Source organism: Paenibacillus sp. AGC31, assembly GCF_057334655.1.
In genome coordinates, this window is record NZ_JBHFJH010000030.1 from 1 (window position 1) to 57,671 (window position 57,671).

General features: G+C 44.7%; 46 protein-coding genes and 2 pseudogenes. 36 read left to right on the plus strand and 12 right to left on the minus strand.

The window, feature by feature from the left end; translation table 11 throughout:
* On the plus strand, window positions 1–319 hold a 319-nt coding region (locus ACE04G_RS17255; protein WP_486094560.1), incomplete at its 5' end, for a transposase.
* 109 nt (window positions 320–428) lie between these two features.
* On the opposite strand, the gene ACE04G_RS17260 is transcribed toward ACE04G_RS17255, so the two are convergent.
* The 3 genes from ACE04G_RS17260 to ACE04G_RS17270 form a co-directional block, all read right to left on the minus strand.
* On the minus strand, window positions 429–899 hold the full coding sequence (locus tag ACE04G_RS17260; protein WP_221821271.1) for a ferritin family protein: 471 nt from the start codon (window positions 897–899) through the stop codon (window positions 429–431).
* A gap of 106 nt (window positions 900–1,005) precedes the next feature.
* Window positions 1,006–1,446: a hypothetical protein gene (locus tag ACE04G_RS17265; RefSeq protein ID WP_221821272.1), complete on the minus strand. Its 441-nt coding sequence runs from the start codon at window positions 1,444–1,446 to the stop codon at window positions 1,006–1,008.
* Between the two features lie 428 nt (window positions 1,447–1,874).
* Complete coding sequence (locus tag ACE04G_RS17270) at window positions 1,875–3,236, minus strand: alkaline phosphatase (protein ID WP_221821748.1); 1,362 nt, start codon at window positions 3,234–3,236, stop codon at window positions 1,875–1,877.
* 349 nt (window positions 3,237–3,585) lie between these two features.
* Here ACE04G_RS17270 and ACE04G_RS17275 point away from each other — a divergent pair, with 349 nt between their 5' ends.
* The 9 genes from ACE04G_RS17275 (at window position 3,586) to ACE04G_RS17315 (ending at window position 13,640) form a co-directional block, all read left to right on the plus strand.
* Window positions 3,586–5,400 carry a glycoside hydrolase family 43 protein gene (locus ACE04G_RS17275; RefSeq protein WP_221821274.1) on the plus strand — a complete coding sequence of 605 codons (1,815 nt, stop codon included), beginning with the start codon at window positions 3,586–3,588 and terminating at the stop codon, window positions 5,398–5,400.
* Between the two features lie 232 nt (window positions 5,401–5,632).
* The gene (locus ACE04G_RS17280; RefSeq protein WP_036615511.1) at window positions 5,633–5,947 is read left to right on the plus strand and encodes an ArsR/SmtB family transcription factor; all 315 of its coding nucleotides are present in this window, start codon (window positions 5,633–5,635) and stop codon (window positions 5,945–5,947) included.
* Window positions 5,944–8,412: an FAD-dependent oxidoreductase gene (locus ACE04G_RS17285; protein WP_339303903.1), complete on the plus strand. Its 2,469-nt coding sequence runs from the start codon at window positions 5,944–5,946 to the stop codon at window positions 8,410–8,412. Before ACE04G_RS17280 ends, ACE04G_RS17285 begins: the two co-directional genes overlap by 4 nt.
* Window positions 8,413–8,554: 142 nt before the next feature.
* Window positions 8,555–8,881, plus strand: coding sequence for an ArsR/SmtB family transcription factor (locus ACE04G_RS17290; RefSeq protein ID WP_221821278.1), 327 nt, complete (start codon window positions 8,555–8,557; stop codon window positions 8,879–8,881).
* Window positions 8,882–8,948: 67 nt separating this feature from the next.
* A complete protein-coding gene (locus tag ACE04G_RS17295; protein WP_445252473.1) occupies window positions 8,949–10,250 on the plus strand; it encodes an arsenic transporter in 1,302 nt (433 codons plus the stop codon).
* Window positions 10,251–10,301: 51 nt separating this feature from the next.
* Complete coding sequence (gene arsC, locus ACE04G_RS17300; RefSeq protein WP_339303907.1) at window positions 10,302–10,721, plus strand: arsenate reductase (thioredoxin); 420 nt, start codon at window positions 10,302–10,304, stop codon at window positions 10,719–10,721.
* 249 nt (window positions 10,722–10,970) lie between these two features.
* Complete coding sequence (locus ACE04G_RS17305) at window positions 10,971–11,789, plus strand: MerR family transcriptional regulator (protein ID WP_339308705.1); 819 nt, start codon at window positions 10,971–10,973, stop codon at window positions 11,787–11,789.
* Window positions 11,790–11,813: 24 nt separating this feature from the next.
* The gene (locus ACE04G_RS17310) at window positions 11,814–12,992 is read left to right on the plus strand and encodes an MFS transporter (RefSeq protein WP_339303909.1); all 1,179 of its coding nucleotides are present in this window, start codon (window positions 11,814–11,816) and stop codon (window positions 12,990–12,992) included.
* A 333-nt stretch (window positions 12,993–13,325) separates the two neighbouring features.
* On the plus strand, window positions 13,326–13,640 hold the full coding sequence (locus ACE04G_RS17315; RefSeq protein ID WP_339303911.1) for an aldo/keto reductase: 315 nt from the start codon (window positions 13,326–13,328) through the stop codon (window positions 13,638–13,640).
* 30 nt (window positions 13,641–13,670) lie between these two features.
* Here ACE04G_RS17315 and ACE04G_RS17320 read toward each other — a convergent pair whose 3' ends face one another.
* A complete protein-coding gene (locus ACE04G_RS17320; protein WP_339303913.1) occupies window positions 13,671–14,147 on the minus strand; it encodes a hypothetical protein in 477 nt (158 codons plus the stop codon).
* Between the two features lie 163 nt (window positions 14,148–14,310).
* On the opposite strand from ACE04G_RS17320, the gene ACE04G_RS17325 reads away from it, so the two are divergent.
* Together ACE04G_RS17325 and ACE04G_RS17330 are read left to right on the plus strand one after the other, a co-directional pair.
* Entirely contained in the window at window positions 14,311–15,405 is a 1,095-nt protein-coding gene (locus tag ACE04G_RS17325) for a stalk domain-containing protein (protein ID WP_339303915.1), read from the plus strand.
* Between the two features lie 86 nt (window positions 15,406–15,491).
* Complete coding sequence (locus tag ACE04G_RS17330) at window positions 15,492–15,947, plus strand: DinB family protein (protein WP_339303917.1); 456 nt, start codon at window positions 15,492–15,494, stop codon at window positions 15,945–15,947.
* 195 nt (window positions 15,948–16,142) lie between these two features.
* On the opposite strand, the gene ACE04G_RS17335 is transcribed toward ACE04G_RS17330, so the two are convergent.
* A complete protein-coding gene (locus ACE04G_RS17335; protein WP_339303919.1) occupies window positions 16,143–17,066 on the minus strand; it encodes an AraC family transcriptional regulator in 924 nt (307 codons plus the stop codon).
* A 217-nt stretch (window positions 17,067–17,283) separates the two neighbouring features.
* On the opposite strand from ACE04G_RS17335, the gene ACE04G_RS17340 reads away from it, so the two are divergent.
* From ACE04G_RS17340 to ACE04G_RS17355, 4 genes are all read left to right on the plus strand, one after another.
* Window positions 17,284–18,159: a fumarylacetoacetate hydrolase family protein gene (locus tag ACE04G_RS17340; RefSeq protein ID WP_339303921.1), complete on the plus strand. Its 876-nt coding sequence runs from the start codon at window positions 17,284–17,286 to the stop codon at window positions 18,157–18,159.
* Between the two features lie 21 nt (window positions 18,160–18,180).
* The gene (gene gucD, locus ACE04G_RS17345) at window positions 18,181–19,647 is read left to right on the plus strand and encodes an alpha-ketoglutaric semialdehyde dehydrogenase GucD (protein WP_339303923.1); all 1,467 of its coding nucleotides are present in this window, start codon (window positions 18,181–18,183) and stop codon (window positions 19,645–19,647) included.
* Window positions 19,648–19,663: 16 nt separating this feature from the next.
* Window positions 19,664–21,640: a YjhG/YagF family D-xylonate dehydratase gene (locus ACE04G_RS17350; protein ID WP_339303925.1), complete on the plus strand. Its 1,977-nt coding sequence runs from the start codon at window positions 19,664–19,666 to the stop codon at window positions 21,638–21,640.
* Between the two features lie 62 nt (window positions 21,641–21,702).
* Window positions 21,703–23,319, plus strand: coding sequence for a glycoside hydrolase family 43 protein (locus ACE04G_RS17355; RefSeq protein WP_449004734.1), 1,617 nt, complete (start codon window positions 21,703–21,705; stop codon window positions 23,317–23,319).
* A 270-nt stretch (window positions 23,320–23,589) separates the two neighbouring features.
* Here ACE04G_RS17355 and ACE04G_RS17360 read toward each other — a convergent pair whose 3' ends face one another.
* Window positions 23,590–23,946, minus strand: coding sequence for a DUF3221 domain-containing protein (locus ACE04G_RS17360; protein ID WP_221821303.1), 357 nt, complete (start codon window positions 23,944–23,946; stop codon window positions 23,590–23,592).
* Between the two features lie 176 nt (window positions 23,947–24,122).
* Between ACE04G_RS17360 and ACE04G_RS17365 the strand changes: the two genes are divergently transcribed.
* Both ACE04G_RS17365 and ACE04G_RS17370 read left to right on the plus strand, forming a co-directional pair.
* Window positions 24,123–24,422, plus strand: a complete 300-nt coding sequence (locus tag ACE04G_RS17365) for an immunity 53 family protein (RefSeq protein WP_221821304.1) — start codon at window positions 24,123–24,125, stop codon at window positions 24,420–24,422.
* A gap of 80 nt (window positions 24,423–24,502) precedes the next feature.
* Window positions 24,503–25,237, plus strand: coding sequence for a hypothetical protein (locus ACE04G_RS17370; protein ID WP_221821305.1), 735 nt, complete (start codon window positions 24,503–24,505; stop codon window positions 25,235–25,237).
* Window positions 25,238–25,347: 110 nt separating this feature from the next.
* Here ACE04G_RS17370 and ACE04G_RS17375 read toward each other — a convergent pair.
* Window positions 25,348–25,491 (minus strand): annotated as a pseudogene (locus ACE04G_RS17375) (L-serine ammonia-lyase, iron-sulfur-dependent, subunit alpha); the annotation flags it as partial.
* A gap of 35 nt (window positions 25,492–25,526) precedes the next feature.
* Here ACE04G_RS17375 and ACE04G_RS17380 point away from each other — a divergent pair.
* Both ACE04G_RS17380 and ACE04G_RS17385 read left to right on the plus strand, forming a co-directional pair.
* Window positions 25,527–25,967: a hypothetical protein gene (locus ACE04G_RS17380; protein WP_405132493.1), complete on the plus strand. Its 441-nt coding sequence runs from the start codon at window positions 25,527–25,529 to the stop codon at window positions 25,965–25,967.
* The gene (locus tag ACE04G_RS17385; protein WP_405132438.1) at window positions 25,888–26,142 is read left to right on the plus strand and encodes a helix-turn-helix domain-containing protein; all 255 of its coding nucleotides are present in this window, start codon (window positions 25,888–25,890) and stop codon (window positions 26,140–26,142) included. The genes ACE04G_RS17380 and ACE04G_RS17385 overlap by 80 nt, the downstream gene beginning before the upstream one ends.
* On the opposite strand, the gene ACE04G_RS17390 is transcribed toward ACE04G_RS17385, so the two are convergent.
* Entirely contained in the window at window positions 26,087–26,701 is a 615-nt protein-coding gene (locus ACE04G_RS17390) for a TetR/AcrR family transcriptional regulator (protein WP_449004733.1), read from the minus strand. The two genes, ACE04G_RS17385 and ACE04G_RS17390, sit on opposite strands and share 56 nt — an antisense overlap.
* A gap of 176 nt (window positions 26,702–26,877) precedes the next feature.
* Between ACE04G_RS17390 and ACE04G_RS17395 the strand changes: the two genes are divergently transcribed.
* On the plus strand, window positions 26,878–27,615 hold the full coding sequence (locus ACE04G_RS17395) for an SDR family NAD(P)-dependent oxidoreductase (RefSeq protein ID WP_074095227.1): 738 nt from the start codon (window positions 26,878–26,880) through the stop codon (window positions 27,613–27,615).
* A gap of 128 nt (window positions 27,616–27,743) precedes the next feature.
* Here the strand turns inward: ACE04G_RS17395 and ACE04G_RS17400 are convergent, their stop codons facing one another.
* Window positions 27,744–28,616, minus strand: a complete 873-nt coding sequence (locus tag ACE04G_RS17400; RefSeq protein ID WP_449004732.1) for an AraC family transcriptional regulator — start codon at window positions 28,614–28,616, stop codon at window positions 27,744–27,746.
* Window positions 28,617–28,824: 208 nt separating this feature from the next.
* On the opposite strand from ACE04G_RS17400, the gene ACE04G_RS17405 reads away from it, so the two are divergent.
* From ACE04G_RS17405 to ACE04G_RS17445, 9 genes and pseudogenes are all read left to right on the plus strand, one after another.
* Window positions 28,825–35,208 (plus strand): rhamnogalacturonan lyase family protein, encoded by a 6,384-nt coding sequence (locus ACE04G_RS17405; RefSeq protein WP_449004731.1) that lies wholly within the window; start codon window positions 28,825–28,827, stop codon window positions 35,206–35,208.
* A gap of 276 nt (window positions 35,209–35,484) precedes the next feature.
* A complete protein-coding gene (locus ACE04G_RS17410) occupies window positions 35,485–37,200 on the plus strand; it encodes a sensor histidine kinase (RefSeq protein ID WP_449004730.1) in 1,716 nt (571 codons plus the stop codon).
* Entirely contained in the window at window positions 37,193–38,599 is a 1,407-nt protein-coding gene (locus tag ACE04G_RS17415) for a response regulator transcription factor (protein WP_449004729.1), read from the plus strand. Before ACE04G_RS17410 ends, ACE04G_RS17415 begins: the two co-directional genes overlap by 8 nt.
* A gap of 252 nt (window positions 38,600–38,851) precedes the next feature.
* On the plus strand, window positions 38,852–40,588 hold the full coding sequence (locus tag ACE04G_RS17420; RefSeq protein WP_449004728.1) for a type 2 periplasmic-binding domain-containing protein: 1,737 nt from the start codon (window positions 38,852–38,854) through the stop codon (window positions 40,586–40,588).
* Window positions 40,589–40,649: 61 nt separating this feature from the next.
* Window positions 40,650–41,564, plus strand: coding sequence for an ABC transporter permease (locus ACE04G_RS17425; RefSeq protein ID WP_076253174.1), 915 nt, complete (start codon window positions 40,650–40,652; stop codon window positions 41,562–41,564).
* A gap of 13 nt (window positions 41,565–41,577) precedes the next feature.
* Window positions 41,578–42,471: a carbohydrate ABC transporter permease gene (locus tag ACE04G_RS17430; protein WP_339176742.1), complete on the plus strand. Its 894-nt coding sequence runs from the start codon at window positions 41,578–41,580 to the stop codon at window positions 42,469–42,471.
* A 22-nt stretch (window positions 42,472–42,493) separates the two neighbouring features.
* Window positions 42,494–44,123: pseudogene (locus ACE04G_RS17435) on the plus strand (glycoside hydrolase family 13 protein).
* Window positions 44,124–44,175: 52 nt separating this feature from the next.
* Window positions 44,176–45,843, plus strand: a complete 1,668-nt coding sequence (locus ACE04G_RS17440; RefSeq protein WP_221821323.1) for a glycoside hydrolase family 13 protein — start codon at window positions 44,176–44,178, stop codon at window positions 45,841–45,843.
* 375 nt (window positions 45,844–46,218) lie between these two features.
* On the plus strand, window positions 46,219–47,106 hold the full coding sequence (locus ACE04G_RS17445; protein ID WP_336758054.1) for an aldo/keto reductase: 888 nt from the start codon (window positions 46,219–46,221) through the stop codon (window positions 47,104–47,106).
* Window positions 47,107–47,306: 200 nt separating this feature from the next.
* Here ACE04G_RS17445 and ACE04G_RS17450 read toward each other — a convergent pair whose 3' ends face one another.
* Window positions 47,307–48,911 carry a methyl-accepting chemotaxis protein gene (locus ACE04G_RS17450; RefSeq protein WP_486094561.1) on the minus strand — a complete coding sequence of 535 codons (1,605 nt, stop codon included), beginning with the start codon at window positions 48,909–48,911 and terminating at the stop codon, window positions 47,307–47,309.
* Window positions 48,912–49,330: 419 nt separating this feature from the next.
* Between ACE04G_RS17450 and ACE04G_RS17455 the strand changes: the two genes are divergently transcribed.
* The 3 genes from ACE04G_RS17455 (at window position 49,331) to ACE04G_RS17465 (ending at window position 51,177) form a co-directional block, all read left to right on the plus strand.
* The gene (locus tag ACE04G_RS17455) at window positions 49,331–49,732 is read left to right on the plus strand and encodes a hypothetical protein (RefSeq protein ID WP_449004725.1); all 402 of its coding nucleotides are present in this window, start codon (window positions 49,331–49,333) and stop codon (window positions 49,730–49,732) included.
* A 175-nt stretch (window positions 49,733–49,907) separates the two neighbouring features.
* The gene (locus tag ACE04G_RS17460) at window positions 49,908–50,456 is read left to right on the plus strand and encodes a PadR family transcriptional regulator (RefSeq protein ID WP_221821331.1); all 549 of its coding nucleotides are present in this window, start codon (window positions 49,908–49,910) and stop codon (window positions 50,454–50,456) included.
* Window position 50,457: 1 nt separating this feature from the next.
* Window positions 50,458–51,177 carry a CPBP family intramembrane glutamic endopeptidase gene (locus ACE04G_RS17465; RefSeq protein ID WP_449004724.1) on the plus strand — a complete coding sequence of 240 codons (720 nt, stop codon included), beginning with the start codon at window positions 50,458–50,460 and terminating at the stop codon, window positions 51,175–51,177.
* 143 nt (window positions 51,178–51,320) lie between these two features.
* Here the strand turns inward: ACE04G_RS17465 and ACE04G_RS17470 are convergent, their stop codons facing one another.
* Entirely contained in the window at window positions 51,321–53,084 is a 1,764-nt protein-coding gene (locus tag ACE04G_RS17470; protein ID WP_221821335.1) for a methyl-accepting chemotaxis protein, read from the minus strand.
* 348 nt (window positions 53,085–53,432) lie between these two features.
* The gene (locus tag ACE04G_RS17475) at window positions 53,433–53,843 is read right to left on the minus strand and encodes a VOC family protein (RefSeq protein ID WP_449004723.1); all 411 of its coding nucleotides are present in this window, start codon (window positions 53,841–53,843) and stop codon (window positions 53,433–53,435) included.
* Between the two features lie 702 nt (window positions 53,844–54,545).
* Between ACE04G_RS17475 and ACE04G_RS17480 the strand changes: the two genes are divergently transcribed.
* From ACE04G_RS17480 to ACE04G_RS17490, 3 genes are all read left to right on the plus strand, one after another.
* Window positions 54,546–55,718, plus strand: coding sequence for a sensor histidine kinase (locus ACE04G_RS17480; protein WP_449004722.1), 1,173 nt, complete (start codon window positions 54,546–54,548; stop codon window positions 55,716–55,718).
* Window positions 55,705–56,349 (plus strand): response regulator transcription factor, encoded by a 645-nt coding sequence (locus tag ACE04G_RS17485; RefSeq protein WP_237175222.1) that lies wholly within the window; start codon window positions 55,705–55,707, stop codon window positions 56,347–56,349. The genes ACE04G_RS17480 and ACE04G_RS17485 overlap by 14 nt, the downstream gene beginning before the upstream one ends.
* 180 nt (window positions 56,350–56,529) lie before the next feature.
* Window positions 56,530–57,561, plus strand: a complete 1,032-nt coding sequence (locus ACE04G_RS17490) for an alpha/beta fold hydrolase (protein ID WP_449004721.1) — start codon at window positions 56,530–56,532, stop codon at window positions 57,559–57,561.
* Window positions 57,562–57,671: the final 110 nt, after the last annotated feature.

Here is a 57,671-nt window from a genome sequence, read left to right on the forward strand (position 1 = left end):
ACAAAAAAGAGACGTTTCGGAAGCCGTGCTCCATTCGGATCAAGGCTTCCAATACACGTCTCAGGCGTACAACACACGATTAGAAGCATTCGGCGTGAAGGGCAGCCACTCTCGCAAAGCAACCTGCCTGGATAACGCATGCATCGAATCCTTCTTTTCGCATCTCAAGACAGAGAAGCTGTACCTTAACCAGTGTAATTCAGAAGCAGAGATTCGACAAGCCGTGGAAGATTATATGTACCATTACAACTACCGACGTTTTCAAGCCAAACTCAAACAGCGCGCACCGATTGAATATCGATGCGCACTGGCAGCATAGCTTTTTTCCATCTGTCTACTTGACAGGGGTAAGACCAATTCACTGGTTTTTTACTGCTTTCAATTGTTCATTTTTAAAAGAATACGCGCGTTATTCATCCCATACATGACTATCTCGGCAAATTGTAGGTAATCAGATTGTTATATTTATCCGCATGTTTCTGTTCGTCCAGGATGATTCCCCACACCGTATCCTTATAAATGCCATAAGGGAGACCAAACCATATTTTTCTATACTTTTCCACGGCGGCCAATTCACCATGAAACGCCTTTTGCAGTCCGGCAAGATAAGAGGTGACCGTCTCAACCGGCTCACTGCTTATGCCCGTAATCTCCTGACCTGTCAGATCCTTGTACATTTGGCGGAACATTTGATTATGTCCTCGTTCATCATTGCGGATGCTCGTGATGATGGCAGCCTGATTGGCATCGGGTGACAACTGAATCAGTGAATCATAGAACACCTCATCGTTTCGTTCTCCTTGCACAGCTGTTTTGATTAATTCAAGTGCTTCGGCTGATGATGTTGCCCATACCGGAGTAAAAGTGTACCTGTAACCATAAGGATATGCCACATACATTACGAATCCCTCCAAGACGAATATGAGTTAAGATATGCACGTATGCCCATCAGCGTTAACCCATATCATCTGTCCTGCCTTATTAGGGGAAAGCTTCAGTAAAACTTCACTTGGTATACCTCAATATTTTACTGTAACCATAAGCAAGAACAAATGGCAGGAGGTATGACAAAAAGGTCCAAAGGATGTTCCATCCATTAAAATAAATGACATGCCCCATCATTTTGGCAACCCATTCGATTAATGTCAGCGACAATGATGCAACAAGAATCGCCAACCATGGCTTGGCACCTTTGACGATAATGGCATACATCATCAAGCAGCCGGCAATCGGATAGATTCCAAGATCCATTGGGAGAGCAGCCAAGGATTGATTATGAGTATTCGGAAGAATATTCCAGAAGTAATTAAACCCGATATTGTTGATGGATGCTGATACAGCCACACCAAGTGGATAATATAGAATAAGGATTGTAAAGTTCCGACGCAGAATCCATACACCCAATATAATGGGAATGACCATACCGAGCAGAATGTTTCCTAACATGCTTTTCTCCTCCAAAGCTTGTTACTTCTATAGCTCACAATAAGCTGCATCACTCCGTTGTTTTCTCCTCCAGAAGACGATTGACCTTATCTGTGAGTGCATCCAATTTTTTGTCATAATGCTTGTACGTATAGAACCCAATGACTGCTTTGACTGCAAAAAAGAGCACCGCAGCAATGACAATGAGAATATAGTTGTGGGCAATCTGCCTTAACCAATCGTTAACTGCATTTATCGGATTTCTCTCCCTTCAATGCAAGTGGTTTTGTATAAGGTAACCAACTCCATGGGATATAATGCATATTAGCAAATTCCGAACAGGCGTACGCCATACTCGAAGTGAATGGACAAGTTTCGGTCATGAAAATATGAAAAAAATCCCTTCTCTTCGGATGAAAGAAGAGAAGGGATGATCCTAAACTATTGAATTATTGGTGCTTGCTGAGAATATCAAATATGATCTTGGCATTATCTGTGTTGTCGATCAAACCGGCGAAGCGATGACTTGCCGGACCGTAGGCATAGACCGGAACATCTTCACCTGTATGTCCACCTGTTGTCCAGCCCGTAAATGAACGGTTATCAATAATCGCTTCAATGGCATTATCAATCTTTGTTACATCCGCACTTTTGGCCGCTTCTTTCACCCATTGAATCTCTTCCGGTTTCAACTCCAGTTTGAGATAACTTTTCAGTGTTTCTTCAACCGAAGCACCTTTTGCAATTTGTGCTGCCATGAAGTCAGGTGTGCGCAGTGCAGCTTTGATTGGATCTACGAAGAAGTTGTATTCTCCGTCTTTTCCAAGCGTAAGCCCGCCCGTGGAGTGGTCGGCAGTAGCTACGACAAGTGTTTCACCGTCTTTTTTGGCAAAATCAATAGCTGCCTGAAATGCTGCTGCGAAATCATCCATTTCACTCATAGCACCAACGATATCATTATCATGTCCTGCCCAGTCGATCTGGCTGCCTTCGACCATTAGAAAGAATCCTTTGTCATTCGAACTGAGACGATCAATCGCTGTATTGGTCATCTCAGCCAATGATGGAGTTGCAGCAGTACGATCAATCAACTTGTCCAGACCTCCGTCCGCAAACAGTCCAAGAACTTGTTGATTCTTATCAGCAAGGAGAGAGGAACGATCCGTCACATAGCTGAAACCGGCCTTCTGGAACTCCTTCGTCAGGTCACGACCCTCGCGTACAAAATTGGATTTCCCTCCACCAAGAAGTACATCCACCTTATGCTTGCCATTAATCAACTCATCATAATAATCGTCCGCAATTGCATCCATATTTTTTCGACTGATATCATGGGCACCAAATGCAGCTGGTGTGGCATGAGTGATCTCCGATGTAGCCACGAGTCCGGTGGCTTTGCCGTTTTCTTTGGCCTGCTCAAGTACGGTTTTGACTTCCTTCTGCTCAGGGTCAACCGCAATGGCCGCATTGTATGTTTTCACACCCGCCGACATAGCCGTTGCTGCGGAAGCGGAATCCGTCACATTTTGTTTATCATCATCCGGATAGGTCATTTGTGCCCCAACAAGATAAGGGTCAAATACGGTTTTGTCCATGCCCTTCGTTGAAGGATCATCTTTCATATAACGGTAGGCGGAAGTATAAGAGGTCCCCATGCCATCCCCAATGAGGAAGATGATGTTCTTGATTTGTTTTTTCTCCACACTTACAGCTTGAACCGCACTTGCTTGTCCTGCAGACAAGAGAGTAGAAGCCGATACAGCCAGAGTCAGCGCTACCGCTGGTAATACTCTTTTGGATAATTTCACAATGATTCCTCCTCGTAATATCTCAACAACAAAAATGAATGCATGAGTCTATATTCATTTGTTCATCATTAAGAAGATTAGCATTTATTTGTAAATGAAAACCAAGAATTTTGTATACCTGAGGTAAAATAAAGGCGATATTTTAATATTCTTTGCATGAGGAGTAAGCCAAACATCCCAATCAAAGTAAAATGATCCCGGCGAAAGATTCACATGATCTGTGCCATACCAAATCACAAAAATATACTCATTCCGCTGGTTTTGAAGTATGATACAACATATGTAGAACGCTTTCATTTTTATATTTACTGTTAGTATAAAATCAATTTCACTTTCAGGAGGCTCTTTACCATTGACCAAAACAACTCCAACTTATGATGGGTATCTCTTTGTACATTTTATTGGCGAACAACCAGACGGAGAGCAGGTTTATTTCTCCTATAGCGAGGATGGTCTTCACTGGAAGGATCTTAATGGCGGATCTCCTGTGCTGTTTTCCGACCTTGGAGAAAAGGGGGTACGGGACCCGTTTCTGGTTCGTTCAGTCAAGGAAAATAAATTTTATCTGATTGCTACGGATCTCCGCATCGCAAGCGGCAAAGGGTGGACTCATGCCGTTAATGCCGGGAGTCGTGACGTAATCATATGGGAATCCAGCAATCTCGTGAACTGGTCATCCCCATGGAACGTTACACTAGGTGTTGAGGGCGCTGGATGTGTCTGGGCACCGGAAGCTGTGTATGATGAAATGGCAGATGAGTTTCTTGTATTCTGGGCTTCTGCGACGCAGGAACCTCAGGAGCAAGAACAAAAACAAAAAATATACAGCGCTCGCACAAAAGACTTTCGTACGTTCTCCGCATCGGAAAAATACATTGAGCGGGATAATCATATTATTGATACAACGATTCTTCCAGCGGATGGCTCTTATTATCGATACTCCAAGGATGAAACAACCAAAAACATACGGGTAGAAAAAGGAGACTCTCTCGACAAAGGGGCGTTTGTTACACTTCAAGCTCCGGTACTGGAGGCTGTGGCAGGTGTGGAGGGACCTCAAATCTTTAAATTCAATGACCGGGAGGAATGGTGCCTGATTGTTGATCGATTTGCTGAAGGAAAGGGTTATCTTCCTCTGCTGACTACAGATCTAAGAAGTGGAGAATTCCGAATCGTCCCTGATGGTGAATTCGATATGGGAACGACTCAAAAGCGGCATGGAAGTGTCCTGCCAATCACAGCTGAGGAGTGCAGCCGGCTTCTCGCGGCTTTCGGGGATGGTCATCAAGTGCTCCCCGGACAATATGCCGATCCTGATATCGCACAGTTTGGGGATCGTTACTATATGTATCCCACAACAGATGGCTTCGAGGGGTGGTCGGGGACAAAGTTCAAAGTGTTTTCTTCTTCAGACCTGAAGCATTGGCAAGATGAAGGTGTTATCCTTGATCTGGGAACAGAGGATGTAGCTTGGGCAACCGGTAATGCCTGGGCACCGGCAATTGCCAGCCGAAACGGAAAGTTCTATTTTTATTTCTGTGGCAAAATGCTGAACGGCGAGAGTGCCATTGGCGTTGCTGTAGCAGATACACCGATTGGTCCATTCCTGGCCGAGTCACAGCCTTTAATCACAATGGAGCAGTTGAAACGTCTGGGCATCACCATGGGTCAGGCCATTGATCCCTCCATCTATGTCGAAGAGGATGGAAGAACGTATCTGCTATTTGGCAATGGACATGCTGCCATTGTGGAGCTTGGTGAAGACATGATAAGTGTCGTAGAGGACACAATGAGCAATCTGGCGGGCTTGCATGATTTTCGTGAGGCTGTAGCCGTGTTGAAGCAGGGTGGACTTTACCACTTTACGTGGTCCTGTGATGACACAGGCAGTGAAGACTATCATGTTAATTACGGTACGGCAGAGCAGCTATATGGTCCAATTACCTATCGATACCCAATCCTGAGCAAAAATGTGGAGAAGGGCATGCTGGGCACAGGTCATCACTGTATATTTAATGATTCTGAAACCGGTCAATACCAGATTGCCTATCACCGTTTTGTAACACCACTGTCCAGATTCTCCTCTGGAAAGGGGTATCACCGCGAAATATGTATGGACCCGCTTCTTTTTGGTAAGGACGGACTGATTCAGCCTGTTATACTCTAATATAAGACGTTCAGTTAAATCACTATTTTATGAAGATCTGATACAACATGATTGCCTGTCAGGTATCGCTTTTAGCGGTTTTGGCAGGCATTTTTATCATCCACCTGAATCAAATCAAAGCCGTAGGGTTGAGCGGGTATGAACTTATTGAACGCATTCACTCGAGAATACATTTGACATGAGAATCAATAAATCGTATTATTACGATATAACGATTTAGGAGGAATACCTTTTGAACACTCCCGCTTTTGACAGTAATAACATTAAACAGTTCGATGAACCTGCTAATCTGCTGAAAGCTTTATCTCACCCCATTCGTTTATGCATTGTGCGGGGACTGATGATGAAAAAAAAATGTAATGTTTCTTATATGCAGGAATGTCTGGATCTTCCCCAATCAACAGTCTCACAACACCTCCAGAAGCTTCGTAGTGCAGGTATTGTTGCTACGGAGCGGAATGGACTTGAAGTGAACTATGTGCTTGCCGATCAACGGGTTGAACAGATTATTAAAACTTTATTTGAAAAGGATGATTGTGAATCATGAGCAAAAAAGTACTTATTGTTGGCGGTGTAGCTGGAGGTGCTTCTGCAGCTGCACGTCTTCGCCGTCTGGATGAACATGCCGAGATTATTATCTTTGAGAAGGGACCCTATATCTCATTTGCCAATTGTGGCTTACCTTATTATATAGGTGGCACAATCGATGATCGAGAGCGTCTGCTGGTGCAGACGCCAAAAGGGATGGCAGATCGCTTTTGTATCGATGTGCGTACAAGAAGTGAGGTCGTAGCTATTGATTCGCAGCAGCGAGTGGTTAAGATACAATCCCAGGAGCGCGGTGCATATGAAGAAAGCTATGACGAGTTGATATTGTCACCAGGTGCAAAACCGATGATTCCCGATCTGCCGGGTAAGGACAATCCACTAATCTATACCGTACGAAGTATTCCTGATATTGATCGGATCAAAGAACAGGTAAGTTCTTCTAACAACCAGTCTTCGATCGTCATAGGTGGTGGATTTATAGGCGTAGAAATGGCTGAGAATTTAAAGGAAGCTGGTCTGGATGTAACGCTTATTGAGGGGAACGCACAAGTACTCACACCATATGATCCCGAGTTAGCAGCCGCATTGGCACAGGAAATGGAGAATCATGGTGTAAACCTGCTGTTTTCCAAGCGTGTTCAGGGATTCCATTCCCTAGAGCAGGGCATAGGGGTTGAACTTGCGGATGGTCACACGCTGACTGCTGACATGGTTATTCTTGCGATAGGCGTAACACCAGACACCTATTTTTTGAAAGATAGCGGCGTTTCGCTGGGTGCACGTGGACATATTATCGTAAATGAAGCCTTGGAAAGTAGTGTGCCACATATCTATGCTGTTGGGGATGCGATCGAAGTAACGGAAACCATTCATGGTACGAAGGCAACGATACCACTTGCCGGACCTGCCAACAAACAAGGTCGTATTGTTGCCGACCGTATCGCAGGGCTTCAATCTACCTACAAAGGAACACAAGGTACGTCCATTATCAAAGTATTTGGAATGACCGCAGCTACGACAGGCAGTAATGAAAAAACACTACAGCGTCTCGGCGTGGACTATCAAACCGTTATCGTACACCCTGCTTCTCATGCATCGTATTATCCGGGTTCAAGTGCGATTACTCTTAAACTGCTGTTTACTCCGGAAGGCAAAATTTTAGGCGCACAAGCAGTCGGTTATGATGGAGTGGATAAACGAATTGATGACATTGCTGTAGCCATTCATTTTGGAGGACATGTCCGGGATTTGACAGAGCTTGAACTGAGTTACGCGCCACCTTATTCTTCTGCCAAAGATCCCGTGAATATGGCTGGATATGCAGCAGAGAATATGATCACCGGACGTGTTCAGACGTTCACCTATAATCAACTGGCTGATCGTCAGCCGGGGCAGTCGATACTTCTGGATGTTCGCAGTGAAATCGAGCATCAAAATGGTCATATTCCAGATTCACTCTCTATTCCAGTTGATGAGCTTCGTCAACGTTTAGATGAATTAGACCCTTCCAAAGAAATCTGGCTATACTGTCAAGTCGGCTTACGTGGTTATACAGCTTCGCAAATTTTGCATCAGCATGGTTTTAGCGTAAAAAACCTGAGTGGTGGTTATAAAACATACCGACAAGCCCAATTTAAGCCTGCTCCATTTACTGCTACAACACAAGAGCAGCATGATCCTGTGATAGACGCGAACGAAAAGGAGTCTATTCCCACTGACTCAGTACAGCCGCAACGTATTGATCATGAGTTGAACGTATGCGGATTAAGTTGTCCTGGTCCCCTGATTCAGGTTAAGCAGAAAATGGATCAACTCTCAAACGGAGAAACCCTTCGTGTGAAAGCTTCCGATCCAGGCTTTTATGAAGATGTCAAAGCCTGGGCCACGATGTCGGGTTCCACAATCTTGCAGTTGGAAAGACTGAAAGGCGGTACGATTGAGTCTGTCATTGCTAAAAATACAGCACAACCCGTATCCGAATCCCCCATCAGTGATCCAGCCAGCACGATGGTTGTGTTCAGTGGCGATCTGGATAAAGCGATCGCTTCACTCATTATTGCAAATGGGGCCGCAGCCAGTGGACGGAAAGTAACCCTATTTTTCACGTTTTGGGGATTGAGCATTATTCGCAAGCAGCAGCCGCAGAAGTTATCCAAAACAATGATCGGCCGTATGTTTGATATGATGTTACCTCGTGGGAGCCAGAAGCTTGGCATGTCCAAAATGAATATGCTCGGAGCAGGCCCGAAGATGATCCGTGGTTTGATGAAAAAACATCATGTGCCTTCATTGGAAGAATTGATTGAGAGCGCAATTGCACAAGGAGTAGAGATCGTTGCCTGCCAAATGTCCATGGATTTAATGGGAATTCAGCGTGAAGAATTAATAGACCAAGTTAAAATTGGTGGTGTCGGTTACTATCTTGGACAAGCATCACAAGCCAATCATAATCTGTTTATTTAAAAAATATTCACAAACTCCAAAAATCGTTGATTCGAATTCGAACCAACGACTTTTGGAGTTAATCATCAAGTAAACATTGACTTCATTTTTTTGATATTATAATATAAGCATACACTTATATGTAGTTGAAGGAGGAAGTGCTATGGATTCTATGCAAGAGGTAGCGGATAAGCTTAAATTGCTGGGTGATAAAACACGCCTTACGATCCTTACACTCCTCAAAGAACGTGAATGGTGCGTGTGTGAATTTGTAGAGATTTTAGACATGTCACAACCTGGAATTAGTCAACATTTGCGCAAGCTGAAGGATCAAGGCTTGGTTAAAGAAAATAAACGTGGTCAGTGGGTATACTACTCTTTAAATGTAGAGAATACACCATATATTACATCTGTCCTGGATTTGATGCCGGATACAGCAACTATTCTTAAATCGTTAAATAAAGAAAACTTTACTTCAGAGTGTAATTAATTTTTGATCATTATATAAGTATATCATTATATACAAATATAAATAAAGCTGAACTGAAAGGGGGTGTATGGTTTTGTTTTCTACGCTGTTAGCCTGCATCATCTTTTTGATTACACTTGTACTCGTTATTTGGCAGCCTAAAAACCTGTCCATTGGTTGGTCTGCTTGCGGAGGAGCAATCCTTGCTTTACTTGTGGGTGTGGTCAATTTGGAAGATGTATGGGATGTGACACAAATCGTATGGAATGCCACGCTTGCTTTTGTCGCAATCATTCTGATCTCATTAATTCTGGATCGTATTGGCTTTTTTGAATGGGCTGCCTTACATATGGCCAAAGCCGCTCATGGCAATGGTGTACGAATGTTTGTTTACGTCTCCATCCTGGGAGCGGTGGTTTCTGCTTTCTTTGCCAACGATGGAGGCGCACTGATTCTGACACCGATTGTTCTAGCCATGGTACGTGCACTGAATTTCGATGAGAAAAAAGTATTCCCATTTATTATCGCCAGCGGATTTATTGCGGATACAACTTCCTTGCCGCTGGTTGTAAGTAACCTGGTCAACATTGTGTCTGCCGATTTCTTTGGTATTACGTTTATGGAGTACGCAGGAAGGATGATTGTTCCAAATCTGTTCTCGCTGGCGGCGAGTATCGGTGTACTGTATCTCTTTTTCCGCAAGAGTATTCCCAAACGTTTTGATGCCAGTGAATTGAAGCCTCCGTTATCTGCCATTAAGGATATGAAAATGTTCCGGTTGTCGTGGGTGGTGTTAGGGGCTCTGGTTATTGGATACTTTACCAGTGAATTTATCGGCATTCCCGTATCTTTTGTGGCAGGTATTGTCGCGATATTCTTCCTGATCATGGCTTCCCGCAGTTCAGCTGTACCAACTACATTGGTTGTCAAAGAAGCGCCGTGGGCCATCGTATTTTTCTCCATCGGCATGTATGTCGTGGTTTATGGTCTACGTAACGTGGGTTTAACGGATCTTCTAGCCGTGGTCATTCAGGTTGTGGCGGATCAGGGATTGTTTGCTGCAACGATGGGTATGGGCTTTATTGCGGCAATCATTTCATCCCTGATGAATAATATGCCTACCGTGTTGATTGATGCGCTTGCCATTGATGCAACAACGGCTACAGGAACGGTTCGGGAGGCACTCATTTACGCCAATATTATTGGATCAGACCTGGGTCCCAAGATTACCCCGATTGGTTCACTTGCGACCCTGCTTTGGCTTCATGTGCTGAGCACCAAAGGTGTCAAAATCTCATGGGGCACTTACTTCAAGACAGGTATCTTAATCACCATTCCGACTCTGCTTATTACGCTAGTGGGTCTGTATCTGTGGTTAAGCATTCTATAAAAGCAATCTATAAAAGCAATCTATAATTCAAACAACGAGGAGACGATGGACATGAGTAAAAAAACACTGTACTTCCTGTGCACAGGCAACTCTTGCCGGAGCCAAATGGCCGAAGGCTGGGCCAAGAAATATCTAAGTGAGGACTGGAACATCTATAGTGCAGGAATCGAGGCACACGGTCTGAATCCAAAAGCAGTGGAAGCCATGAAAGAAGTTGATCTGGATATTGCTACTCAAACTTCCGATATCATTGATTCAGAGTTGTTGAACAATGCTGATTTCGTAGTCACGTTGTGTGGGGATGCCGCAGATAAATGTCCAATGACGCCTCCACATGTGAAACGGGAACACTGGGGATTTGATGATCCTGCCAAAGCGCAAGGGTCTGATGAAGAGAAGTGGGCCGTATTCCAAAGGGTTCGTGACCAGATCGGGGAGCGTATTAAAACATTTGCTGAAACCGGAAAATAATACAAACCTGCCTGAGCAGGATAATTGAATGCGTACCGAGAGAATGCCACAATCAGTGGCATTTTTTTGTTCAAAAAAAATGAACGTTTCATTCAGAAACGGTTTTTGACTTGCCCATAACAGCAACATAGAGTGATGACAAGGACGGTGGTTAATTTTATATAAAAATGAGAAGCATATACACCCTTGACTTTCCCCTGTACGGGAAACTATATACTCGCATTATGTTAATAGATTGGAGATGATATGTTGTTCAAAATCAGTGCGTTTTCCAGACTAAGCAGGGTCTCATTAAAAACACTGCGTTATTATGACCAGATTGGCATACTTAAGCCGAGAAAGGTAGATCACGATACGGGTTACCGTTACTATTCCGCAGATCAGCTCCTCGAGCTCAACCGAATCTTCATTTATAAAGAATTGGGGTTCACATTGCCACAAATCACACAGCTGTTACAGGAACATATTACATTGGACAATATTCAAGGCATGTTTAAGCTAAAAAGAAGCGAAATTCAGCAAATTATCGATACGGAACAAGCCAAACTCGTCCGAATTGAGGAACGCATGCAGCTTCTAGAGGAAGAGGGGCACATTGAAACCGGGCAAGAAATTCGAATTAAAGAGGAAGGTGCTCGGCAGTTTCTTTTTCAGACAGGGTGCGGGAGGGAAGAGGAGATCTCGAGTTTATTTCATCAGTTTGATCAGTCATTAACAAAAGAAATGCGCCAACTGATTGACGGACCTCAGGTTGTTTTGTGGAAAGAAATCGCAGGACAAGAGGAAGAATTCGAGTTTGAAATAGGTTACTTCTTAAGCTGTGATCTGCGATCACCTCTCGCCCCATTTCAACTGCGGACTCTTCCTGCCGAGCCCATGATGGCCACCATAGCTTATCGTTCCAATGCCGCCTTTGCCTGTAAAGCCTGTGTTCATCTAGCTACATGGATTGAGAATAATAACTATCAGATCAAGGAGAACGGAGCTGGTAGGGAATTATATTTACCCTTATCTCAAGAACAAGATGTACAGTTTATAGAAATACAAATTCCAATACTAAATAGATAACTAGAGAAGACGGAGTGGATTAAAGTGAAAAATAAATGGATTATATATATCTTGGCATTGGCTGTTTTTCTGATCGGAACCCTTGAATACATTATTACAGGAGTCATTGAAATGATCGCCTCAGACTTGAGTGTATCTACTTCCGAAGTGGGTTTACTGGTGACTGTATTCGCTCTGGCAGCGGCCATTATTGCTCCGATTCTCATTGCAATTACAATAAATATGGATCGCAAGAAGTTACTGTTGTCCACCCTCAGTGTGTTTATTGCCAGTAACGGACTTATGTTTGTTGACCTTTCTTACGAAACTTTACTATGGGTGCGAATTATTCAAGGGGCTAGCGGAGGAGTGGCTACCGTAGTAGCGATGGCCGTATCGACACGACTGGTTGAAAAGGAAAAAAGGGGCAATGCCATCGGCATCATTCTGATGGGGCTCAGCAGTTCGCTAGTGCTCGGTGTCCCATTGGGCACATTTTTTAGTGAAATGTTTGGATGGAGAGTTCTATTTGTAATCATTGGATTGTTAAGTGTTCTTCCATTACTTATTATCTACAAAAAGGTTCCGGCAATCAAAGAGGAAGAAAAGATCACCCTCAGTATGCAGGTCTCCATTTTAAAAAATCCACTCATTCTGACTGCCTTGCTTATTACATTATTGTATATCGGAGGCTATTCAACACTGTTCACGTATATTACGCCTTTCTTGCAAGCTACATCCACTCTTACCATGACCGAGATAAGCGGTGTTCTGTTTCTCGCGGGAATTTGCAGCTTTGTCGGATCAAAAGTGGGCGGACAATTGGCAGATGCAAAGGGATCAAAGTTTACAATTTGTCTAGGCCTTCTGTTACAAGGCGTAACTCTTCTTTTGTTTGCTCTAGCTGGAGTTAATCTTATCATGTTAATCTTGGTTTTAATGATTTTTATGTTAGCAACGTGGAGCATATCTCCGGCCCAGCAACTATATCTGGTTACACTGGCACCTCGTAATCCTGACATCGCCCTAAGCGTAAATACATCATTTATCCAATTTGGTTTTGCACTGGGATCTGGATTAGGTGGGTTTGTGATCAGTCGTTCATCTGTCATGTATTTGAATTGGTTGGGGTTTGGAGCTGTAAGCGTAGCTTTATTTCTTGTCCTAATTCTATTCAAAAGGATGAGAAGTAGGACTGAAAACTCTATGGTTACTGGTGAATAGGTAGGTGGACTGGTTAAGTTACACAGGAGATCTATCTGGCGTTATAGTCCTAATTAGAAAGAGGGAATGTACAAGTCGTACATTCCTTGAAAAATCCTGCCAGATCAGGATGGTTTAACGCATAAACATGATATTGTGCTGCATCCTCGGAGCTGATCCATGGGATCGGTTTATCCGCTGGCACTGGGTAGAAAAGCATCCCATTATGGATGAGACCCGGAATCAAGAAGTTCTCCATATAGATTTACAAGACTGGGGTCTACAGCATATGTAAGCACCTTAAACACGTGGGCAAACAACAATTAAAGCCGCGAAGCACCGCAAAAAACCGGCATGCGCGTAGGCGAGATCAGGATGAAAACACATCTATCCCGACCGACCGTATCCCATCATCTGAAAATATTAAAAGAATCGCAAATTGCGCAAGTCATTTTGCGCTGGCATCTGCAATGCGGAATTATGGTCATTCCCAAATCAACGAACCCTCAACGGATTAAAGAGAATATCGAAATATTCGACTTTGAACTGAATGAGGAGGACATGGACCATATACGGCGGTTGGACACAGGTAAGAGATATTCCATAAGCCCGAATGGCTACATGATCAACCCAATTTATATAAATTTGATGAAACTGTTTATTCGCTGATAATCCTGTTAAAATAAAGGGCCATCCCGATCAACCTAAAGACAATAACAATAGTTTTCCAATCTTCAATAAAACTTTCAGCTGCGCCCAGCAGATAATGATTGAAATGACCATAACGATTACAAAGAACAGAAAAACAATAATTTTCATTATGATCAAACGTTTTCCGTCCGGATGTTTGGAAGTTCTGCTGGAAGAGTTATCTTTAGACTTAATCATAGCTCGTATACCGACTATGCAGGCAGTAGCCAGCATTATAAAAAGCATTAAAGTTGCCATTCGTTCAGCAGTGAAAGCGATGAGATTTGATCTTCCCGGACCAGAACCCGTGCGCAAAAACCAATGGCAGAAGGCAACAACAGAAAGAGATGACAGGAACAAGATAAATATAATCTTCCACATCCAGTCGAACAGCTTGAAGAAAGGACCGGGTGGATTGATTTTCTGTTCCCGGCGAACCCGACGCTCGGCGTTTCTTCGATCGATTAGTGCTCGTTTGGATTTCATGGATGTTTAACCTCCTGCAGTTTCACTGTTCTTCCTCGTAACATTAAGAATATCACAGTACTGACAATCAAGTCCCATGTTGATTTGAAACCTTTTAGTTAAAAACTGCGTTTAAAAGCTAGAAGGCAATGAACTTGAATTCAGAAAGGATGTAAGAAAAAAAATGAATAGAAACAAGAAGAGAAATAAGTTAATTGTAAGTGCTATTATGACAGCATTACTGGCATCGCCCCTGGCACACTTCATGGCCGAAGGCCAACCGGTAGCCGCTGCAGCTTCCGTTTCCAAATATAAAGTTACCGTACAACCGTTCAGCATTGAAGGAAAGAAATCAAGCATTGGTACAATTAATAAAAACGGATCGACCTATATAGCTCTTAGGAACCTAAATACAGCCCTGGGTTTAACCACCAATTTCAATCAGACTAATCAACTTGTTGAAGTGTCGGGAAATGGACGATCGCTTCAAATTAATCTCTCTAACAATACTATTCATTTGAACGGACAACCGGTCTTTGGACCTCAAGTCATTCTCCAGGACAATACAACTTATTTGCCACTTCGCTTCCTATTGGAGCGGATGGGCTATGTAATTTCATATCAGAATAGTACTAAGCAGGTCGGTATTCAATCGATTAAGGAAAACGACTTGCAGGTTCAAGCGGAAGAGATCGGTGCCGACGGAGATGGCAAATCATTGCTCGTCTACTATCCGGTAATTAAGGGCTATGCAAGAGAGAAAGTACAGGATAAGATCAACGCCTTTTTGAAGCAGGAGACCGACAAGCACATTGCAGCGGGATCGAAGGAAATGGATACAGTCGTAAAAGCGAATAATCAATTACTAATCAAAAATCCAAAGGCTGAAATTCGGCAACCGAGCCTCGATGGCAGATTTACAGTTATGTATAACGAGAATGGAAAATTGAGCCTATATGTGGATTATGATCTTTATATGGGGGGAGCGCACGGAATGACGACGAGGGTTCCTTACACGTTCGATCTCGTAACAGGTGATCTGATTTCGTTGAAGGAAGCAGCAGGTAACGCCGATTATGTCTCTATCATTAACAGCCAAATCACAGATCACATCAATCATCGCGGATTGGAGTTGTCCACTCCATTTAAGACGATCGAAGCTGATCGAGATTATTACCTGAGCCATGATGGTATCGTTATCTATTTCACAGAATATGAATATACTTCCTACGCTGAAGGAATGCCAGAGTTTATTATTCCTTATTCCGAGTTCAAATGACGGAAACTGTGGCTTCAAACTCTAAAGTCTATCGGAGCATGATGACAAGTCGTGAGTGACAGTGAGACGATAAGGGGGAAAGCGAAATGAATACGATCAAGCGCATGATGGACCATCTGTACTGGGCAGACGAACGTATTTTAGACGCGCTCAAGGAGTCCAAGACAGAGAACAAGGAGCTTCTGAAGCTGGTTCGACATGTCGCGGTTGCGGAACGAGTCTGGCTGTCCCGATTGCAAGGCAAGGGTAGCGCGCAATATTCATTGTGGGAAGAAACAGAAGACTTGACGGCGATCCGGGAGATGTTCGAAGAAAACATCGAGCAATATCGCGTCTATATGGACGGGCTCGAGGAATTCAAATTGGATGAGATCATTGATTATGCAAACCAGAGCGGGGTTCCGTTCCGAACTTCCATCCGGGACATTCTCTCGCAAGTCATCTTACATGGGCAGTATCACCGGGGACAGATTAACCGGGCACTTCGAACCGAATCGGCGGAGCCTGTCCAAGTTGATTACATCACCTTCGCACGACTCTAAAGGGCGAGGAAAATCATCAACATTGCTATGCCAAGTAATAACATAATAGTCGCAGAAATAGCCGCCAACCTGGCGGCTATTTTGTTTCGAAATTCAAAAATCTTTTACAACTACGTCGCCGCGGTAAATCTTGACGGTAATATGCTAGACGCCATGGACCAGCCCAACATTATTACCTTTTATAGAAAGAAAAGCTCAGCGGTATGAACCATCAGGACGATCGGCTGCCGTAGTCTGCTGGGAATGGCTGCGAAATTCACTTGGCGCGATGCCTGTCCACCGCTTGAACTGGCGGCTGAAATGCGCATTGGTCTTATACCCAAGCATCATCGCAATATGGTCTATGTTCAGGTCGGTTTGTTTTAAAAGCCGTTGCGCTTCGTTCAGAAGGGTTTCGGATAGAAACTTGCGTGGAGCGATGCCATATACCTGCCGAAAAATACGATTAACCTGTGACGGGCTAATGCTCAGCGATTTGGCAATGTCCTGAATCCAGGTTCGCTCACTCTCCTGAATTTCCCCGTGAAGATGGATATATCTTACCGAATCCTCAATGTGCTCGGCAATCTGATGGGCAATGGTTTCTTTTCTCGACAACGTAACGGAAGCTTGCTGAGATAACTGGCCGACCAGGGAACCAAGCAGTTCAAACACGGCGGCATGTACCTTCATTTGTTTGGAGGAAGATAACGAGTTAGACAGATGCTCTGTAGCCAGACCATACAAGGTAGACAGGGAAGAGGAGAGCCCCAGAGCCAAATTCGAATTTGCCGGATAATAGATGTCTTTGCAACGGTTAAGTTCTCTGCAAAAGGATGTATCGTGTATGCTGAAATGCACGGAAAAATAAGTAAACCCCTCCGGTCCGGCTCCGGTGCAAGAGTGAGTCATACCCGGCCGGATGAACAGAAGGTCGCCAACCGACTGACGATAAGACTGCCCGTTGACCACCATGTTCATCTGCCCGTCCATCATCCAGTGCACTTCATACATTGAATGTTCATGGGACGGATAAGTCCAGCTGGAATCTACTTTTCTTGCATGCAGCCCCAATAATTGAAAAGACATGCGAACATCGGGCAGACGCCCTAAATACACAGCATCCGAAAGCTTGGTCACAGCAAACCAACCCCCTTGTACGATTCTATATTCCAACATCCTGTCATCGGAGTGTCCTCGTAAATTATTTTCAGTTCAACGGATATAACCTCATCTTAACAGAAAAAAAATGCGTGAAAAGGGTAAATCGTCGGAGTGATTAGAACATCGTCATGAACCATAGCCGGTGCTATGGTAGTATTATCAACCCGATGGGGAAAAATGGAGGCAAGCTTGAATGAGAATTATTCGATTTCTGGACGGACAACAGAAGTGGCTGGCAGCCGTTACGGATGATGAACAAGCGTATCGTTTGCCACAAGCAGATTTTATGACTTTGATCCATCAAGCAAGAAAGCAGGGGATTTCTCCAGTTCAACTTGTTGAAAGCGCTTTTAAACCGTCAAACAAGTTAACTGACGATTGGACTTCCCTGCATCTAATCACTCCATTGGAAGCTCCGGAAGTATGGGCGGCGGGTGTAACTTATCAACGCAGCCGCGAAGCGCGAAATTATGAAGCAACCGAAGGCAAGCTGGATGCAAAAACCTTTTACGATAAAGTTTATGATGCCGAAAGACCGGAGATCTTTTTTAAATCTACAGCAGCCCGCACCGTCGGGCCCAATGAGGCTGTCACACTTCGCAGCGATTCCAATTGGCAGATCCCGGAGCCTGAGCTGGGGTTGGTGCTTGCCGCAGATGGCAGCATTGTGGGATACATCGTTGGCAATGACATGAGCTGCCGCGATATTGAAGGGGAAAACCCGCTGTATCTGCCGCAAGCAAAAATGTGGCGCAATTCCTGCTCGATAGGTCCATCCATTCGTCTGGCGGAAACGGTGCAGAATCCGTATGCGTTCAGCATCGTCTGCGAAATATATCGCGAAGGTGAAATAGTTGTCAAAAGCGAGGCAAGCACAAGTGAGTTAAACCGAAAACTCGATGAACTGGTCTCCTTTCTGGCCAGAGATAACGATTTGTTTGACGGTACGGTGTTATTGACAGGCACAAGCATCGTGCCACCCAATGATTTTACACTTGCACCCGGGGACCGCATTGAAATATCCATTAGCGATATCGGGACACTTATTAATCCAGTCATTTCAAACTAATGTACAAGGAGGATGAATGCGATGACCACATTTCAGGTAGAGCAGACATACAGCAATTACATTAACGGAGAATGGGTGAAGGCGACATCCGGTGAAACCGAACCGAGCATCAACCCGGCGAATCGGAAGGAGGTAGTTGGCTACGTACCCACCTCAGGCGTAGAGGATCTGAACCGGGCTGTTGCAGCCGCGAAGGAAGCAGCAAAAGATTGGCGGAGGTTATCGGGCGCGGAACGCGGAAACTATCTATTTCAGGCAGCCAATGTGCTGGAACGCCGGGCCGATGAAGTTGCAGAGGCGATGACCAGGGAAATGGGCAAAACACTCCCCGAAGCCAAAGGAGAGACACTGCGCGGTGTCGCGATCTTAAGGTATTACGCTGGAGAAGGCATGCGAAAAACCGGTGATGTCATTCCATCAACGGACAGCGAAGCGCTGATGTTTACGACCCGCGTACCCCTTGGCGTTGTAGGGGTTATTGCTCCTTGGAATTTCCCGGTTGCCATTCCGATTTGGAAAACGGCTCCGGCCTTAATTTACGGCAATACGGTTGTGTTGAAGCCTGCTCAGGAAACTGCGGTCACTGCAGCTAAATTAATGGAGTGTTTTGAAGAGGCGGGCATTCCGGCAGGTGTTCTTAATCTGGTATGTGGCAGAGGCTCAGTGATCGGATCTGCACTTGCTGAGCATCCGGATGTGGGCGGAATAACGTTCACAGGTTCCAATGAAGTGGGCAAACGGGTCGGCGGCGCAGCACTGGCACGTGGAGCCAAGTATCAACTTGAAATGGGTGGGAAAAACCCGATTATTATCGCGGCTGACGCTGACCTGGATTTGGCTGTGGAAGCCACAATCAGCGGAGGGTTGAAATCGACCGGACAAAAATGTACGGCCACCAGCAAGGTCATTATTGAACGAAAAGTATACGATGCCTTCAAAGAAAAGCTGCTCTCGCAAATCCAGGAAATTCGACTGGGTGACGGCATGTCTTCTGGAAGCTGGATGGGTCCATGTGCAAGCGAAGGACAGCTCAATACCGTGCTGAGTTACATTCAAAAAGGCCAGGATGAAGGTGCTGTTCTGCTCGCTGGCGGAAAAAGAGGGGACGGTCCGGGACTGGAAGAGGGATTCTATGTGCAGCCTACCGTATTTGAAGGGGTCGAATCCCATATGTCCATCGCCCGGGAAGAAATCTTTGGCCCGGTTCTGGCCTTGATTGCGGTAGATTCCCTGGAGGAAGCGATCGAAGCGGCTAATGATAGCGATTATGGCTTGAGTGCTTCCATCTATACACAGAACGTCGGAGCCATGTTGTCTTTCATCCGGGACATGGATGCAGGACTCGTCAGAATTAATGCAGAAACGGCTGGCGTAGAGCTGCAGGCTCCGTTTGGCGGAATGAAGATGTCAAGTTCACACTCCAGAGAACAGGGACAAGCGGCTATCGAGTTTTTCACGGCCATCAAAACGGTCTTTGTGAAGTCATAAACTGTGGGAGGCTATCATGTACGAACAGATTACGTCGATTATGGGAGAGACCGCTTCCAACTGCTTCGATATCATAGCACATGCTCCTGGGGCTGCCGGACGTCTGCCTTTAACGGATGATTTGCTGCGGAATGCTCCAAGCGGCGACTTGTTTGGCATGTCCCAGAATGTTGGAATGGGTTGGAAGCCCGGGGAATTGAACGGAAAACAATTTCTGATCTTGAGTACACAAGGTGGCATACGCAATGAAGACGGCAGCCCGGCAGCACTCGGTTACCATACCGGCCACTGGGAGGTCGGCCTGCTGATGAAGGCTGCCGCAGAAGAACTGTCAAGCCGGGGAGGAATCCCGTTTGCCGGATATGTCAGCGATCCGTGTGACGGCAGATCACAGGGGACGACCGGCATGTTTGACTCGCTTCCGTACCGGAACGATGCCGCTATGGTATTTCGCAGACTGATTCGCTCGCTGCCAACTCGTAAAGGCGTGCTTGGTGTCGCCACTTGTGACAAAGGTCTTCCAGCGATGATGCTCGCACTTGCTGGAATGCCTCAATTGCCTGGTGTAATCGTTCCCGGTGGCGTCACACTTCCGCCTACCGATGGAGAGGACGCCGGTAAAATTCAGACCATCGGTGCACGGTACGTCAACGGGGAAATTTCTCTGGAAATGGCGTCCGATTTAGGATGTCGAGCTTGTGCTACACCGGGAGGAGGCTGTCAGTTTCTAGGTACCGCGGCTACGGCCCAGGTTGTAGCAGAGGCACTGGGTATGACAGTGCCTCATGCCGCGCTTGCGCCTTCCGGGCAGCCCATCTGGTTTGAAATGGCGCGCCAATCGTCACGTGCACTCATCCATATGGAGTCACAGGGGATGAGGATGGCAGACATTGTCACCGATGCATCCATTCGCAATGCGATGACCGTTCATGCCGCGTTTGGCGGATCGACCAATCTGCTTCTTCACATACCGGCGATTGCCCATGCCGCCGGTTTAACCGTACCCACGGTACACGACTGGATACAGGTCAACAAAAATGTTCCAAGGCTGGTTAGCGCCCTACCAAACGGACCGATCTTTTATCCGACCATACGTGTCTTTCAGGCCGGAGGTGTACCGGAGGTCATGCTACACCTCAGACAGCTTGGTCTGTTGGATGAGTCTGTACCAACGGTTACAGGTACTTCATTGGGTCAGGTACTGGACTGGTGGGAATCGTCGGAACGCCGTCATCTCATGCGGACGCAGTTAAAAGAGCAGGACGGTATCGATCCGGACAGTGTCATCATGAGTGTAGAACACGCTCAGCGGCTTGGAATCTCATCGACCGTAACATTTCCAACCGGGAATATCGCTCCAGAAGGTTCTGTCATCAAATCCACCTCTATTGATCCTGCTGTGCTGGATGAGCATGGCGTATACCGTCATCGTGGCAGAGCAAAGGTGTTTACCACTGAACGTGAGGCGATCCATGCGATTAAGACCGGAGGTATTCTGGCTGGCGACGTTGTTGTGCTTCTCGGGCGAGGTCCATCGGGAACTGGAATGGAGGAGACGTACCAGCTTACATCTGCGCTTAAACATTTGCCTTTTGGCAAATACGTGTCACTGATTACGGATGCCCGGTTCTCCGGTGTTTCCACCGGAGCGTGTATTGGTCATGTTGGCCCCGAAGCGCTGGCAGGCGGACCGATTGGCAAGCTGCGGAACGGAGACCTGATTGACATCACGGTTGATCGTAACACGCTGGAGGGCAGCGTTAACTTTGTCGGAGAAGGCGATCTGGAGTTTTCACCGGAAGAAGGCGCTCTCATCCTGGCACAAAGGCCCTTTCATCCAGATATGAGGCCTGATGAAGCTTTGCCGGATGATACAAAGCTCTGGGCTGCATTGCAATCGGTCAGCGGTGGGACTTGGAGAGGGAATATATATGATGTCGAGCGGATCGTAACCGCCCTGGAAGCCGGCAAAAAAGCGCTGGGCTGGTACTGATATCCACCTTTTGTGTATCTGTTGTTGTACAGATCATTACTTTCATACCGGAGGTTTCTTCCATGAATAAGATCAAGAAAATGATCACCAATCCCATCCTTCCCGGTTTCCATCCCGATCCGTCCATCTGCCGAGCAGCGGAGGATTATTATATCGCCACTTCCACCTTTGAATGGTTCCCTGGTGTACGGATTCACCATTCCCGGGATCTGGTTCATTGGCGGCCCATCGCTTCTCCGCTGACTCGTGTAACGCAGTTGAACATGGAGGGCAACATTAATTCCGGAGGCGTATGGGCACCCTGTCTTAGTTACAACAACGGTGTGTTTTACCTGATATACACCGATGTCAAAAGCCGGGTAGGCGCTTTTAAAGATACCCACAATTACCTTGTGACAGCAACGGATATCGAGGGCCCTTGGTCCGATCCGGTGTATCTGAACAGCAGTGGTTTTGATCCTTCCCTGTTTCATGATGAAGATGGACGCACATGGCTGGTCAATATGATATGGGATCACCGTAAGGGCAAAAACCGGTTTGCAGGCATCGTTCTTCAGGAATATTCCGTCCAGGAACATAAGCTGATTGGACCGGCCATGAACATATTTAAGGGAACAGAATTAGGCCTGACCGAAGCACCCCACCTGTATAAACACAACGACTATTATTATCTCATTACGGCTGAAGGTGGAACCGGTTATGAGCATGCGGTTACCTCAGCACGTTCCCGTACGTTACAAGGTCCTTATGAGGTCGATCCTGCCAATCCGATCCTCACTTCATACGGCAGACCGGATTTAGCACTGCAAAAGGCAGGCCACGGTAGTCTAGTCGAAACGCATACCGGCGAATGGTACATGGCTCATCTGGTCGGACGACCCGTTCATCACAAATATTGCATTCTTGGACGTGAGACCGCACTTCAGCCGTGTACGTGGAGTGAGGACGGCTGGCTGAGACTTGCGAGCGGTGACCGATATCCGGAGGTTCAGGTGTCTGCACCGAAGATCCCGTCACATCCATTTGAACCGATTACTGAAATGGATCACTTTGATCAATTTGAGCTTCGGCAGGATTGGAATACACTTCGCATTCCACCCGATTCGACTTGGCTCAGCTTGACGGAACGCCCTGGTTACTTGCGCTTGCACGGCATGGAGTCGATGAGTTCAACGCACAGGCAAAGCATGATCGCACGGAGACTTCAGGCCTTGGAGTGTGAAGCCGAGACATGTCTGGAATTTGCGTCGGACCATCCCCAGCAAATGGCCGGATTGATTTTGTACTACGATACCCAGGACTATCTCTACTTACGTGTAACTTATCATGAAGAGAGAGGGCTCTGCCTGGGGATTATTCAGTCCAAATACGGGGTATACGACGAACTGCTTGAGGATATTCCGCTAGAGTCGGTGAGCACGCTCCGTTTAAAGACTGTGGTAGATCAAGATCACGCCCGCTTTTATTATGCGTTAAATAGTGATTCATCCTGGAATACAGCAGGCGGGTGGATTGATATCACACATCTGTCCGATGAATCTCCGGAGTATATCCGGTTTACGGGAACCTATATCGGTCTTTGTGTGCAGGATCTTGGCGGAACCCGAAAACATGCCGATTTTGATTACTTTATGTATAAAGAAACAAAGCATGCAGTTGGTATATTGGAAAACATGTGACGGTCTTTTTGGAAGGAGCAGGGGACAATCCAAAGAGGACCAAATCACATATTTATCCATGTGAAATTAAAAATCATCAGCGGATTTTAATTTTATAAAGGCACATCTTCCATAAATCAGTTGATATGGTTGGGACAATGATGGAAATAGAGGCCCGTCGGATTTAACCGCGCGAGATTTAACTCCGAACTTTTGAACCCAAAATGATAAAAAGTCCTTACGTTCACTTGAAACGTTAAGGACTTTTTATCGTTTGGCAATAGAAAAATCTCAGCCTATTTTTTCAATACTCACAACCGTTCTAATGGGTGGCGAGGGTTCTAGTTGGTCAAAGCCAGTAGTAATTCTTACTCTTTGCCCTACCTCAATTGTTTCATATGTTTCTCTATTGACCGAATAATACGAACCTTCCTGGTCTTGTGCTAGTTTTATAAAATCCTCAAGATTTCCATTCTCCAGATCTTCCTTACTTATATTTTGTAGTACAAGAAATTTATACTTGTCATTTTCATCTGTTTTAAATACTACAGTGCCCTCGAAAACTGGATAATTCTCTTTCTCATCCTTGTTAGAACAGCCCGCAAGTATAGTCATACTAATGAAGATAAACAATATTATTTTTTTCATAATAACCTCCTTGATTTGAAATAAAGTTTTCCCCTTGCTTTTAAGTATACCCTACATAAAAAAAGCAAATTATTACTAAAAGGTAATTCATACGAGAAAAGTATGAAACATCGCTTGAGGATTCCTTTAAATAATAAGTTCCTAGAGTCGAAAAAACAAAAAAAGAGGTCACGACGATGGATAGCCTAAAATGGATTCAAAGCTGGTATTATGAAAATTGTGACGGCGATTGGGAGCATTCATACGGTGTGCGAATTGATACGGTGGATAATCCTGGTTGGTCTGTCGAAATCGATTTGTCGGATACATATTTAGAAGATGTGCCATTTGATTCGATTGAAGAAGAGAGAAATGAACAAGATTGGTTCTACTGTATCGTGAGAGATGGAGTGTTTCACAGTGCAGGGGGAGCAAAAAATTTAGAAGAGATGCTTAATTGCTTCAAAAATTGGGCTTCGAATTTGGATAGAAATTAATGATGAACTGACTGAGGATGAGGCCTTGATTGGCTAAATGCCTTTTAGTTTTTTTATTTATAAACCATGGAGAGGATCAGATGATGTATCTAAAAGAATTCAATTTAGATTTACCGTATATTGTAGATGATGAAAATATTGAATCTATAATGAAAGAGCAAAATTGCGATCGCAACGAAGCTACAAAATTAGATTATGCGTTGAATTGGAAATGGAAAAGACGCTCTTTTAGCTTGGAAACTCGCTGTATTACAGCGATGTATGAACGTCTGTTGGGGAAATACAAAACGAAAGATTGTTGGAAAGTCCTAATAGAATGTGTAGAAAACATTACGGATGAACGGATTGTTAACGATTCTGGTGTGTGTTCGGTACCGATCCAATTTAGTTTGAATGATTTTAGTGCAAAAAATGAACTGGAGAAAAAAAAGACTACGCTTCGACTGCTAATGGAAGGCATAGAGAAACTTGCTCTACGTAATAATTGGGAGATTGATCCATTTAGGGAGATAGCTTTGCAAATCGAGGAGTTAGATTATGTAAATGAATGGACTTGGAAAAAGGATGTGAAGAGCCCTAATAAAAAGTACAATGCTAGAGTCATATGTCATCATAATGTAGATAGCATGGATATATTCCTATCTATTTTACAACGTGATGGTACGGAAGTACTTGTAGAGAAGGTCATATCAGAACAACCAGATGAATTTGCCTATGCTGAACATCTAGGTGAACTTACATGGGTATCTGATTTTGAAGTTGCTTTAATTAATAAAACAGGTACTGAAAGGCACTCTGTAACCCTGAAATATTAATTATTTGGCCGCTAAAAAACATTGTCCAGCTGGTGTCATGGTAACTTTTATTATTAGGCATGCTTTTATCTTGAGGTTGGATTCCTCTCGTATAAATGACATGCCCGTTTTTATTTATGCTGTAAATTCCTTGTGATTTTGCGTCCTGTTGGTGTCTGGGCGAGGCCGCCGGCTGCTGTTTCGCGAAGAGATTCAGACATGGCTGATCCAACCTCCATCATGACCTGCACTACCTCATCCGAAGGGATGACGGCTGCATACGGTTATCCCTTATGAGTGCTTAGGTGGGTTGTGGAGGTATGACCCTGCGATCGAAGCGTTAATGGTCAAGGCAAGAGTATCCATGACCTTTGTGGATTTTACAGAGGATTATTGGCAGAAGTCTGGGGAGATCGGAATCGTTCCTTCAACCTCCATCGTGGTGGGACTGCTGGAATTTGCGGAGTGGACGGGATACCAGGAAGCGGACAAGGCGCTTGCATACCAGAAGACAAGAAGAGAACAGGGGACGATCCGATATACGGATATCGGTGTTAACTGGTTGTTTATCCGGCAAACGGCTGAGGATTTGAATGCGTTTATGGCAGAAGTATTCACTTCGGCCTGCCAAAGGGCAGACCGGTGGGATAGAAGAAACACTGATGACGTATATGGCGTGTGGAGGTTATGCGGTCCAAGCTGCGGCAGCACTTCATATTCATATCAATACTTTGTATCAGCGTATTCATAAAATCGAAGAGATTCTGGGCATGTCCCTGAGTGATCAGGAGCATCTGCTCCACCGCAACAGGCCTGTTATCTCAAGCAGACATCTCGTTCATCGTGATGTTCAAATCAACTTACTCGAAATCACGCCTCAAACCTGTCACCCACATAATGAAAAGAGTGAATATGCGTTTTGGTGAGTTCAATCACGTTTTTGATAAATGCCTCGCGTGATTCATGATATCCGCTTAATATCCAATTGTTCAACAGTCCAAAAAAACCGTAGGCGGTATAGTACTTGAAATAATCCATGTTCACTGGGGAGTTGTTGATCGTCTCAAAGACAAATTGCTCCTGATAGATTTTGAGTATGGTTTGTGGAAAGCCTGTATGTAGACCGGGTAACGTATCATCGTATTGAATCAGTTCGAAGAAGTCACGGTGCTCGTAGATATAATCCACGATTTGAAAAGATTCGGCATCCAGCTTGTTGGTTGAGACCTTTTGACCGTGCCAATAGGGTTTGCCTACTGCGCCCCTCAATCCTTCGAGTGTCATAGTCAACAACTCTTCGGCGAGAATATATTTATCCTGGTAGTGTAAATAAAACGTGCTGCGATTATAACCCGCCTGATCAACGATGTCTTTGACAGAAACACCATGGAATCCTTTTTTCTTAATGAGCTGAATCAGAGCAGCTTTTAGGTGCTCCTTGGTTCGATTACGATGTTGAGATGTCACAGTAAGTTCATTATTCATTCAAAAAAACTCCTATAAATATAGACATAGTTTTATAAAGTGTCTACGAGGTAGACACTTGGTCACATCTTAATGATTGGATTGTTACAATTTTAAGCATAGAATTAGTTTTGTAAACATCATATAGCACTATTTATATAGGCGCTATTCAAAATATTATACTGGGGGATTTATTCATGGGCAAACTTCAAGATAAAGTTGCAGTCATCACAGGAGGAGCATCCGGAATTGGTGCAGCGACAGCTCGCTTATTCGTTTCCGAAGGAGCTAAAGTGGTCTTGGTGGATCTAAATGAAGAAAAAGGCAAGGCGTTTGAGCAGGAACTGAAAGCGCTTAAAGCAGAGGCTCTCTTTATTAAAGCAAACATAACAAGTGAAGAAGAGGTTTCTGAGATTTTCAAACAAACCGTAGAAACATTTGGTCAAGTGGATATCGTATTCAACAATGCGGGAATCGGGCGTGTTCATCCGACGCATGAGCTTGATTATGCCGAATGGCGCAATACAGTCAATGTTGATCTGGACGGCGTATTCTTGGTTGCACGTGAATCGATCCGCGAAATGCTCAAAATTGGTGGAGGTACAATCGTCAACACGGCGTCCATGTACGGATGGGTTGGTTCACCAGGTTCAGCTGCCTACAATGCAGCTAAAGGCGGCGTTGTAAACCTGACTCGTTCGCTCGCGCTGGAGTATGCTGAGCAGAATATTCGGGTGAACTCCCTTTGCCCTGGCTTCATCGATACACCGATTATCCCGGAAGAGAGCAAACAAGCACTTTCTGCGGCAACACCAATGAAACGTCTGGGTCAAGCAGAAGAGATGGCGAAAGCCGTTCTGTTCCTAGCTAGTGACGATTCTTCATATATGACAGGAAATAGCCTGATCATAGATGGAGGATACACCGCTCAATAAGTGCAGCAATTATCGAAGCACACAATGAACATAGTTCCATTAAAAGTCGCTATTTCAGCGGCTTTTTTTATTGTATTGGTATAAGAGCTGTTCCCAAGCCAAGGACAACTGGCAAACAGCGAGTTTAGCTACTCATAATAGATGGCCTCATAAGGAAACTCTAACTTATTCAAGCGATATTCTTTGGGCGACATGGACATATATTGACGGAAGACTTTGCCGAAATAGCTGGGACTCTCAAACCCGCATTGTTGACCAATTTGAGAAATCGGAAGTTCCGTTGTGCGGAGTAGTCGGATTGCAACCTCAATGCGTCTGTCTTTAAGATAGGCTAGCGGTGATGTTTTCTCGGATTTCTGAAACAATCTGCACAAGTAGTGTTTATTGATATCGCAATGGCTGGCTAGAAGATCCAACGTTAATGGAGATGCATAATTCTCTCGGATGAACTTTTTGCATTTCTCAATCGTTGTTATGGATAGGGCACCGATATCCTTCTCCGCATCCCGACTCGTCTGTACCAGGATAAGCAACCACCGATAGACTTGCATGGACAAGCGATACTTGTCCGTAACTTTCTCTTGATGAATCAAATGGATAATTTGCCATAACTCTTGAATCAAGGGAGAGTCCGCGTTTCGTCGAATGACATGTCCCTCATTATCATGCATCATATCCCAGATTCGGTTAGCTTCATCCCCACGAATGTTGATCCATATAAATTCCCATGGTTCGTTGTTCTCTTGTTTATAGTAATAGCAATGTTCTCCTGCAATTTTGACAAGTAGGGCATGTCCCTTCGGTAAAGGGAGCGTTTGATTGTCAATATCCAGATAACCCTGGCCATTAAGCGTGTATTGAAAAACGACGTGCCCCGGGTCCGGTCTACCATCACTTGGACAACGATATTCCTCGCTAGAAACGATCTGCCATCCAATAGAGTCCAGTGTCATGATTGATGTATCGTCATTACGAAAAGCATAAGAAACCGTATGAACCATCGTTTCATCTCCTTCCTAAAAAAGTCAATTATCTTATATAATACGTCACATTTTTTAGATTGTCTGTCTTTTTTTAGACCTGTAAGATAAATGTAAGCGGTAACATATAAAGGAGGTGGCTATAAATTGCGTTCAAATGACAACAATCTGGGCAGGGTCGAACTGATGATTCTAAAAATGAATTTTTAGATAAGGGGGAGTTAATCGAATGATCCGAAGAACTGTTTCCATCCAGAAATCGATGTTTGTCTCTTTTTTAGCACTCCTTATGGTTATTTCACTGGCTGTTCCTCCGGCGCCGATACGTGCAGAGTCATCAAGCAGCCTGCCGGGTCGCCAAGGAGAGTATCTTAACCGGGGGTTGGTTGCGGTTCTTGTAGACAACGGCGTTTTTATAAGCTGGAGGTATTTAAACAACGATCCAGATGATATCGCTTTCAATATATATAAAAATGGAACCAAAGTGAACACATCACCCATAAGCGATGTGACAAACTACGTGGACACCACTGGTTTCGACAGCTCGCAATATCAGATCTCCACCGTTATTGCAGGCAAAGAGCAAATGCAACCAGAGGTTGTATCGGTCTGGCATAACGATTATCTGCCTATTCCGCTCGATAAACCGGCCGATGGTCGGACTAAGGATGGCGGAACGTACTCCTATTATGCAGGAGATGCTTCCGTAGCTGACTTGGACGGGGATGGCGAGTATGAAATTGTCTTCCTGTGGAGTCCAAGCAATTCCAAGGACAATTCGCAGGCCGGTTATACGGGGAATGTCTATATTGATGCCATCAAGCTGGATGGCACAAAGCTATGGAGGATTGACCTGGGAGTCAACATCCGCGCCGGAGCGCATTATACGCAGTTAATGGTGTATGACCTCGATGGCAATGGAAAGGCTGAGGTTGTTGTCAAGACGGCGGACGGCACAAAGGACGGCCAAGGCACGGTCATTGGTGACGGCACGAAGGATTATCGCAACGACGGCGGATACATACTTTCAGGTCCAGAATATCTCACGCTGTTTAACGGTGAGACTGGCGCGGCTCTATCCACCGTGAATTATGATCCGCCAAGAGGCAACGTCAGTGATTGGGGTGACGGCTATGGCAACCGTGTAGACCGTTTCCTTGGCGGCATCGCTTATCTGGACGGTACGAAGCCAAGTGTCGTGATGAGCCGGGGTTATTATACCCGCACAGTGCTTGTTGCTTATGATTATGTTGGCGGGGAACTCGTCAAGCGCTGGACGTTCGACACGAATGAAGCAGGATCACAATATCAATCACAGGGCAACCACAATCTAAGTGTGCTGGATGTTGACAAGGACGGCAAGGACGAAATTATGTTTGGCGCCTTGGCCATTGACGATGACGGCAGCTTGATGTACAGCACCGGACTCGGGCACGGTGACGCCATGCACGCCGGCCAGCTCGATCCGAACCGGGAGGGCTATCAGGTCGTAAGTGTGCACGAGCATTCCGATGCGGCATACGGGCTGGAGATGCGCGATGCGGCAACAGGTGAAATCCTCTGGGGTGAGAAAACAGGTTTTGACACCGGCCGCGGGATGTCGGCGGACATTGATCCGAACTATCCGGGTTACGAATCATGGGCCACGACCGTTACCAATGGGCAAAGTGTACCTGTAACCAATACCTATTCAGCAGCCGGAGAGGCTATCTACACTGTGGACGAAGGGCCCAAAACCGCCAATTTCGCCATCTGGTGGGATGGAGATCTTCAGCGGGAGCTGTTGGACCATGAGTGGGATAATAGCACAGCCAAAGGAATTCCGCTCATCTACAAGTGGGATTACCAAAACAAAAAGCTGAATGAAATCTTCCGGGCAACCGGTACATTAACGAACAACCATACCAAAGGCAATCCGGCACTCCAGGCGGACATTCTGGGCGACTGGCGTGAGGAGCTTCTGCTGCGGAGCGAAGATAGTTCGGAGTATCGTCTCTACACAACGACCATTCCTTCAGACTACCGCATCCCTACGCTGATGCAGGACCCTGTGTATCGACTTGGCGTAGCCTGGCAAAATGTATCCTACAACCAGCCGCCTCATACCGGCTTTTATCTTGGAGCGGAAGCTACAGCATTCCCTAAAGCCGATCTGGCGCTGACTCGCGAAGCTGAAATGCTGGAGCCGGTCTACCGCTTTAATTTCGGTACAGAGACTGCGTCGGGAAGTACAAACATACAGGATACGCTCTACACACAAGATCCGGGATACGGCTTCAAGGATACAAGTGGTGTTACGGTAGGGGCAAACCAGGTTTCGGTCGCGGCAGGCACGACATTTGCCGTTGATCTGCCCAATGCGAACTATAAGGTGACGCTGCGATTGGGCAATGATGCAAATGACTCGAACGTTGGAGTCAAATCTGAATTCGTTCAGAAGCTCGCCGTAACCAATGTGACAGCAGGAGCACCGCTGGAGTATTCCTATGATGTTGCATTAGTGGATGGACAGCTCGATCTTCTCTTCACAGGGACAGCCATAGACATTCAAGATGTCATCATCGAGAAGTATCCAGAGAAAGCGGCTGGTGCGGCAACAACGATCTATATGGCTGGTGATTCAACCATGCAATCGTACAGTGAAGCGCAGGCTCCTCAAGAAGGATGGGGCCAGCAGTTCGGACGTTATTTCTCCAATGGGGCAGTCGTCGTGAACGATGCGATCGGCGGTCGAAGCAGCAAATCGTTTATGGTAGATGGTCGTCTGGATACCATCCTGCAGCGAATTAAGCCGGGAGACTTCTTCTTCATTTCCTTTGGTCATAACGACGCGAGTGCAGGAATACCGGACCGGTATGCATCCCCTGAGGATTATAAGATCTACTTAGCTCGTTATGTAAACGGTGCCAAACAGCGCGGCGCTACACCGGTATTGCTCACTCCGGTTGGACGCAGAGATTTCAACACGGTGACTCAAGAATTCAACGTCAGCTTCCCGGCATACGTTCAGGCTGCCAAAGAAGTGGCGGAGGAGCAGGACGTGCCGCTGATTGATCTCAGCAAGTTGAGTATTGCGTACTACGACAAAATTGGTAATACAGCTACGGAGAAAGTGTTCCTCTATGCTAATCCGGGTGAATATCCGAAATACCCGAATGGGATCAACGATAATACGCATTTCAGCAGCTATGGTGCACAGAAAATTGCCGGACTCGTTGCTGGTGCGGTCAAAGACATGGAGCTGAACATTTCGCCGCTGGTCATCGACCCGGATATTTCCGAACCCGAGCCAGAGCCGGAAATCCAACTATATGAGGAGGATTTTGAAGGCGACGCTGCCGGTTACCAGTATGCGATGGTCAATGCCACGGGTATTGGAGGAACCATGACGGGGACCGTTGTTGAACAGTCCGGAAATAAGGTCCTGTCCGTCGCGGGGTCAGGTTCAGGCAATCGGGCCAAAGTATTCCGTCTGTTTGATGCCGTAAACGGCGATCAGGTGAACGTGAACTTTGACTGGCAATCCGGTAATGTGAGTGCCTATCCATCAGAAGGTCATCTCACGATTCAGGATTCTAACGAAAATGCCCTGTTCACGCTGTATACCAAAACCGGAAGCACCAAAATTCATTATTTTGTCGGTGCATATAATCCGGACTATGGCACAGGGGATACAGCCATACCAGAAGGGGGAACGGCTACAGATATTACCAAGAACCAGTGGGTCAATGTGGATGCAACCGTTAATTTTGCCGAGAAAACACTGGATCTGACATTAACGAATCTGGCCGATCCGACAGTTACACAAACGATTGCTGATATCTCGCTGAGTTCCAGCGCATATGCGGACAACGTCAGATCCATGCGATTCCTGGGAACGAGAAAAGGTGGTGGAGGCACGTTGAACTGGACTACCCAGATCGACAACGTGCGAATTGAAGGCACTCAGCTCACTTCGGAGGGCGGCGATCAGACAGCCTTAATCGCCCTGTACGATGAGATCAAAGCACTGAATCTGTCGGATTATACAGATGCATCGAAGGCCGTAGTGAATCGGGCTTTGGCAGCTGCGGAAGCTATATTCAATACGGAAGCCACGCAGGCTCAAGTTGACCATGCGTTTAACATGTTAACTGTTGCGAAGGAGTCATTAACAAGTGAACCGAGCGAAGAGATAAGCGATTACAAATTTGACTTTGGTTCTGGCAGCGCAGCCGATGGATACATCAAGGTAGGTGCGAAAAGAGCTTACATTGAAGGCAACGGGTACGGTTTTGCCGATACAGCGCTGACCAAAGATGAGAACCGGGAAACCGGAGACTCTCTCAAAGAGGATTTCACACGAGTAAACGGTACCTCTTTCCTGGTGGAAATGGAGCCGGCGAATTACCGGGTAACAATGACCATCGGGGATGCAGGGGAATTGACCAGCGCAAATGTCGTTGCAGAGCAGATGACAAAGCTGCCGCTTACAAGCATTGCCAAGGGCGAATTCAAAGAAATCACGTATGACATTGCCCTGATCGATGGGGTCTTTAACTTCAACTTCACCGGAAATGCACCAAAGATCAATGCGTTGAAGCTGGAGCGTCTGCCAGATCACAGTGCAAGCGATAAACCTGTTATTTATTTGGCCAGCGATTCCACTGTAGCCAATTACGCGGAAAACTATCGTCCGCAAGCGGGCTGGGGAGAAACGTTGGGTGGATATTTTGATCCGAATGAAGTCAGTATTGATAACCGGGCAGTTGGAGGTTTGAGCAGCAAAACCTTCCTTGTCGGTGGATATCTCAACGATATTTTACTCGACATTCAAGAAGGCGATTATCTGTTCATGCAGTGGTCTCATAATGATTCCACGCCGTCCCGTCCAGAGCGTTATCTTACACCAGAGCAGTTTAAGGTATATCTGAAAGAATACATTAACGGTGCTCTGCAGAGAGGGGCGATTCCAGTTCTGGTCACGCCAGTGAACCGCCGTGACTTTACCGGAGAAGTGCTGAACAAAAGCTTCCCGGAATACGTACAGGCGATGAAAGAAACGGCGCAGGAAACGGAGACGCTCATCATTGATCTGAACCAAGCCAGTTGGGAGCATTTCCAGGAGCTTGGCACAGAAGGAACCAAATCGATATTCATGTGGGTAGGCTCAACCGAGGACAATACACATTTGCAAATGAACGGTGCAATCAAGGTATCTGAACTCGTGGCACGCCTTGTGAAGGAATTGAATATTCCGCTATCAGATTTGGTTACGTTGGAAGGGGAAACTCCGGAGCAGGAAGCGCCGCATACTACGGCAACTGTGGAAGGAGAATTGCAGAACGGCTGGTATACTTCTCCGGCACAAGTAACCTTTACAGCAAGCGATGAAGATTCCGAAATCGAAGGGACCTATTATCAAATCAATGGTGGTGAAACGGTGAGTGGCACACAGTTGACCCTAACTGAAGAAGGTACACATACCATCACCTACTGGAGTGTCGATGTTGACGGTAACAAAGAGAGTGAACAGTCTTTGTCCATATCCATTGATCTCGTACCTCCAACCATTGAAATTCATGGTCAAACCGAGTACACCATTGATCAGCATGTGGAAATTGGATATACAGCTTCCGATTCGGTATCCGGTGTGGAAGCACCGGAGGGTGTGCTTCTCGACACTTATGCGTATACATTGGAACCCGGTCTGAACCAGGTTACGGCAACGGTCTCCGATTTGGCTGGCTGGGAACAGACGGTAGAATATCGTTTTGGCGTTATTGCTACATTCGACAGCCTGATTAATCTGACCAACGCCTTTGCTGATGAATCGATCGATCCTAGTGCTGGTGTTCTAGCTAATCAACTCACAAACACGTTACAGCAGGCCAAACAGGCAGCAAACGATCATGAAGGAGCAAAAGCGCGTCAATTGCTTGCATCCTACGGTAATGACGTTCAAGCAGCTAGAGGCACCGTATTTACGGATGAGCAGGCAAGTGTTCTGATTAAGTGGGAGGAATGGCTCCATCAGACAACGCCACTTGCAAACGGTGCCCCTGGCACTCCGGTGTTATCTGATAATAATGGTTACGATACGGGGCTCAAAGACGGAGACTATACAATCACGATGAATCTGTGGTGGGGGAATAACGGCAATCAGTTCAAGCTGTATGAGAATGGTGAATTGATTAAGGATATTTCTCTGGTCGATCAATCCCCATCCGCCCAGTCTGTTCAAGTGGATATTACTGGACAGAAAAATGGCACCTATATCTATACTGGAGAATTGATCAATGCACTGGGTTCAACCATGAGTGTTCCACTGACAGTCATCGTCACAGATGCTTCCCCAGGGCAAGCGGTTCTGTCGAATGACAACTGGGACGGTGATGGCAACTATAATGTCACCATGAATCTGTGGTGGGGAATAAACGCAACCGAATATGAACTTCACGAAAATGGTGTATTGATCGACACACAATCGCTTCAATCCAATACGCCTAGTGCACAGTCTGCAGTTACCGCAATCTCTGGAAGGGCACCTGGAATCTACGAGTATGAAGCGGTACTTCGCAATCCCTCAGGGGAAACCAGATCACACAAATTAAATGTAACGGTACGTGAGTAGACTGAGATGTTTGAGTATTCCATTAACAAGAAGTGATTACAACTGAATTAAGATCCGCATATAAAAAGTGCTATTCCTCATCATCTTGAGGAGTAGCACTTTTTATATGCGCTCCGTATGAAAGCGTTTGACTTATTTGAATATCAATCTATAATGATGAAAGGAAATTGGACTTGGACAGGATACAGACAGCGTGTCCGCTTGAATGTATATTCAGAGCAAGCTTCCATACATAGGAAGCTTGCTGTTTTATTTTCAGAAGGAGAATAGGTCCCCATGACACTTAAAAAAAGAATATTTTTACTGTTCTTTCTCAGTGCGTTTATCCCCTTTATCAGTATATTTGCGATTTCTTATTATACGATCGACTCCATTTTCGCAAATAAGATCGATGATGGCATCCGTAGCAATTTACAGCAGGTGACATCCTCATTGGAGAACTCCATCACCAATCTGAATCACGTTACGCAGCAATTATCTTACAGGGGTACTTTAGGCAAAAGAATGGATGAATTCTTGAATCCGTCCTCCGATATCTTCGAACTGATTGAAGCTAGGGACGAATTAAAGAACGAGTTAAGTGTTGTCACCTTCACCAATCCTAATATCGGATTGACCCTGTATTACTTTCAAAAAGAAGGTACTACGCAGTTCGGCAACTTTCCAATCAAGGATCGTTTCTCTCCTGAGTCTCTGCCTGTGCTCTTCCAAACCTATGGCATTAAGTACTATGGCCCCCATACGAGTATGAACCGATTCGATGATCAACTCGTTCTGTCTGCTATGCGAAAAGTACAACTATCCGAGAGGAACGACGTGTTCATTTACGTAGAATCAGGCTTTCGCCTCACACAGGATATCTTGGGCTACAATCAATACAACGGCGCATTATCTCATCTCATCCTGGATGGTGAAGGCAACATTGTGTACAGCGAAATACCGGAAGCCATGAAGGTAGGGGAGAATTTCACCAGCTTAACGGCAGAACCTGCCAAGGACGGAATATCCCGCGGGTATCACTGGTTCAAGGAGGATTCCTCACAGAAATGGAGTGTCGTATCGGTCATTTCACAGTCTCAATATCAACAGGAGAAAAACCAGTGGTTGCTTCAAATTTTGCTGGTCGCTTTATTTTTCCTCGGCTTTACCGTGTTTCTTGCTTGGCTCCTGTGGAAGATGGTCTACAAACCTCTCGGTCTGTTCCATTCGGAGATCAATGGAATGTCCAAGAATCCACAAACAAAAGGGAGCCGAGCTCGCACTCAGATTCCCGAATTTGATTTTCTGTTGGGTGAATTTTCGAATATGCAGCATCAGATTGGTGACCTCTTCAAGGAAGTTCAGCAGAAAGAGAAGATACGTGCAGACCTGGAAGTGGAAAAACTGCTTTATCAGATTAATCCGCACTTTCTGATGAATACGCTGGATACGGTGCACTGGCTGGCGGTCATGAACGGACAAGGGGAGATCGACAAGCTGGTGCAGTCATTGAACAAGCTGCTCTATTACAATCTAGGCAAATTAGGGCAAGTATCCACCATGGAAGAGGAGATCGATGCGTTAAGACAGTATCTGATTTTGCAGCAAATTCGCTATGACTTTGAATTTGACGTCCGTATTACTGCAGATGAAAAAGTGCTTCAGATTCCTGTGCCCCGCTTTATTCTGCAACCGCTGGTTGAAAATTCGTTATATCATGGATTGAGTGACGAAGGTTTTATTCAGATTGAAGTGACATGCACTTCAACGTTGAACATTATGATACAAGATAATGGCGCAGGTATGACGGAGGAAACCATTCATAATCTGCTGAACAATCGTGAAGCTGAACAACAAAAAGTAGGGATGGGCATCGGACTCAATTACGTTCACCGCATGTTGAAAGCACAGTACGGGGACCAAGCGCAACTGGTGATTGAGAGTGAATTGGGAACAGGGACAAACATATTGCTCGTATTGCCTATTAAAGGAGAAGATATCTCGCATGATTAAGGTATTGATTGTAGATGATGATAAGTTGGTACGCAAAGGCATTAGCTCTGCGATGCCATGGAACGAGTTCAACATGGAGGTTGTAGGAGAGGCCAGTAACGGGGCGAAAGCACTGGATTTCCTAAAAACCCAACCGGTCGATCTGATGCTAACGGATCTTGCGATGCCCGTCATGTCAGGGATCGAATTGATGCGAGCTGCGAGGCAGCTCTATCCAGAACTTCATATCGTTGTGTTAACACTACATCAGGATTTCGATTATATCCAGGAAGCACTAAGACTCGGAGCCATCGATTATATAGCCAAAGTCCAGCTGGAGAAAGAGCAATTCGAACATGTTCTGCAACGGATACATTCCCGAATTAGCGGGTTGACAAACACGACAAGAAAGATGCCTTCGCAGGATGAAATCAATGTCCATTATCGAAATGTGTATGCACTTGTTTCACAGGATCGTAAATCAGAGCATAAGTGGCCAATAGAGTTAACTGCGCATGAAGATCTGATAAGGTGGGAGGTTGAGCGTAATAGCTACATGTGGGCTACACCCCCGTCCCTAGAAGATCAACTATTTCATCAATTGAAGGAAGGCCTGCAACAAGTTCCCCATAGTACGTTGTTGGTTTTGTCTGATGTACAAGAGCGAACATGGTCGCAAATCAAAAACTGGATTAGGAATTATACAGAGACGACTTTATTCTATGCGTACAACCCCAATAACCAAGTCATTGCCGTTTCGATGAATGAGGAAGACACAGGTTCAAAAGAACCGCAGGATGAGGACCTTGATCGGATTAAGCAAAGTTGGTTCCAGACACCATGGACCCACCATGAAAGTTACTACAATCAACTCATTGACCAGTTTATATCCTTACGATTACATAAAGGTCAGTTGATGGGATTGCTGTACTCGATCGTGATGGAATGGAACCACCTATTTGCCCAAACTACGCTTGGAAGAATCTCGATGATCCATTCTTTCGAGTCATGGTACGAGGTTGAAGAATGGATCAAACAGACTGCTGCAAGCATTCGAAAGGCTGATGAACAGACTTCATATTCACAGGAAATCATCGATGCAGTGAAAAAAGCAGTGATGATCGTGCAGCATGATTTGGAGCAGGCCTATACAGCTTCAGGTCTCTCCCAACAACTCAACATCAGCCGAAGTTATTTCAGTCAATGTTTCAAAGATCTAATGGGGAAAACCTTTAATGAGTACTCCCGCTTCATCCGGGTAGAGAAATCCAAAGAGTATTTACTCAATACAAACAATACGATTTTTTGGATTGCGGAGCGAGTGGGTTATACGGATGAAAAATATTTCAGCCGGATTTTCCGTGAACTGACAGGTCTTCTGCCAAGCGAATATCGGCAGCTAGGTAGAGGAAATAAATAGCCGACAGTCTTCTGTTTTAGGAGCTGCCGGCTTTTGTTTTTGATCGAAAAGAGGGGTAGATAGACAAATGTTGGTCAGTAGGTAGGGTAAATGATCACAAGTTAACCACACTTCATAATACGGACTGAAAACTGTAGCCATTTCTCTATCCAAACGGACGTGTTATCCCTATCTCGATTAGCCTCCACTTCATTTTATAATGAAAGCGCAAACAAATATATTGAACATCAGAATAAAGGGGAATCGAACTAGATGAGAACAAAATGGTCTATGAAAAGCAACCGGTTGACGAAGCGTCTCGCTGTGCTGTCCATGTCTGCCTTGATGGTTGCAGCCCTAGCGGCATGTGGAGACTCTTCCAATCCTCCTACTGCAGAGGAAGCAGGCAAATATGAGGTAACGCCGGGAGATCCGTTCAGTGCCTATAAAGACGAAATCACAGTAACCATGGGACGAGTAACCACAGCCAACCCAAAACTGCCGGCTGGAGATACCTATGAGAATAATGCGTATACCCGGCTGGTCAAAGACACGTTTAACGCCAAGATTACTGATCAATTTGAAGCCAATGGCGAAGATTATAGCCGTCAAGTTTCACTTGCCATCGCATCCGGGGAATTGCCTGACATGATGCGCGTTGATTCCAAAGATGAACTGAAAGAACTGGTGGATAACGATCTGATTGAGGATCTGACAGCCATTTATGATCAATATGCAACGGATAACATCAAGCAGATGTACGATTCCTATGATGGACGTGCATTAGAAAATGCAACGATTGATGGACGTTTGATGGGACTTCCGGCGACTTCCCTGGATTCCGCACCAACGATGGTTTGGGTCCGTCAAGATTGGCTGGATCTGCTGGGGATTCAACTTGATGCAGATGGAGACGGCGCCATTTCGCTGAATGAGGTGGAGCAAACAGCACTGGAATTCCTGAAAAGAGATCCTGGCCAATCCGGTAACCCGGTAGGTATTCCATTTGTGAACACGATGAATACAACAGATTATAATGGCTCTGCTTATACGATGCTGGGTGTGGCCTCAACCGAGGGAGCCTTCCCGCAATATTGGATGAATGGTGAAGACGGCAAAATCGTGTATGGTTCCACAACAGAAGAAACGAAGAAAATGCTGGGTACCATGGCGGATTGGTTCAAGAATGGTATTATCGACCCGCAATTCGGAACCCGCACGTTTGATGATATTACCGCACTTTACGCCAATGGCCAAAGCGGTATTGCCTTTGGACCGTGGCATATCCCTGACTGGGGACTGATCAGTGCAAAACAGATGGATAAAAATGCGAAATTCTCGGCTTATACGCTGGAAGATGCAGACGGCAAGGTCAACGTGGCGCATGCCAATCCATCCAATCAGTTTATCGTGGTGAGAAAGGGTTATGAACACCCTGAACTGGCCGTTAAGATTGTAAACCTGTTCTACGATAAACTGGCCAATGATAAAGATGCCGCAACAACCATGCCGGAAGCTGCCAAATATCAGGAGACCGGGGTAGACGGATCTACGAGACCTTTTAATATCGAAGTCAACTCGGCTACATCGCTGCTGGATGATTACTCTGATGTTGTTCGAGGAATCAAAGGAGAGATTTCCCTGGATGAGGTTCGCACTACCGAATCGAAGAACAATATCGGAAGCATCAAAACCTATTTGAGCGACATGGATACGGATGATGTGACTGCTTGGTCAAAATATCATTCGCGGATCAACGGAGTGGGACTAATCGACAAACTGACACAAGAAAACAAATTTGTATGGATGACACCTGCTTTCTCTGGCACTACACCAAGCATGAAACAGACGTGGGCCAATCTGACGAAGTTGGAACAGGAATCGTTTATCAAAATCATAACGGGTTCAGAACCGCTCGATTACTTCGATACATTCGTGAGCAACTGGAAAAAACAGGGTGGTGATCAAGTCATTCAGGAAATTGAAGACGAGATCGCATCGAAACAATAATATCCATGAACAGTGGAAGGGCTGCGATACGCAGCCTTTCTTCAACGAAAGGGGTTCATCCATGAAACAGGGGAATTTGAAAGCGCGAGGGCGGCTCGGCCCAGGTGCCATGTACCATATGATGATGATTCCGGGCATTTTGTTTTTGCTTGTATTCAGCTATGTTCCAATGGTCGGTATCATTACAGCGTTTCAGGACTATATACCGGCCAAGGGCATGTTCGGCTCTGAATTTGTAGGCTTGAAGCATTTTATGTATATGTTCAAGCTGCCGGATATCGCGCAGGTCGTCAGCAATACGTTGGTGATTGCGATTGGCAAGATTCTGCTTGGAACGATGATGGCCATCATTTTTTCCGTTTTATTAAATGAAATTCGTATCAAATACGTTAAAAAATCCGTGCAGACGATTGTTTATCTGCCACACTTTCTATCCTGGGTTGTACTGGCATCCGTTGTTGTCAACATGTTCAGTCTGGATGGCATTGTGAATCAAATGTTGGCGTTTTTTGGCCTCGAAAATATTAATTTCCTTGGCAGCAACACCTGGTTCCAGCCACTGATTATCGGTACAGACGTATGGAAAGAGTTTGGTTACAGTTCCATCGTTTATCTGGCTGCGATCACATCGATTGATCCCGGTCTGTATGAAGCGGCAGGAATGGATGGAGCCAGTTGGTGGAGAAAAGTGTGGCATATTACATTGCCAGGCATGCTACCTATTATTCTGCTCATGGGCGTAATGAGTCTGACCAACATTTTGAGCGCCGGTTTCGACCAAGTCTATAATCTGTATAACCCGGTTGTCTACGAGTCAGGCGACATTCTGGATACCTATGTTTATCGGATCGGTCTCGTTGGACGACAGTATAGCTTCGGTACAGCTGTTGGTTTGTTCAAGTCCGTAATCGGCATTGTGTTGCTCTTGTCTGCCAACCAGTTGGCCAAAAAATATACGGATCGAAAAATATTCTAAGGAGGCCAAACCTGTGTCCTATTCTTCAAACTTCAAAGATCGAATTGGCCGGTTTGTCATCTATGCCATCGTCATCATGCTGGCATTGGTCTGCCTTCTTCCGTTATGGAATATCGTCGCCATTTCATTCAGCAGCAGCGAGGCGGTATCCGCGAATGCTGTAGGTCTCGTTCCGGTCAATTTTACAACAGCGGCTTATACCAAAATTATTGATGATGCACAGTTCTGGCGTTCCTTTGGCATATCTGTTCTGCGTGTCGCGCTCACCCTTGTGCTTAACATGATTTTGATTATTTTGATGGCTTATCCGTTATCCAAATCGAAGAGGGATTTCAAAGGCAGAAACATTTATATGAATATCATGATTTTTGCCATGTTGTTCAGCGGAGGCATGATTCCGAGTTACCTGTTGATCAAAAACCTGGACATGCTGAATACGATATGGGCACTGGTTCTGCCAGGCGCTGTCCCCATATTCAGTGTCATCCTTGTGATGAATTTCTTCTCTGCTGTACCTAGAGCGCTTGAAGAAGCAGCATTCATCGATGGAGCAAATCCCATTCAGGTCTTGTTCAAAGTGTATGTGCCTGTGTCCATTCCTGCGCTGGCGACAGTCGCCTTGTTCAGTATCGTGGGTACATGGAATGACTTCTTCAGTGGTTTGATCTATATGACCAAAGTCAGCAATTACCCGCTAATGACCTATATTCAGTCCCTTAATGTGAATATTGCCGATTTGCTTCAAGCCGGCACGAATTCCAGCGAACTCAGCAACCTGACTGAAATTTCGAACAAAAACCTGAACGCAGCCAAAATCGTAGTTGCTGTTATCCCGCTATTACTGATTTATCCCTTGCTGCAAAAATACTTTGTGACTGGCATTGTTGTAGGATCGGTCAAAGAATAACATTAGAAAGGTTGAATGGAACATGGAAAATAAAAAATGGTGGAAAGAAACTGTGGTATATCAAATATATCCACGCAGCTTTCAAGATCGAAACGGTGATGGAATCGGAGACTTGGAGGGCATTGTGTCCCGATTGGATTATTTGCAGCAACTCGGCATTGGTGCGATCTGGTTATCACCTGTCTGCAAGTCCCCTCAAGATGATTACGGATATGATATTTCAGATTATCAGGACATCGATCCGATGTTTGGGTCTTTGGAAGATATGGAAACGTTAATTCTTGAAGCCAAGAAACGTGACATTCGGATCATTATGGACTTGGTGTTGAACCATACCTCGGATGAACACCCCTGGTTCCAAGAAGCCAAAAAAAGGTAAAGACAATCCGTACCATGACTACTACGTCTGGAGAGATGGCGTGGAAGGAACACCTCCGAACGACTTGGGGTCCACCTTCGGTGGTTCAGCCTGGGAATGGGTGCCTGAGATCGGGCAATATTATTTGCATCTATTTTCCGTAAAACAGCCCGATCTCAACTGGGAAAACCCCAAAGTCCGGCAGGAAATATACAACATGATCAATTGGTGGATCGAAAAGGGTGTGGGTGGTTTTCGACTTGATGTGATCGACTTAATCGGTAAAGAACCGGATTTGAAGATTACGGGAAACGGACCTAATCTGCATAAATACATCAGGGAACTGAGCAAGGAGACGTTTCAAAAAGCAGAAGACCTGCTTACGGTTGGAGAAACATGGGGCGCCACTCCGGAAATCGCCAAACTGTACAGCAATCCAGACGGCAGTGAGTTTTCAATGGTCTTTCAATTTGAACACATCAGTTTGGATGAACAAGATGGCAAAGGAAAGTGGGATCTTAAACCTTTGGATGTGATGGCATTAAAAAAAGTGCTGTCCAAGTGGCAAACGGAGCTTAAGGGTGATGCCTGGAACAGTCTATTCTGGAACAACCACGATTTGCCACGTATCGTGTCACGTTGGGGAAATGATGGAGAATTCAGAGTTGAATCGGCTAAAATGTTGGCGACCCTTCTTCATGGCATGCAAGGTACGCCTTACATATATCAAGGTGAAGAGCTGGGGATGACGAATGTTCAATATTCGATCGAGGATTATCGGGATATTGAATTGCTCAATTTTTATAAGGAAAGAATGGGGAAAGGTTATCCTGAACAAAGCGTGATGGAGTCGATCTACGCCAAGGGACGTGATAATGCACGCACACCTATGCAATGGGATACTTCCGATAACGCTGGTTTTACACGAGGGGAACCTTGGATTAAGGTAAATCCAAATTATACGTATATCCATGCAGAGGAAAGTTTGAATGACCCTGAATCCATATTCCATTATTACCGGAAGTTAATTCAATTACGAAAAGATCATGAAGTCATCGTATATGGTGATTATAAGCTGATCTTTCCAGAGAACCCAGACGTGTTTGCATACACCCGTACGCTGAATGGTACTACAATTCTTGTGTTATGCAATTTCAAAGGATATACGACTGAACTCCCGCTTCAGGAGCAATTGACAGGGTCCCATCAGCTTTTGATAGCTAACTATACAGGTGAACTCTCGGAGAGTGAATTACGTCCATATGAAGCAAGAATGTACGTTATTCATAATTAAAGCATAATACGTTATATGATGTTCAGTTCTCAAGAAAGAAGGATTGTATTCAATGAAAAGAGTATGGTGGAAAGAGGCAGTAGCTTATCAAATCTATCCGAGAAGTTTTATGGATTCCAACGGAGATGGGGTTGGTGACATTAAGGGGATCATCTCAAAACTGGATTATATTCAAGATCTCGGTATTGATCTGATATGGATCTGTCCGATGTATAAGTCACCCAACGACGATAATGGGTATGACATCAGCAATTACTGTTCCATTATGGATGAATTCGGCACGATGGCGGACTTTGATCAATTACTGAATGAAGTGCATCACCGCGGCATGAAACTCATTATGGACTTGGTGATTAATCATACCAGTGACGAACATCCGTGGTTTATTGAATCTAGAGCTTCGCTGGATAACCCCAAACGGGATTGGTACATCTGGAGAGATGGGAAGAACGAAGATGAACCGAACAACTGGGAGAGCATCTTTGGCGGTTCTGCTTGGGAATATGATGAAGTCTCCGGACAGTACTATCTCCATCTGTTCTCCAAAAAACAACCAGACTTGAATTGGGCAAATCAGGAAGTTCGGAAATCCATATATGAAATGATGAATTGGTGGCTGGATAAAGGTATTGATGGTTTCCGTGTGGATGCCATCAGCCATATTCACAAAGAAGAGGGCCTCTTGGACATGCCAATAAGAGAAGGCGTCAAGTACATCTCCTCTTTTGAAAAGCATATGAATGTCAAGGGAATCCAGAGTTATCTGCAAGAAATGAAAGAGAACACATTATCCAGATATGACGTCGTGACTGTTGGGGAAGCAAATGGAGTAAAGGTAGAGGACCAAGAAGATCTGCTGGATTGGATCTGTGAAGTCAGAGGGAAATTTAATATGGTCTTTCAATTCGAACATCTGGACCTTTGGAAAAACAGCACAGACAGGCAACTGGATGTTCCCAAACTGAAAAACGTCTTGACCAAGTGGCAAAAATCACTGGAAGGCGTCGGTTGGAATGCTTTGTTTATTGAAAATCATGATCAACCTCGCAAAGTTTCATCTTGGGGAAATGATAAAGAGTATTGGTATGAAAGTGCCACAGCACTTGGAGCCATGTACTTTTTCATGCAAGGCACCCCATTCATCTACCAGGGGCAAGAGATAGGCATGACAAATGTGTCTTTCCCTTCCATAGAGGACTATAACGATATCGCCGACCAGAATTTATATCAGATCAAACGTGAAGAGGGGATGTCGCATGAGGAGATCATGAACATCATCTGGGCTTCGAGTCGTGATAACTCCAGAACGCCGATGCAATGGTCCTCGGCCAAAGAGGCAGGGTTTACCAGTGGTACGCCATGGCTGAAAGTGAATGACAATTACATCCATATTAACGTAGAGAAACAACTCCAGGAACAACGTTCCATTCTTCAATTTTATAAACTAATGATTCAGCTGCGAAAAGAGCACGATACGTTGACTTATGGTATTTATGAGCTTCATATGCCGGATCATCCGAGTGTATATGCATATACACGTACACTGGCAGACCAACAGGTGCTGGTAGTAATCAATCTTACTGAACACATGGTGGAGCTTGAGGAAGATGAGCTTGGCCTCAACTTCTCAGAGATCTGGCTTACCAACTATGAGAATGGCTTGCTGCCGCTGGTGTTGCGACCGTTTGAAACTATTGTTGGATTAAGCGATAAAGTATAAATCTGATGTTCCTACAGGTATCCAATGAAGCAAACAGAGAATTCACTCTCTAATTTCTGACATCAAGCAAGTGGACCCCTTAGAAAAGGTATTGGAATCAGTGCCGCTTATCCAATGAATTTCTAAGGGGCTTTATTTGTTATGCCTTCAGCCAGCGGAGAGCGTGAAACGAGTGAAGCCAAGTCATTTTTCTTTAAAGGGGATACATTAAGTCAACCTTTAAATTTGAGAGGGTTCTTCCTGCGTATACCGACGAGCATACCTCAGATTGATAATTTGTTAATTATCCTTTATTATGAAAGCGTTATCGTAAATTGAATACTTATTGTTCCATTCGGTCAATTGACCAACATATTAAACCTCGAGGTGAGTAGCATGAAGTACAGAAGATTGGGCAAAACCGAGCTGGATGTATCCGTCGTAGGTGTGGGCACCTGGCAGTTTGGCGGGGACTGGGGTAAAGACTATACTCAGAAGGAAGTCGATGATATTCTTTACCGTGCCAAAGAGCTTGGTATTAATTTGATTGATACAGCGGAATGTTACGGACCTCACCATATGTCGGAAAACTTTATCGGCGATTTTATGTCCCGTGACCGGCGTGAGGATTGGGTGATCGCATCGAAGTTTGGTCATCAATGGCATGATCACTGGACCAATGCCTGGAGTGTGGATCAGATCCGTGTACAACTGGAAGAATCCCTGAAAGCCCTAAGAACAGATTATATCGATTTGTATCAGTTCCATTCCGGATCAGATGAGGCGTTTGATAACGACGAGCTGTGGACCATGCTGGACAAGCAGGTACAGGCCGGTAAAATTCGAAATCTTGGTATCTCCATTGGCAGCAACGATAATCTGCATCAGACGAGCAAGGCTAGTGAGTTAAACGCGAAGGCAATACAGGTCGTATATAACCGTCTGGACCAGAAGCCCGAGGAGAGGGTATTCCCGTCATGTCAGGAGCAGGACCTTGGTGTGCTTGCAAGAGTCCCACTGGCCAGCGGCTATCTGAGCGGTAAGTACAAGCCGGGCGCCGTGTTCAATGACAATGTCAGAAAGGGACGCGAGCGTCAAGAGATCGATGAGAAACTGCAGCTGGTAAGTGAAATCCAGAAGAATGAAGTCCCTGAAGGGGTCGACATGGCCTCGTGGGCCCTTGCCTGGTGTCTGAAGCATCCAGCCGTTAGCTGCGTCATTCCAGGATGCAAAAGTCCGGAGCAGGTTGAAGCGAACGCCCGGGCTGCAGATCTGGAATTATAAGCGAGCTTGATTGGTGTAGCTTGCTGAGGGCAATATAATCGTGGATTAAAGTGAATTAAAAAGGAGAAAGCAGCCGACCAAAGTATAAGGGGTCGGCTGCTTTTTTTGACCTGGATGAATCATAATTAATATTTAAATTGAATCGTCAAACGCTCTAACTTTTGAGACATTTCCTGCAAGGTTGTGGATAAACTCGTGATTTACTCCATGGAAGCCAGTTGTTCTTCTGAAGAAGCAGCTATATTTTGGGAGTTGTCTGCAGCTTGAAGTGCTAGATTGGAGACTTGCTCCTGGCCCGCTGTGATTTCTTGGACGCTTGCCGTGATCTGCTGTGTAACGCTGGCAAGTTCCTCCGTTTGTTGGGCGATAAAGTTGGTAGACTCTACGATTTTGTTAAACTGTTGTTCCGTCTCATTAGCAATCTGTATGCCGGAGTCAACGTCCTGTTTAACTCGATTCAACGTTTTGAGCGATTGTTCGATATCTGTACGCATATCTTGAATCAACGTAGAAATCTGCCCGGATGACTGGTTCGATTGTTCAGCAAGTTTTCTCACTTCAGCAGCTACTACGGAGAAACCGCGTCCTTCTTCGCCTGCACGGGCTGCCTCAATCGAAGCGTTCAAAGCAAGAAGATTCGTCTGCTTCGCAATATCCGTAATTGCAATGAGCATCGTACCGATCTGCTGGCTACGTTCATCTAGCATTCTCATAACTACATCCGTTTCATTAACCGACTTGTTGATCAGATTCATTTGCTTCGCCGTATGCTCTACGGCTGTACCACCTATGTTCGCGAGTTCCATCGCATCAACAGAAGAATCGGCAATGGTTGATGAGCTTTCCGCAATTCGCTGGATCCCGATCGATATTTCCTCGAGTGAGTTGGTTGTCCGTTGAAGCATCATTTGTTGCTCTTGTGCACCGGCTGCAGATTCTTGGATGGAAATGGTGATATTCTCAGTTGCCTGACTGGTGTGCTCCGCACCAAGAGTCAACTCTTTGGAAGATGAGGCTACCTGCTTGGTAGAGAGATCGACTTGACTAATAAGCGTTCTCATGTTTTTAATCATATGATTAAAGTCCTGTGAAAGCTCACCGATCTCATCTTTGGACTTCATCTTAACTTCTTCAACGGTTAGGTCACCGTCCGCAACGGATTTCAATCGCTTAGCGACCATAAGGATCGGCTTCGTTAGGCGTCCTGAGATGATGCTAACGATAATGGAACCAAGAACAACCGCCACAGCCATAATTATAAGAACAAGATACAATACTTGTGTGGCACCACTGTTAAACTCACTTAAGTAGGCACCCGAACCGATGATCCATCCCCAATGCGGGTCCATTTCAACATATGAAACTTTCGTTTCTACCTCACCTGTATCCGGTAGAGCCCACTTGTAGGTGACAAATCCGCCTCCGGCTGTTCCAACATTAACGAGCTCTTTTCCCAAATATACGCCATCTTCTGTAACGACATCTGTCAAATCCTGACCTTCATTTGAAGGATTCATTACGGAATGTGCATCTTTGCCAACAGCCCATGGATATCCTGTTTCCCCTACAGTATATTCACTTTTTACAGGCCGCTTATTATCTGCATTCTTTTCACCGAGCAGTTCTACGCGGAGCTTTTCCTGCGCTTGCTCCAATGTTAAACTTCCATTCTCTACCTGCTCGTTGAGGAGATTAATCATACCAATGACCATTCGGACACTATTTTCAAGTGCGGCCTTGCCGGATTCATTCATTTCATTTTTTGAAACGGTATAAGAACTGAACCCTATTACGATTGTGGGCACGATAAGTATAACCAAGCACAAAGAAACTAACTTAGCCCTTAACGTTCTCATTTTTAGAATGGATCCTATCTTTGTTTTCACTTCAGTTCCCCCTAAGTATGTCAATGTACAGATCTAACTCAGAACCTGATAGTTAAAATTTAAATTAAATCTGTACCTAATATATCGAAAAAAGAGGAGCTAAAATGAAGTCTTTGAGCGATGAAAATCTCTGTAAACGAACTCGACCTTTGTGCTCAACACAGGGCAAATAGAATTTGTAAAACCAATAGTGGCAATTGCATAAAAATGCATTCTTCACCAAGTAGAGAAGGTGAATATGTGTTGTCTGCGATGTTTCATAAAACAAAGGTAAACAAATACTTATTGTTGTATAATGATGGTAAAATATACAGGTGATATGATAGGAGCGAGGGATTTTGCACAGAAAGATTAAGATTAACCTTTTTTACTTAGCTGCTGGGATTTATCTGGGTATCGCCGTTGCAGCATTTGTTCCATGGATTGAGATTGGTTTGAAAATAACGGCATATTCAAGCATCATCGCACTATTAATAACGATCTATGACTCTTCTAAGGTTAGCCTTAGAATAACCTCACAAGAAGGCTATTTGCGTAAGCAAAGAATTCATTATGTATTTATGTTAGCTATGAAAGTGTTAATGATAGTATCACCATTCGTTCTTTTGTTCTGGATCAATTATGAGGATGATGAAGAAGTAATAGCCAAGATAAGTAATTACGTAACCTTTGCTGCAATTGGAATTGTGTTTTTTACAAGAGGCATGGAATTAAAAGGTTTAAGCAGCACTCAAAAATGATTTGAGGCATATTGCATTATTATAGATAGGAAGGGGTGTTACCTTACGGTAATCACTCCTTTTTGTATTGTAGAACAGAATGAAAGATATCTAAAAATGAATTGTAATCTTCATCCTAATGGAGTAATATGCTAATTGTATATATCTCAAAGATATATTTTGAATGGGAGGGCATATGAAAAGAATCAATACCACCCACTTTGCGATTCTCGGCTTGCTTCGTGTGAAGCCCATGAGCGCATATGAGCTTGTTAAGTTTTCGAAGGAGAGCATCGGCCTTTTTTGGAACGAATCGTATGGACATATTCATAAGAGTATCAAACAATTGCAGTTAGAAGGCTCAGTTTCGGTGATAGAAGAAGCGAAGACGGGGAGACGTAAAATTGTCTACGGCATTACAGAGCAAGGATGTGACCAACTTGATTCCTGGCTGGCTCTGCCACCTGAAGAACCCGTAATGAGAAACGAACTGCTGATGAAGCTTTTTGTCTCCGATGAACGTCATATCCCGCAACTCATCACTTTTCTTGAAGAGGAATTAACAGCTAACGAACAGCTCATCACGATGTTGGCAGGAATTAAAGCGAGTGTTCCTAAAGGGAAAAGCAAGCAAGCCCAGCTCTGGTTGTTAACCCTGGACTATGGGGAGAGATATCTTCGGATGACTACGGAATGGTGTCAGCATGCGCTGGAAACCTTAAGTCATCCAAACAAGGGAGAATAAAATGAATAAAAAACGATCCACCCTCATTCCCATCCTATTGATCACGATCGTGGTGGTTGCCTGCGCACCTCTCCTGTTATGGTTTAGAAGTAGTCCGCTTCTCCCATTAAAGGTCTTCGACAGCGATGTATACAACCTGGAGATTAGTTATCAGATTACGGTGTTGTTATTAGCTGTTATTGTGATTGGCATTGTATACGGGTTGGCAGGTAAGGGGGGACTTAGGTATTTAAATCTGAAAAAGCGAGATGGAAAAATTCGGCCCGAACCGTGGATCGGCATTAAGCCGAAAGAAAAAGAGACATGGAAACACTTAGGTCTAAATTTTGCGGTCATCATTACGTTGGTAACATCTGTCGTTATCTACTTCCAAGTGGTGCACGGCGAAAGCGTAAGACTGGAGCTGTATCCCGGTGTTGTCCTCATCCTTGTGTTTGCACTAATGAATGCTTTTTCTGAAGAAATCATCTTTCGGTTTTCATTTGTTGCCGTTGTAGGTAAATATGGTTTGTCTTCGTATGTAGCTCAAGGACTGGCGGCTGCAATCTTTGGCGCCGTTCATTATTTTGGACATCCAGGCGGGATAGCAGGTGTAATTATGGCAGCGTTTATCGGATGGTTTTTAGCCAAATCGATGTTAGAAACGAAAGGATTCTTCTGGGCGCTGACGATTCATTTCTTGCAGGATGTTCTTATTTTTAGTGCCTTATTTATGAAGTAGCTGGGCTTGGGAGCTCATACCAAAAGTTAACCGCCCATTAAAAGGCGGTTAACTTAATCCATTGGCTATTCCTCTATAGGTGTTTCTCATAAATTACCATTGTCATTTTGTCGTTAATAACTTTGGTTACACCCGTCTTTTTATTATGGACCTGATTTACGGACTTCGATCTGAAATTGATCGGAATATGATTTGAGGTCCCCTGCAAGACCAGCGAGTTCCCCGGAGATGTTCGACAGTTCGCTCGCCGACCGTTGCTGTTCCACAGCACTAGCCGTGACTTCTTCGGCCATGGCTGAAGTTTCCTCGGTTGCGGAAGCAATATAACTGAGGTTCTGTTCCAACTCCTGACGAATAGAGTGCATATCCATTGTCCGGCTGTCCAAACTCTGAGCCAACTCATGCACTTCGGTCGATAAGCGGCTAACCTGTCTAAATGCCTGGAGGCAATCAGCGATCTGTTTCTCCTGTTCCTTAACTGCTACCATATTCGCATCAAAATGACTGCCCATCCGATGTATTTCTTGAACAAATGAACCCAGGATCTCATCAATCTCCTGGATCGAACGTTCGGATTGTTGAGCGAGCTGTCCCATTTCACCAGCAACGACTGCAAAGCCTTTACCCGCTTCTCCAGCTCGGGCTGCTTCAATTGAAGCATTCAGGGATAGTATTTGAGTTTGTTTTAAAATGTTGTGAATTTGACCGCTTATAGAGGAAGCGAGTTCGGATTGAGTCGTCAGAGACCTGGAAATATCCTGTTGATGCTCAACACGCTTGGCATTCTCTCGGCCCTTCTCAAGCAGAACCTCATGTTCACGTGTAACTTGTACTTGGACAGAAGATAGCTGCTCTGAAGTATAAGTAAACTGTTTCACATATGAACCTACTTCATCCATTATTTTGCCGAGATTCTCTGAGTGCTGGACGGAGTGTTCTGTCTCTTCAGCCTGTTTCATTGAACCCATGGCAATCTCCTCAATCGCTCTGGAAAGTTCTTCGCTCTGACGCTGGTTCGTCTGAGCGGTTTCCGAAATATCTTTGGATGAATGCTGTAACGTATTTGATCCTTGCTGTATTCCCATCAGAATGTTCGTCAATTGGGCAACCATGATGTTAATCAAATCACTGATGTCACCGAGTTGATCATTGGTCATATGTGTGGATACGACTTTGAGATTCCCATCAGCAACCTGTTCGAGGCTTGACTTAATATCGCGTACTTGTCTGAGAATGCCTCTTACTACGAATAACATCATGACCAAAGAAAGAATCAGTACAACCACAAAAATCGGGATTATGGTCTGATAAGCATTATTCACAGATGTAGCGGAGACTTGATTCACTGCTCCAGCAGAAATATCAACGCCCAGATAGCCAATGACAGTACCTTGCGAATCCTTGATTGGTGTAAAGGAGGACAATAGCTGTCCCCAGGTTGGATCATCTACAATGCCTGTTGTGACAACTTCACCGCGTAATAAGCGTTCCTGAATCTGGGGATTGAATTCCATTGCAGTGCCGTAAGGACTATACTCTGTATCATTCCAATCCGCTCCATCCACGGTGTAGATCCACCCGTCCGAAGTTTTGTTATACATATAAACATACAAGGCTCCCGATTGAAGCCTAACTTTAACGAGTTCGTCCCTAAGACTTTTATATTCCTTGCTCTCCTCTGAAACAGTAGAAGATAATGTCTTAATTAATTCCGATTCCTGACCAAGTTGAGAGGCGGTATTCACAGCCAGCTGCTGATTGTTATGCTGCATGGTCATTAATGATGCATTTTCACTGGAGTCGATAGTGGCCCACATAATTAGACCGCCCATGGCCAGTAGCGGAACCAGAATAATCAAATACAATTTGAACCTTAAATCCATCTTTTTTTTGCGAGTCTGTCTCACGTACGGTTCCCCCTTGGATGTAATAAAGTAAATATGGTTATTCATATAACCCCATACTATTTATCGTAATATTGAAGAGGAAAATGAAGACTAACACTAAACTTGTATATACATATACGCAGGAGAATGTGATCATTTGTGGTACCAGTGCACTCAAACCGAATGTAGAAGTTACTTTGCATCAAGAAACGTTGTCATTAACCAAAAAAGCTCCACCAGCTTTATGCCAGTGGAACCTTAATTTTTCTCTTAGACATTCTGTTAAATATACAAATATACTCATGGATGCTCATTGCAGAAACGGTCGATATAATCAGAACATTCAAGTAGAAGCATTTATTGAGATCGTTAGAAAGCATGCCTACCACTGAAACGTTGGATTGCTTCCTCGGTCACCGGTGTGAAGAGATTAACCAGATTACCGTCAGGATCACGAAACAGCAAAGCACGATTCCCCCAAGGCATTGTGGTAGGTGTCTTTACCCACTCATCGACAAACGGCTTCAAGCGCTCGTATTCCGCATCGACGTCGTGGACATGGAACTCAATAATGACTGTACGATTGTTGGCCGCCACAGCGGAACCAGCACCAAATAGTTGCACCGTCCGGGAGTGGCCGATCGCTAGAGTGCACGACGGCATAACAAGTTCGGCAAAGACAGGTGCAGGGCGTTCTGCTGAGACACCCGTAATTTTCTCATAAAACTCGACAAGACGATCCACATCATCAGTAATGATGCGCACAGAAGCAAAATTCACAAGATATCATCCTTCCTATAATAAGTAATACATTTTGGATCAAAAACACTTCGCATTTACTTCTACTCCTTTACAATTTCTTACTCCAACTATATAAAAACACTACTGACAACGGTATGTCAGTAGTGTTTTATGAAGAAACCACAGAATAAGATTGATCGGATTGAACTAATGAGAAACGATAACGCGGGGTGGGATCTCACAGTTGGTTGCTACTGTAATTTGTATTATTACTTCAATGATATTATCGAGCTTTGAGTTATCTGCTGTATATGTGAATGTATCCTTTGCGCTCATTCTTGCATTTCTGCCAGCCAGTGTGAATATCCCTAGTTCTTTTTTACTCGATGGAGAAAAAAAGTATTGCCGGAATAATCCTTTCTTATGTAGTCACTGCCCTTGCCATTGCAGGGTTAAGAACATTGCTAGACTACTATATGAACATAGAAGAAAATCTCTTTTAGTATACGGAATAGTAGCTGCATTTAGTGTTGTAGTATATACACTCTCATGGATCATATGCACAAGATGGATAAGCCGTAAAGAATTATGACCACTTGGAAAAGAACTGTATTTTTCTTGCGAAATAATCTAAGATTTACTCTTAGGTAGTGATAAAACTTGATGAGTAGGGAGTGGAAAAATATTTTCGTGGAGTCAGAGCAGTCATCGTTCAATGATTCTCGTTATCTAGGAGCTAGAATGAAAAAAATCATTTCTTTCATGGACTGGAGTATATTCTCGCTTCGTTTTTATCATTACTTGTTGCTTGCCATTCTAATTCTAACTGTACCCGGAGACTCGGCTCACGTTCAATTGGAGATCATCTGGCTTTTGGCGGCCTTCCTTGTCCCGATCTTATTTTGGTTTCCACAACTGCGGTTGAACAATCTGTGGTTTTGTATTACCGAGGTCGTTCTTGGCGGCTCATATTATGTGAATATGACTATCCATTCTGAATTCATCTCCTCGCCTGATTACTTGCTTCCCAGCCTAACCATGGGCTACTTATTGACCAGAAAGACATTTTGGATTATCCCTACTGTTTTTTTGATACCATTCGTCTTCCTGTTCAATCAAGGATACACCTTGAACCTGAGCATGAGTATGGGGTTCGACAACTTGTTATTTTGCTTTATTGGTATCTGGGTAAACTTCATAGCTAATGCTTATCGTCAGAAAAATGCCTTGGCGGTTGAAGTTGAACATCAGAACAGGTTGTTGAGCCATTATGCCGCTCAGGTCGAGAAATTAACGTTAATGGAAGAACGAAGTCGTATGTCCAAGGAACTCCATGATACACTTGGGCATTCCTTTATTTCCCTGATCATGAGTCTGGATGCGGCCATTGCTCTATTGGATCATAAGCCTGCTGAGGTGAAAGATAGACTTATTCGCTTGAGAGCGTTAGCCAAGAGGAATCTCGACGAAATGAGAGATGTTGTTCACGAAATGGGAGAAGACGATACTAGCCTCTTTAAGCAGATTAGCGTACTTGCTGATAGCTTTGCCGAGCACACTGGAACGAATGTTACATTGAATCTGCCTATGACAGAACATGCAATGCTTCTTAAAGCGCGACAAGCTATTCTGCGCATGATTCAGGAATCGTTTACGAATGCGCTAAAACACGGAAAAGCGTCTAAGCTGAATTTGGAGCTTTCCTTTGTTGAGGAAGCCTTACATATTGTTATTCGAAATAATGGTAAGCCATTGGACAAATTGGAATACGGCTTTGGCTTGACCACGATGAAGCAACGGATTCAGGAAATTGGAGGTAAGCTTACCCTCTCATCCTCATCTGGAGCCACGTCGTTCACCGAGGTGAGATGCGAAATTCCGTTAAATGGAGTGATGTTACATGCAGAAGATTAGAATATTAATTGTCGACGATCAAGAGCTTATTCTGGAAAGTCTGCATATTGTCCTGTCTCTTGAAGAAGATTTTGAAATTGTCGGATTAGCCAAAAATGGGGAAGAAGCCATTGAAGGCAGTAAACAATTTCAGCCTGATATCGTGCTAATGGATATTAATATGCCCGTCATGGATGGCGTTGCTGCAACGTCAAGAATTAAGCAGCAGCTTCCAGCGATTAAGATCATCATGCTGACCTCATATAAGGAAGTGGATTATGTTTTGACGGCATTAAGTCATGGAGCAGAGGGCTATCTACTCAAAGCGATCCGTCCCAAGGAGCTGGCTGCAGGAATACGTGTGGTTCATACAGGAGGTACATTGATTTCTCAGGAAGTGGCTGCCAAATTGATAAAAAACATCTCCCCGTCTGCTGCTCCAAAGAGCAACGAGTACGGATTGAGCGCACGTGAAATTGAAGTGCTTCACAAGTTGGCATCTGGCTTGCGCAACCAAGATATTGCTGAGGCTTTGTTTCTTAGTGAAGGGACCGTTAAAAACTATATTTCTTCCATCTATTCCAAATTGGATGTGAAAGGAAGGAGGGAGGCAACTCGCAAAGCCAAAGATTCAGGAATGATGGAAGAATAAACAGGTAGAATATTACTGATGTTCATAAAAAATCGGCAACTCATTAGAGTTGTCGATTTTTTATGTCATAGGTCAATTCATGACTAAATCGCACTATGTCTATATGACTTTTAAAGTCTAAATTTATAACAAGCGGAACAATCACTTCGGAAGATTGAAGCGCAGAGAGGGGTAATTCGGATGAAAAAAATGAAAAAAATATTTTTTGGGATCGGTATTGCTGTTTTAATACTTTCAATGGTGGTTCTTTACTTTCCAACATGGACTCCGAAAATAAAAGGGGAAAATAGTATTAGTGTACTGGAACAAGTAGAGATCAATGGAACAGGTCATGAAATCATGATCCGCGGTCAAAATGTAGAGAATCCGGTTATTCTGTATGTACACGGTGGGCCGAGCGCATCTGAAATTCCGCACGCAAAGCAATATCAGGATGTATTGGAATCCAGATTTACCATTGTGAACTATGATCAAAGAGCAAGCGGAAAGTCTTATCATTTTTTTGAGGATTACTCCAATTTATCAACGGACTTGCTGGTTGATGATATACTGACCATCACGGATTATATATCTGAACGGCTTGGCAAGGAAAAGGTGATCCTGATCGGCCATTCCTTCGGTACTTACATTGGTTCTTTGGCTGCCCATAAAGCACCGGAGAAATATGAAGCCTACATCGGAATTGGTCAGGTAGGAGATACCAAGCAGAGTGAGATAGACGGTTGGAATTATGTAATGAAACAAGCTCAGCTTGCAGGTAATGATGATGACGTAGCAAGACTTAATCAGGTTTCTGAAGCTATTAATCAAGGGCAGACATTTACACCGAGAGACATTGTTACACGATACAATGGTGCTGCGAGATTGATGGATAACCCTGATGAAAGTTTCCTTGGAATGGCGTTCAGCAGTGAATACAACATGCTCGATGTCATACGTTATCATAAAGGAATGACTTATTCACAAGGAATTCTAATTGGTGAAGTGATGAGTCGTCCATTGCCTTCCTTAATTAAGAAGCTGGATCTGCCATTTTATTTTGTAATGGGAGATTATGACTTTATGACTTCGTCCCATGCTGCCAAACAGTTTTTTGACGGAATTAAAGCTAACAAGAAAGAATTTATTTCTTATAAAGAATCGGCTCACTACCCACACTATGAAGAAAAGGAAAGATTCTTCAATTGGATGACAGATACGTTCACTCCATAACATTTGTTAGAAATTAAAAAGAGAAGTGTGCGTAAATAAAAAGTAATCCGCTGCTGTTTTCAAATAGAGACTGACATTAGGAATCGTTGCAGAAATGCTGACGATTTTTT

Excerpts from the sequence above, each read along its gene's own strand:
- ACE04G_RS17260 (WP_221821271.1), bottom strand. The coding sequence starts at position 899 with ATGTATGTGGCATATCCTTATGGTTACAGGTACACTTTTACTCCGGTA.
- ACE04G_RS17265 (WP_221821272.1), bottom strand. The coding sequence starts at position 1,446 with ATGTTAGGAAACATTCTGCTCGGTATGGTCATTCCCATTATATTGGGT.
- ACE04G_RS17285 (WP_339303903.1), top strand. The coding sequence starts at position 5,944 with ATGAGCAAAAAAGTACTTATTGTTGGCGGTGTAGCTGGAGGTGCTTCT.
- ACE04G_RS17290 (WP_221821278.1), top strand. The coding sequence starts at position 8,555 with ATGGATTCTATGCAAGAGGTAGCGGATAAGCTTAAATTGCTGGGTGAT.
- ACE04G_RS17295 (WP_445252473.1), top strand. The coding sequence starts at position 8,949 with ATGGTTTTGTTTTCTACGCTGTTAGCCTGCATCATCTTTTTGATTACA.
- arsC (WP_339303907.1), top strand. The coding sequence starts at position 10,302 with ATGAGTAAAAAAACACTGTACTTCCTGTGCACAGGCAACTCTTGCCGG.
- ACE04G_RS17315 (WP_339303911.1), top strand. The coding sequence starts at position 13,326 with ATGCGCGTAGGCGAGATCAGGATGAAAACACATCTATCCCGACCGACC.
- ACE04G_RS17320 (WP_339303913.1), bottom strand. The coding sequence starts at position 14,147 with ATGAAATCCAAACGAGCACTAATCGATCGAAGAAACGCCGAGCGTCGG.
- ACE04G_RS17325 (WP_339303915.1), top strand. The coding sequence starts at position 14,311 with ATGAATAGAAACAAGAAGAGAAATAAGTTAATTGTAAGTGCTATTATG.
- ACE04G_RS17330 (WP_339303917.1), top strand. The coding sequence starts at position 15,492 with ATGAATACGATCAAGCGCATGATGGACCATCTGTACTGGGCAGACGAA.
- ACE04G_RS17340 (WP_339303921.1), top strand. The coding sequence starts at position 17,284 with ATGAGAATTATTCGATTTCTGGACGGACAACAGAAGTGGCTGGCAGCC.
- gucD (WP_339303923.1), top strand. The coding sequence starts at position 18,181 with ATGACCACATTTCAGGTAGAGCAGACATACAGCAATTACATTAACGGA.
- ACE04G_RS17350 (WP_339303925.1), top strand. The coding sequence starts at position 19,664 with ATGTACGAACAGATTACGTCGATTATGGGAGAGACCGCTTCCAACTGC.
- ACE04G_RS17355 (WP_449004734.1), top strand. The coding sequence starts at position 21,703 with ATGAATAAGATCAAGAAAATGATCACCAATCCCATCCTTCCCGGTTTC.
- ACE04G_RS17360 (WP_221821303.1), bottom strand. The coding sequence starts at position 23,946 with ATGAAAAAAATAATATTGTTTATCTTCATTAGTATGACTATACTTGCG.
- ACE04G_RS17365 (WP_221821304.1), top strand. The coding sequence starts at position 24,123 with ATGGATAGCCTAAAATGGATTCAAAGCTGGTATTATGAAAATTGTGAC.
- ACE04G_RS17370 (WP_221821305.1), top strand. The coding sequence starts at position 24,503 with ATGATGTATCTAAAAGAATTCAATTTAGATTTACCGTATATTGTAGAT.
- ACE04G_RS17385 (WP_405132438.1), top strand. The coding sequence starts at position 25,888 with ATGGCGTGTGGAGGTTATGCGGTCCAAGCTGCGGCAGCACTTCATATT.
- ACE04G_RS17390 (WP_449004733.1), bottom strand. The coding sequence starts at position 26,701 with ATGAATAATGAACTTACTGTGACATCTCAACATCGTAATCGAACCAAG.
- ACE04G_RS17395 (WP_074095227.1), top strand. The coding sequence starts at position 26,878 with ATGGGCAAACTTCAAGATAAAGTTGCAGTCATCACAGGAGGAGCATCC.
- ACE04G_RS17400 (WP_449004732.1), bottom strand. The coding sequence starts at position 28,616 with ATGGTTCATACGGTTTCTTATGCTTTTCGTAATGACGATACATCAATC.
- ACE04G_RS17405 (WP_449004731.1), top strand. The coding sequence starts at position 28,825 with ATGATCCGAAGAACTGTTTCCATCCAGAAATCGATGTTTGTCTCTTTT.
- ACE04G_RS17410 (WP_449004730.1), top strand. The coding sequence starts at position 35,485 with ATGACACTTAAAAAAAGAATATTTTTACTGTTCTTTCTCAGTGCGTTT.
- ACE04G_RS17415 (WP_449004729.1), top strand. The coding sequence starts at position 37,193 with ATGATTAAGGTATTGATTGTAGATGATGATAAGTTGGTACGCAAAGGC.
- ACE04G_RS17420 (WP_449004728.1), top strand. The coding sequence starts at position 38,852 with ATGAGAACAAAATGGTCTATGAAAAGCAACCGGTTGACGAAGCGTCTC.
- ACE04G_RS17425 (WP_076253174.1), top strand. The coding sequence starts at position 40,650 with ATGAAACAGGGGAATTTGAAAGCGCGAGGGCGGCTCGGCCCAGGTGCC.
- ACE04G_RS17440 (WP_221821323.1), top strand. The coding sequence starts at position 44,176 with ATGAAAAGAGTATGGTGGAAAGAGGCAGTAGCTTATCAAATCTATCCG.
- ACE04G_RS17445 (WP_336758054.1), top strand. The coding sequence starts at position 46,219 with ATGAAGTACAGAAGATTGGGCAAAACCGAGCTGGATGTATCCGTCGTA.
- ACE04G_RS17460 (WP_221821331.1), top strand. The coding sequence starts at position 49,908 with ATGAAAAGAATCAATACCACCCACTTTGCGATTCTCGGCTTGCTTCGT.
- ACE04G_RS17465 (WP_449004724.1), top strand. The coding sequence starts at position 50,458 with ATGAATAAAAAACGATCCACCCTCATTCCCATCCTATTGATCACGATC.
- ACE04G_RS17480 (WP_449004722.1), top strand. The coding sequence starts at position 54,546 with ATGAAAAAAATCATTTCTTTCATGGACTGGAGTATATTCTCGCTTCGT.
- ACE04G_RS17485 (WP_237175222.1), top strand. The coding sequence starts at position 55,705 with ATGCAGAAGATTAGAATATTAATTGTCGACGATCAAGAGCTTATTCTG.
- ACE04G_RS17490 (WP_449004721.1), top strand. The coding sequence starts at position 56,530 with ATGAAAAAAATGAAAAAAATATTTTTTGGGATCGGTATTGCTGTTTTA.